The organism is Rhodococcus rhodnii NBRC 100604, from assembly GCF_001894925.1.
Taxonomy (GTDB): Bacteria; Actinomycetota; Actinomycetes; order Mycobacteriales; family Mycobacteriaceae; genus Rhodococcus_F; species Rhodococcus_F rhodnii.
The window spans coordinates 55782-112585 of the sequence record NZ_BCXD01000018.1 but is presented as its reverse complement, the minus strand read 5'-3'; the positions used below and the strand labels follow the sequence as shown (position 1 = coordinate 112585).

The following is a 56804-nucleotide window of genomic DNA, read 5'->3' as shown; positions in this document are numbered from 1 at the left end:
CGCCGAGGCGCTGGAACGCGATGACGACTTCCTTGCCCAGCTCGCCCGCACCGAGCAGCATCACGCGCGTCGCCGACGGGGACAGTGGTGTTCCGATACGCATGATCCTCATGCTATTCGGGCGGCGCCGTCAGGCCCGGCTCACCGCGACTGCAGCGACAGCACGTTGCCGTGCGGGTCGCGGAACCACGCGGCGTGGCCGCCGTCGGGGGCCGTCCAGATGCCCCGGTCGTCCTGGCCGAGCCCCCGGTAGCGCGTGAACTCGATGCCGCGCTCGACGAGTTCGGCCACGGCGGCCTCGATGTCGTCGACGATCCAGCCGAGGACGGTGTATCCGGTGTCTGCCTTGCTCTGGACGAGCGTGACGCGCAGTTGCGCACCGCCGCCGTCGACACGCAGGACGAAGTCGGATCGCTCGACGAGCCGCAGACCGAGCGTCTCGACGTAGAACATCTGCGAGACGTCGAGGTCGGTGCTCGCGACGAATCCGACCAGCCTGCCGGGAAAGGACGCGTTCGCGGGGTGCGGGGACTCTGGTTCGGCCATGGCTCCACTGTGCGCGCCCGGAGCGGCGCTGTCCCCGGTTTTCCGGCACACACGACGTCTGCGGCGGGACGTGGCCCGGGGCACACCCCCGGTGTGGGGTGCGTTACGTTACGGGCGACGAGAGGAGCGCACCCCATGACCGCCTCACCCAGCACCGGCACCGGCCCGCTCTCGGGCATCCGGGTCGTCGAGCTCGCGGGCATCGGCCCCGGCCCGCACGCAGCCACGCTGCTCGCCGACCTCGGCGCCGACGTCGTCCGCGTCCAGCGCCCGGGCCTGATTCCCTCGGGCGAGGGCCCGCGCGACCAGACGGTCCGCTCCCGCCGGATCGTGGAGGCCGATCTCAAGAGTCCCGACGACATCGGCTCGGTCCTCGACCTGATCGACCGCGCGGACGTGCTGCTCGAGGGCTTCCGCCCGGGAGTGACCGAGCGCATGGGCATCGGCCCGCAGGAGTGCCTCGACCGCAATCCGCGGCTGATCTACGGCCGCATGACGGGGTGGGGCCAGGAGGGCCCGCTCGCGTCGAACGCCGGCCACGACATCAACTACATCTCACTGACGGGCATCCTCCACGCGATCGGCCGCAACGGTGAGCGACCGGTCCCGCCGCTGAACATGGTCGGCGACTTCGGCGGCGGCTCGATGTTCCTCGTGACGGGCGTCCTCGCGGCTCTCGTCGAACGGGGGGTCTCCGGCAAGGGCCAGGTGATCGACGCGGCGATGGTCGACGGCGCGCTCGCGCTCTCGCACATGATGTGGTCGTTCCGTGGCACCGGCATGTGGTCGGACGAGCGCGGCGTGAACTTCCTCGACACGGGTGCACCGTTCTACGAGGTCTACGAGACCTCGGACGGCCGGTACATGGCGGTCGGCGCGATCGAGCCGCAGTTCTACGCACTGCTCCTGAGCGGCATCGGTCTCGATCCGGCGGACCTGCCGCATCAGCTCGACCAGGCGAAGTGGCCCGAGATGAAGAAGCTCTTCGCCGATCGCTTCGCGCAGAAGACCCGCGACGAATGGGCCGAGATCTTCTACGGGACGGACGCGTGCGTGAGCCCGGTGCTCACATTCGCGGAGGCACCGCAGGACGCTCACATCGCGGCGCGCGGCTCGCTGGCCGAGCTCGACGGCATCACTCAGCACGTTCCGGCGCCCCGGTTCTCCCGTACGCCGTCGCCGGCACCGCAGCCGCCGGCGCGGACTGCCGACGACATCGCCGCGATCTGGCGCTGATCCGGCTCGCTGCACCGTCACGACGCTCCGGCGCCTGCCCTCGTCACACGACGAGGGCGGGCGCGTGCTCGGCGGCTCCGCGCAGCGGCTCGTAGGCACGCGCGAGCCGCTCGACACCGAGCCGAAGGTCGTCGGCGGGCCGCGCGTACGGGAGACGAACGAACCGCTCGAACGCGCCCTCGACGCCGAACCGCGGGCCCGCCGCGAGCACGACGCCGTGCGCGGGCGCCGCGGCGGCGAGGGCCGACGACACCGGGCCGGGCATCCGGACCCAGGTCGAGAGCCCGCCCGGGCCCGGTGAGACCTCCCAGTCGGGCAGCCCCAGGCCGAGCGCGTCGAGCAGCACGGACCGCTGGTCGCGGAGCAGGGCGCGGCGCTCGTCGAGCAGCCCGCCGTCGCGACGAACGAGGTACGCCGCGGCGAGCTGATCGACGACGGGAGTCCCGAGATCGACCGCGGCACGCGCGCCCGCGAGCCGGTTGACGAGTTCCGGATCGGCGCGAATCCAGCCGATCCGCAGTCCGCCCCAGAACGATTTCGCGGCCGACCCGATCGTCACGACGTCGCGCTGCGCCGAGCCGGACGCGAACGACGCGACGGGGGCCGGTGGCGGTGCGTCGAGCCACAGATCGACCATCGTCTCGTCGACGACGAGCATCATGCCGCTCTCGCGGGCGAGTGCTGCCAGCTCGGCCCTGCCGGCGTCACCGAGGCACGCTCCGGTGGGGTTGTGGAAGTCGGGGATCAGGTACGCCATGCGCGCCCCACTCTGCCGTGCCGCACTGCGCAGGGCGACGAGATCCCATGCACTGCCCGGGTTCTCGGGCCGGACGGCGACGGGGACCGGCCGCACGCCGCCGCGCCGCATCGCTTCGAGGGCGTTCGGATAGGTGGGGTGATCGACGAGCGCACGATCACCGGGCGCGGCGACGAGGCCGAGCAGCAGCCGCAGTGCGTGCTGCGCGCCCGAGGTGACCATGATCGCGTCCGGGCTCGTGGGCAGGCCACGGTCGGTGAACCGGTCCGCGATCGCGACGCGCAGATCGTCGATCCCGACGGGCTCGAGCCCGTGGGTCGGAAGATGCCTCGGGAGTTCCTGCAGTGCAGCCGAATACGCCTCCTCGATGAAGTCGGTGTCCCCGTCGGGGACGGCGAGCCCGATCGGCAGGTCGGCGGCGATGATCTTCCACGTCGCCGTGGACCGGGTGAGCTGGTCGATCAGCCACCGCTCCTGTTCGCCGCCGAGCACGTGCCCGGACGCCGCGGTGTTGTCGCTGTTCGCGTCCTTGTAGCTGCGCATGTCGAGGACGAACACGTCGAGCAGCGGACCGTACGGGATCTTCCGGTACACCCGGCCGTCGACGGCCTCGGTGGGGTCGAGCGGATTCCACTCGTGGAACGCCTGCATCGCCCGCGCGGCGAGGACGTCGACGTTCTTCTCGGTGTACTCCTTCAGGTCGAGGATCTCGCCCGGGTACCAGTTGTTGACGGTCTCGTGGTCGTCCCACTGCACGATCTGCGCGACCGACGAGTTGAACCGCAGGTAGTTGCGGTCGGTGAGGTTGTAGGCGTACTGACCACGGAACTCGTCCAGCGTCTGGGCGACGGCGCTTTTCGCTTCGCTGACCTCGTTGCGCCAGACACGGCCGTCGGGGAGGGTCACCGTCTCCTTCAGCGGCCCGTCGGCGTACACGACGTCGCCGGAGTGCAGGAACAGATGCGGGTCGCGGCGGGCCATCGTCTCGAAGATCGTCATGCCGCCGATGTCGGGGTTGATGCCGAAACCCTGTCCCGCGGTGTCGCCCGACCACTGGAGCCGGATGTCGCCGGGCGCTGCCGGTGCGGTGCGGAAGATCCCCGTCACGGGCTCGGAGCGCGCGCCGTCGTCACCCTCGAGGGTGACGCGATAGTGCACCGTCTGCCCGGGTTCGAGTCCGGTGAGCCGCAGCCGCCCGGTGCCGTCGGTGTCGGGCGTGAGCAGGCCGGAGGTGAATCGCCGGGGGTCGGCGAACGCCTCGGTGGGCGCGGTCTCGACGATCATCGTCGCCGGTCGGTCGGCCCGCGCCCACACGAGCGCGCCGTCAGCGCGCGGGTCGCCGACGGCGACGCCGTGCGTGAGCACGGGCCGCGACGACGAGACGAGGGCGGGGCCCGACGGCGCGGAGCACGCGACCGGCGCGGCCACCAGGCCCAGCGCGGCGGTACGAAGGAAGGTGCGACGTGAGAAATTCACCGGGACAGCTGCTTTCGTCGACAGTTGCGTGACGAGCCACGCTCACACGGCCACGCGAGCATGCCGTGAACGTGAGGCGACGGCAGCGCGGCCGGCGGGCGACGAATGGGCGACATGTCCGATCTGACTCGCGAGTAAGAACGAGTGCTACAGTCCACTGCCGGAGTGGTCGGCGACACGTGCGGCCGCCGGGAGAGAGGTGGGGCATGTTCACACGGCGCAGGTTCGTCACGCGTGGCCGGATCACGGTCGCCCTGGCAGCGGCGGTCGTCGCGACGCTGGCCGGCGCCGTTCCGGCTGCGGCGCAGGGACCAGTGTCGTTCTACGAGACGCCCGCCGAGACCTCGGCCGCGGAACCCGGCACGATCCTGCGGACCGAACCGGGCAGGATCGCCGTCAGCGTCCCGACGCCGGACGGTGCGTTCCCCGCGACCGCCACCAAGCTCCTGTACCGCTCGACCGGCGCGCGCGACGTCGCGAACGCCGTCTCGGGCACGTATCTCGAGCCGTCGCTCGCTTGGCGCGGCGACGGTCCTCGCCCGCTCGTCGCCTTCGCCCCCGGCACACAGGGCCAGGGCGACCAGTGCGCGCCGTCACGGCAGCTCGAACAGCTCGTGACGTACACGCCGCCGCTCGACGTCTTCACCGAGTACGAGATCCTCTCGATCGGCGCGCTGCTGTCGCAGGGCATCGCCGTCGTCGTCACCGACTACGACGGGCTCGGCACCGAGGGAATCCATACGTACGTCAACCGTGAAGCGGGTGGGCACGCCGTCCTCGACGCCGCTCGCGCCGCACGCGTCCTGCCCGGCACGTCGCTGACCGACGACAGCCCCGTCGGGCTGTGGGGCTACTCGCAGGGCGGCGGCGCCGCGGCGTCGGCAGCCGAACTCGCACCGACGTACGCGCCCGAGTTGACGCTCGCCGGCACCTACGCCGGTGCGCCGCCGGCCGACCTCGAGGCGACCCTGCGGCAGATCGACGGCACCTTCCTCACCGGCGCCATCGGCTACACCGTCAACGGGCTCGCGCAGGCCTACCCCGAGTACGCCGACACGATCGACGCCGTGTTCTCGGACGCGGGCAAGGCGATGCTCGCGGACGTCGCCGGGCAGTGCGTCGCGGAGACCGGGCTGCGCTACGGCTTCCGCAGCACCGCCGAGTTCATGCAGAGCGGTGAGCCGCTCGACGTCGTGCTGAGCGGCCTGCCCGACGTGCAGGCGCTGCTCGCCGAGCAGAGGATCGGGACGGCGCTGCCGGACTCCCCGGTCCTGATCCAGCACGGAACGCAGGACGACATCGTGCCGTTCGGCCAGGGGCGCCAGCTCGCGGTCGACTGGTGCGAGCAGGGCGCCGACGTGCAGTTCTCGGTGAACCCCGCGCCCCCGATCCTGCCCGGTGCCGCCGTGGGACACGTAGTCCCCCTGCTGGGCGGACTCCCCGAGGCGGTCGCCTACCTGAACGACCGCTTCGACGGCGTCCCGGCACCGAACAACTGCGGCGCGTTCTGACGCGGATACCCTCGGCCCGTGACCGACGATCACCCCAGCGACGTCCGCATCGCGTCTGCCGACCCCGACTCCGACGCCGTGCGCGCATGCTTTCTGCGGTACTTCCGCGAGCTCGACGACGTGCTCGCGGTCGGTTTCGATCCCGCGAAGAGCACGTCCGCCGACGGTGACGAACTGCGGCCGCCGCGCGGCATCGCGCTGATCGTGTGGGACGGCGCCGCACCGGTGGGGTGCGGCGCCGTGAAGTTCGGCGGTGAGACCGCGGAGATCAAACGCATGTGGCTCGACCCGGCCGTCCGGGGCCGTGGCCTGTCGCGACGCCTACTGACCGCGCTCGAGACGCACGCCCGCGAATCCGGTGCGCGCAGCGTCCTGCTCGACACCAACGACGCGCTCACGTCCGCGGTGGGCCTGTACCGGGGCGCGGGCTACGTCGCCGTCGCTCCGTACAACGACAACGCATACGCGACGCACTGGTTCTCGAAAACCCTCTGAGATCCAGTCGGCGCTGCGAGCGGCGGCGCTGTCGGACCGGCAGGTCATACTCGGACCATGACGGTCGGCTATCGCCTGTTCGACACCGCGGTGGGTACGTGCGCGATCGCGTGGCGCACCGCGGGCGTCGTCGCGCTACGGCTCGCCGAGCCGTCGCCCGAGGAGACGGAAGCCGCGATCACCGCGACCCTCGACGACGAGACACACGACGCCGAGCCGCCCGCCGAGGTCGCGCGCGTCGTCGACGCCGTGCGCGCGCACCTGGGCGGGGAGCTGGACGATCTGCGCTGGATCGCCGTCGACCTCGAGGGAATCCCGGACTTCGACGCACGGGTCTACGAGATCACTCGGACCATCGGACCCGGGCAGACGCGCACCTACGGCGATGTGGCCTCCGAGCTCGGCAGCCCCGGCGCGGCGCAGGCCGTCGGGCAGGCGCTCGGCCGCAATCCGATCCCGCTGATCGTTCCGTGCCATCGCGTGCTCGCGGCATCCGGGATCGGCGGCTTCTCGGCGGGTGCGGGCACCGTCACCAAGCGCGAGTTGCTCGCCCTCGAGCGCGCACCCGGGTTCGACGATCCGGTGCTGTTCTGACGGCCGATAGACTTGCGGGCGTGAGCGTGGCGCAGGTATCCGGTGGGCTCGACCTCACCATCGATGCACTGCGCGACGTCCTCGAAGGTCGGCTCTCGGACATCGGCCGGCGGTTCTCCGCGTTCGTCGGCGAGGCCGTTCCGCACAGCGCGCTGGTGATCTTCACCCGCGAGTGCACAGGCCGTCCCCGCAAGGTGGCGGGCGACCCCGCGATCGTCGATCGCGTCACCATCACCGAACTCGACGCACTGCGCCACCGGCTCGGCACGTGCGCCGTGCACCGCGGCCGCGCCCGCATCGCAGGTGCCGACCGCGAGATCCACGCGATCCTCGATCGCACCGACACCCTGCTCGTCCTCGTCCGCTCCGGCGGCCAGCCGACGATGCCGCTCGACACCCTTCGATCGCTGTTCGGCGTCGTCGCGACCGCCATCGCGCTGCAGGTCGGCAACGCGAGTCCGGCCTACCTCGCGGAATCGCGCGCGGCGTCGGCCGAGCGCGCCCGCACGATCGCCGAACTCAGCGACACGCACGCGGCGACGCTCGAGACGGTGCTGGCGACGCTGCGCTCGAACGACCTGTCCGACGGACAGGCCCGGGCGGCGGCGCGCGAGACCGCGACGACCGCCCTCGTCGAGCTGCGGTCGTCGGTCGACGTCCACCGCGAGCTGTCGGAAGAGGCCGTGACGACGGCGTTCGCACGAATGCGCGGCGAGCTGGCGGGTCTGATCCGGCATCGCAGCTTCGAACTCGAGTTCGCGCCCGCGCCGCCCGGTGGCCGGCGGCTCCCCGGAGAGATCGCGCATGCGGCGCGGGCCGTCGCGCGCGGCGTCGTCCTCGCGATGGCCGAACAGACCGAGGTCCGCCGGGTGAGGGTCGCGTGGGCCGTCGACGACGACTCCCTCACCGTCGACCTGCGCGACGACGCCGACGGGACGCTCGACGCCGCCGACCTCGAACGACAGCTGCGGCCACGCGTCGAAACCCTCCGCGGCGCCATCGCGCACGAGTCGACGCCCGGGTGGGGTTCGCGGATCTCCGCGGTGCTCCCGCTCGCCGAACCCGCGGGCCGGACCGATCCCGATTCACTCGCCGAACTGGCACCGCGTGAGGTCGAGGTGCTCGCGCATCTCGTCGCGGGACGCCGCAACCGCGACATCGGGCAGCGGCTCGGCGTGAGCGAATCAACGGTGAAGTTCCACGTCGCCGGGGTGCTGCGCAAGCTCGACGTCCGCACCCGCGGCGAGGCCGCCGCCGTCGGCAGCGAAGCCGGGATCACTCCCGCACCCTGACCTGCGGCCACCCGGGCCTGGCCGTTCGGCCAGTGCCTCCTCCCCACTCGAACAGGTCCGCGCGGCTGCGAAGGTCGATAGCGTCGTATGCGCATACGTGCACAGACAGACCATGCAGCGAACAGGAGTGGGTCACATGCCACAGCAGGTGCGAGGCGTCGTCTCGCGCGCGAAGGATGCGCCGGTCGAGCTCGTCACGATCAACATTCCCGATCCGGGACCGGGCGAGGCGGTCGTCGCGATCGCGGCGTGCGGGGTGTGCCACACCGACCTCACCTACCGTGAGGGTGGCATCAACGACGAGTACCCCTTCCTGCTCGGCCACGAGGCCGCGGGCATCGTCGAGGCGGTCGGCGAGGGCGTCGACACCGTCGCGCCGGGCGACTTCGTCGTCCTCAACTGGCGCGCGGTGTGCGGCAAGTGTCGCGCGTGCAAGCGCGGCCGCCCCTGGTACTGCTTCGACACTCACAACGCGAAGCAGAAGATGACGCTCGAGGACGGCACCGAACTCACCCCGGCGCTCGGCATCGGCGCGTTCGCCGACAAGACGCTCGTCGCGGCGGGTCAGTGCACCAAGGTCGACTCGTCCGCCGACCCGGCCGTCGTCGGCCTGCTCGGCTGCGGCGTCATGGCCGGCATGGGTGCCGCGATGAACACCGGCAACGTCACCCGTGGCGACTCCGTCGCGGTCATCGGCTGCGGTGGCGTCGGCGACGCCACGATCGTCGGCGCACGTCTCGCGGGTGCGAACCGCATCATCGCGATCGACCGCGACCCGAAGAAGCTCGACTGGGCGACCGACCTCGGCGCCACCCACACCGTCGACGCTACGAGCGCCGACGTCGTCGAGGCCGTGCAGGCACTCACCGGCGGATTCGGTGCCGACGTCGTCATCGACGCCGTCGGGCGGCCCGAGACGTGGAAGCAGGCGTTCTACGCACGCGACCTCGCGGGCACGGTCGTCCTGGTCGGCGTCCCGACGCCCGACATGACGCTCGACATGCCGCTGGTCGACTTCTTCAGTCGTGGCGGTTCGCTCAAGTCGTCGTGGTACGGCGACTGCCTGCCCGAACGCGACTTCCCGATGCTCGTCGACCTCTATCAGCAGGGACGACTTCCGCTCGAGAAGTTCGTGACGGAGCGGATCGGGCTCGGCGACGTCGAGAAGGCGTTCGAGACGATGCATCAGGGCGAGGTGCTGCGTTCGGTGGTGATCCTGTGAGCGGGGCACTGCGCGTCGAGCGCGTCGTCACGTCGGGGCAGTTCGAACTCGACGGCGGCAGTTGGGATGTCGACAACAACGTGTGGCTCATCGGCGACGACGACGAGGTCGTGATCGTCGACGCGGCACACACCGCGCAGCCGATCGTCGACCGCGTCGGAGGGCGCACGGTGAAGGGGATCGTGCTCACGCACGGCCACAACGATCACGTCACCGTCGCCCCCGAACTCTCGGAGCGGCTGGACGCACCGATCCTGCTCAACCCGGCCGACGACGTCCTGTGGCAGATGACGCATCCCGGCGTCACGTACACGAATCTCGAAGACGGGCAGCGTATTTCCGTAGCGGGTACCGACATCCAGGCGATCGCGACACCGGGCCACTCGCCCGGATCCACCGTGCTGTACATGCCGGAGGCCGGGGAGCTCTTCTCGGGCGACACGCTGTTCTCGGGCGGACCGGGTGCCACGGGCCGCTCGTACTCGGACTTCCCGACCATCATCGGGTCGATCCGCGAGAAGCTGTTCGCGCTGCCGTCCGAGACGATCGTGCACACCGGACACGGCGACGGAACCACGATCGGCGACGAATCTCCCCACCTCGAGGAATGGATCGCACGCGGCCACTGACCCTCTTTCCTTGTGGCGCAATGTCACATCGTGCCACCCGAGCGCGCACGATGTGACATTGCGCCGCCCGCGGAGGGGTGGGAATAGCGACCGCGGGCAGATGGTTACGGTGACTCGTGGACGAATCTCACCTGACCGACCTGTTCGAACCGTTCGAGTACAAGTCGCTGCGGTTGGCGAACCGCTTCGCGATGGCGCCGATGACCCGTGGTTTCTCGCCGAACGGCGTCCCCGGCGAGGACGTCGCCGGGTACTACCGGCGCCGCGCCGAGGGTGGCGTGGGCCTGATCATCACCGAGGGCACGTACATTCCCGGCGTCGCCGCGGGGCCGATGCGCAGCGTCCCGCGCTTCTACGGCGCGGACTCCCTCGCCGGGTGGCGGCGCGTCGTCGACGAGGTGCACGCGGCGGGCGGCGTGATCATCCCGCAGTTGTGGCACACCGGTGTCGAGCGCGGCGACCATCCGAAGTTCGAGCCCGACGTCGAGACCGTGAGCCCGTCCGGCATCGCCCTCGACGGATCACGCATGGGCCGCGCTCTGACGACCCCCGAACTCGACGCGATGCTCGAAGCATGGGTCGCGGCCGCCGTCAACGCCAAGGACCTCGGCTTCGACGGCCTCGAGCTGCACGGCGCCCACGGCTATCTGCTCGACGAGTTCCTGTGGGAGCGAACGAATCTCCGTGACGACGGTTACGGCGGCCCGTCGCTGGACGCGCGCGTGCGGTTCCCCGCCGAGGTCGTCGCCGCCGTCCGTGGAGCGGTCGGCCCCGACTTTCCGATCGTGTACCGCTTCTCGCAGTGGAAGTCGAACCACTACGACGCGAGGCTCGCCGACACGCCCGCCGAGCTCGAACGGATCCTCACCCCGCTCGTCGACTCCGGAGTCGACATCCTCCACCCGTCGACCCGCAGGCACTGGGAACCGGCGTTCCCGGCCGAAGCGGGCCGCGACGGCGAACTCGGCCTCGCGGGCTGGACGAAACGCCTCGCCGGGGTCCCGGCGATCACGGTCGGCTCGGTCGGACTCGACGGTGTGTTCACGAGCGCCTTCACGGGAGACGGCGTGGCGCAGACGTCCGGGATCGAGCCGCTGCTGCGTCAGTTCGAGGGCGGCGAATTCGACATCGTCGCGGTCGGCCGTGCACTGCTGGCCGACCCGCACTGGGTGCGCAAGCTCCGCGACGGCCGCACCGACGAGCACGTGATGTTCTCGAACGAGGCACGCGCCTCCCTGTCCTGACACGACGGGGGTGCCTCCGAGCCGCGGAACCTTCAATTCCGAAGTGCGAAAGCCTATTTGACATTCGTCACAGCTCTCGTCAGTCGCCTCACGGACACCGCCACGGCGAATACGGTGCGATCACCGACACACCGCCGACGCGGAGGCACCCTCGTTGCATCAGCCCGCCCAGGACCCGGTCCCGCTCGCCCGCCGCCCATGATCGAGCTACGGCGCGTGAGTAAACGGTACGGTCGTATCACCGTGCTGGACGACGTCTCGTTCACCGCATGTCCCGGACGCGTGACGGCGCTGATCGGCCGCCCCGGTGCCGGCAAGAGCCTCGTGCTGCGCACCGCGGTCGGCCACGTCCGGCCCAGCCGGGGATCGGCGCTCGTCGACGGCAGGCCCGTGCTGTCGCTCACGAAGCCCGCCGCGACCCTCGGCGCCGTGCTCCGTACGGCGCGAGTCCACGAGAACTGGTCGGCGCGAAACTATCTCGGGTGGATCGCCGATCTCGCGAACCTGCCTGCCGGACGGGTGCACGACGTGCTCGCCCGCGTCGATCTCGCGTATGCGCAGGGTGATCCCGTCACCAGTTTCTCGACACCGATGCTCCATCGGCTCGCGCTCGCCGGTGCCCTGCTCGGCGATCCGCGGACGCTCGTCGTCGACGAGGTGGACGGCTTCGTGCGCGCCTCGGGTGACCAGTGGATGTGCTCGATTCTGCGGCAACTGGCCGACGACGGCCGCACCGTACTGGTCGCCGCACGAGATCTGGGCAGCGTCGTTCTCGTCGCCGACGACCTCGTCGTGGTCGAGGACGGTCGGGTCGTCGCCACACATACTGTCGACGACCATCTCGCCCGCACGGGAACGACCTCGATCCGTATCGCCTCACCCGAAGCGTGGAGGCTTCAGGAGGCCCTGCACATTCGCGGCGTCGCCGCTGCGCGCGAGCACGACCCCGCCTCCCCGGCACGCGCCGCGCTCGTCGTCGCGGCCGGTGAGCGGCGCACCGTCGCGGCGCTCGCGGACGAGATCGGCGTCGACCTCGGCGAGATGTCCCTCGCCGGCGTCTCAGCGGACACCCGATGAACGGGCGGTTGCTGCTCACCGAGATCCGGCATCTGCCGCGGACCGGTCTCGGCATATGGCTGGGTGCCCTCTCCGTCGCCGGTCCCGTGTGTTTCGCGGCGCTCGCCGCCGAACGCCACCGCCCGCTGCCCGGGGCGAACGCGACGGCCCAGCCGCTGCAACTCGCCGCCACGCTCGCCGGGTGCGGCATCGGGATCTGCGCCGCACTGCTGCTGGGAACGCCCATCGTGACGGATGCGTATCGACGCGGGACCGCGGCGCTCGCCTTCCTCGCGGCCAAGCGGCGGGCGTTCGTCGTGCTCGCCCAGATCGCGGCCGTCGCGCTGTACTCGGCGGTGTTGGGGGCGTTCGCGGGATGGTTGTGCGTCGCGGCGACGGCGGTCGTCGGGCCGGGCACCGAGATCGCCGATCCCGCCGAGTTGCAACTCATCTCGGACGTGTCGCTGGTGTACGCGGCGGCAGGAGGCTCGGCCGCCGCGGTCGGTCACCTCGTGCGCCGCCCGGTCGCGGCGGTCGGGTGCGTCGTCGCCTATCTCGCCTTCGGCGAACTCGTCTCGTCACGGCTCCCCTATGCCGGTGGGCACCTCGCTCCGCGGATGCCGCTGCACAGCGCCTGGGGGTTCGTCATCGAAGGCCGGCGGCCACCCGTGCCGACACCGTACTGGGCCGCGCCGCTGTCGCTTCTGCTGGTGACGCTGGCGTTCACGAGCGCGGCCGTCGTGGTCACCGAACTCCGTGACATCGAACCGTGAGACGGGGGGGCGCGGGGATCAGAGGTCGAGTTCGAGACGATCGTCGGCCGCGCGCGACGAGCAGATGACGCCGCGCGTCGGGAAGGGGGCGAACTCACCCCTCGGGGTCCCGACGCGCAGTCGCGTTCCGACCGGAACCCGGGGCAACCACCGCGAACCGCCGCGGCCGCCACACTCGACGCGTACCGAGATCGAGTACGAGGTCGGCGCACGCCCGGGGCCCGTGAGCGAGTACGAGTTGGTCGAGCGGCGGCCGTCCCGGCACTCGACGGTGACGTGACTCCCCGGCGCGTAGGACGGCAGGACGGCGCCGTCGGGTCGTGCGAGGTCGATCTGCCGCACGGTCGGGGAGAGCATTCGCGCACCGACGACCGTCAGGGCACTGCCGCGCTCGGGTCGAGCAGCGCTCACACGCCACCGGCCGGCATGACGCCGAGATAGGCGCTGTGCAGCGGCGCCACGGGAGGGTGGGCGACGGCGTCCTGCGCACATCCCGGGCACCGCGTACGTGATCCGGCGGCAGCGGGGTCGAGGGGCGCGATGCTGTTGCAGTGCGCGCAGTAGACCTGCCGGTGGTCGCCGTCGACGACGTGCGCGACGATCTCGGCGGGGACGGCACCACCCGCGACGGCGAGGGCGTGCGCCGCGCGTATCTCCGGCTCACCGCCCACGACGACGAGCCGCCATCCCACTCGTGCGCGTGCGACGACGCGGCGGAGCGCGTCCTCGCTGCGGCGGTCCCAGCCGCCGGGCAGGCGTAGCCAGTCGACGGGGCTCGTGCCGAGCGAGTCGGCGAGAACGCGCGCCGGGAGGTACGCCTCCGGCCCGAACGATGCGATCGTGAAACATCTCCCGCCCGCGGTCGCGGGTGACGGGGGAACCGGGTGGCCTGCGCCCGGGGTCGGCATCTCGATACTCATCTCCGCCTCCTTGCACGTGGGGCACCATCTGCGCCGAACCTATCCGTGAGCGACTACATCACGGTTACGCCGCCGTAAAAGGTGGATCCGTGCGCATCGTCATCGCACTCTCACCGCGCGGTAACGCAGTTGACACACCACGCGCGTTTCCTATTGGATGACGTCGATTCCCGATAGGAAACACACGGCAGGTGCGGATCGGCGGACGACGACAGGCAACGAGGGGAGACGGACCCGATGGCACTCGATTCCGCGGAACTGCACACGATGGACGTCGAGGCGGGTGCGGCGCCGGTCTCGCTGGCCGCGCGCGCCCGCGCCGACGGTACGCGGTTCGTACTGGCGCTCTTCACCACGCTCACCGGCAAGCCCTGCGCCGAACTCGTCCCGATCGAGGCCGTCGATCAACTCGAGAACGAGGGCGTGGGCTTCGCGGGTTACGCGGCCGGGCACATGGGGCAGGAACCGAAGGATCCCGATCTCGTCGCGATTCCCGACGTGTCGTCCTACACGCCGCTTCCCTTCGTCGAGCCGGGACTCGCTCTCGTGCACTGCGATCCACACGTCGACGGCGCACCGTGGCCGTACGTTCCACGCGTCGCACTGCGCACCGCCGATCTCCACGACACCTCACGGCAGCCGTATTACGGCGCCCGCGACGTCACCCGGATGTACGAGCACCTCACCTCGATCTCGTCGGCGATGAACACCCTCGGCTGGGGCAACTACGCCAACGATCACGAGGACGGCAACGGCCAGTTCGAGCAGAACTTCGCCTACGCCGACGCGATGACGACGGCCGATCGCGTCGTCACGGCGCGGTACCTCATCTCCGTTCTCGCGCAGAAGCGGGGAATGACGGCGACCTTCATGCCCAAGCCGTTCGCCGACCGCACCGGATCGGGCATGCACATGCACGTCTCGCTGTGGCGTGACGACGAGCCGATGTTTCCCGACGCGGCGGACCCTCGCGGCCTCGGATCGTCGTCCACCGCATACGCGTTCATCGGCGGACTGCTCGACCACGCGTGCGCGTTGCAGGGCGTGCTGGCACCGACCGTCAACTCGTACAAGCGCACCGGCGCGACGACCACCACCAGCGGCGCGACGTGGTCGCCGCGCGAGCTCCCGATGACGCTTCTTCACGCGATGGACGCGCTCGCCGCGGACCCCGTCGTGAGCGGATCGCTCGACGCCGCGGGGCCCGGCGTCGCAACGTATTTCGCCGGCCTCAAACGAGACGAGTTCTTCGCGTGGCACAACACGGTGACGCCGTGGGAGCTCGACCACTACCTGACGGCGTTCTGACGCCGCGCACGCTTCGGAGAGGAGAGAGACACGATGTGTGGAATCGTCGGCCTTCACCTACGGGAGGCGTCGCTGTATCCGCAGCTCGGTTCGTTGCTGACCGGGATGCTGGGGCAGATGTGCGACCGGGGGCCGGACTCGGCGGGAATGGCGATCTACGGCGACCCCCGGCTCTCCCCGGCAGGGGAGTCGACGGTGTCGATCCTGGACGCGCCGACGCCGGCGAACGAACTCGCCGCGGAACTGTCGGCGCGCGTGGGAGTCGCCGTGGGCGCGGTGGACTCGGCGCCGACGGTGGTGCTGCACGGCGCCCTCGCCGCCGCCGACCTCGTCGCCGCAGTACGCGCCGTGGCGCCCACGGCGCGGATCATCGGCTCGGGCGATTCGGTCGCAGTGCTCAAGGGCGTCGGCGACCCGCTCGAGCTCGCGCACCGCTTCGGACTTCCCGCGGCGTCGGGATGGCAGGGAGTCGCGCACACCAGGATGGCGACGGAGTCCGCCGTGACGGCGGAGGGCTCGCATCCCTTCTCGGTGGGCGTCGACCAGTGCCTCGTGCACAACGGATCGTTCTCGAATCACCTGACGATCAAGCGCGAACTCGAACGTGCCGGCACCGTGTTCGACAGCGACAACGACACCGAGGTGGGCGCGCGCTTCGTCGCACGGCAGCTGGCCGAGGGAGCCGACCTGGAGAAGGCGCTCCGGCTCCTCGGCGAGCGATTCGACGGCTTCTACACGCTGCTGGTGTCGACCGCCGAGTCGTTCGCGGTGGTCCGCGATCCGATCGCGTGCAAGCCGGCCGCGATCGCCGAAACGCCGCAGTGGGTCGCGATGGCGTCCGAATACCGCGCGCTCAGCGGACTTCCCGGCATCGACGACGCCCGGATCTTCGAGCCCGAACCGGAAGAGGTGTAGGTATGGCATCGGTGAGCACCACCGAGACGGTCGATCTCGCGACGACACCGCTGCGCGAGGTCAACGCGACGCTGCAGAACGCGAAAGCCCCCGCGGCCTTCGCGGTCACGAACCCCGCGGGCGCTCACGCGCTCGCGTGCGGGCTCGACGAACCGATCGACGTCGCGATCGACGGCCACGTCGGCTACTACTGCGCCGGCATGAATCAGCATGCGGCCGTGACGATCACCGGAAACGCGGGAGTCGGCGTCGCGGAGAACATGATGTCGGGGACGGTCCGCGTCACCGGGGATGCCTCGCAGTCGGCGGGGGCGACCGCACACGGCGGGCTGCTCGTGATCGAGGGAACGGCCGCCGCACGCTGCGGCATCTCGATGAAGGGTGTCGACATCGTCGTCGGCGGCGACATCGGGCACATGTCGGCGTTCATGGGCCAGGCCGGACGGCTCGTCGTCCTCGGCGACGCCGGTGACGCCCTGGGCGATTCACTCTACGAGGCACGGATCTACGTGCGCGGGACGGTCGCCTCGCTGGGAGCGGACTGCGTCCCGAAGCCGATGCGCGAGGAGCATCTCGCAGAGCTGCGCGAACTGCTCGACGCCGCAGGATTCGACGCCGATCCCGCGTCGTTCACGCGGTACGGGTCCGCTCGCACCCTCTACAACTTCCACGTCGACAACGCCGGCGCCTACTAGACCCGATCGGGAGGAACCACATGACCAATTCGAACCCGGCGACCACTCCGAATCCGGCGCTGCGCGAGTCGGCCACGTTCGATCGCGGCGTCATCGCGGAGATCCAGCGCGCCGCCGGGACCGGGATCTACGACATCCGCGGCTGGGGCGCCAAGCGTCCGCTCCCCCACTTCGACGACCTGCTCTTCCTGGGTGCGTCGATGTCGCGGTATCCCCTCGAGGGCTATCGCGAACGGTGCGACACGGACGTCGTCCTCGGCGACCGCAACGCGAAATATCCACTGCATCTCGACATTCCGATCACCATCGCCGGAATGAGCTTCGGCGCACTCTCCGGCCAGGCGAAAGAAGCGCTCGGCCGCGGCGCGAGCGAGGTGGGGACGTCCACCACCACCGGCGACGGCGGAATGACCCCCGAGGAGCGCGGCCAGTCCAAGCACCTCGTCTACCAGTACCTGCCCTCGCGCTACGGCATGAACCCCGATCATTTGCGCGCCGCGGACGCGATCGAGATCGTCCTCGGCCAGGGCGCCAAGCCGGGCGGCGGCGGAATGCTGCTGGGCCAGAAGATCACCGAACGCGTCGCCGGAATGCGGACGCTTCCGCAAGGCGTCGATCAGCGCTCGGCCTGCCGCCATCCCGACTGGACCGGACCCGACGATCTCGCCATCAAGATCGTCGAACTCCGCGAGATCACCGGCTGGGAGAAGCCGATCTACATCAAGGTCGGCGCGACGCGCACCTATTACGACGTCAAGCTCGCGGTCAAGGCCGGTGCGGACGTCGTCGTCGTCGACGGCATGCAGGGCGGGACCGCTGCGACGCAGGACGTCTTCATCGAGCACGTGGGGATCCCGACGCTCGCGGCGATCCCGCAGGCCGTGCAGGCGCTGCAAGAACTCGACCTGCACCACAAGGTCCAGCTCGTCGTCTCCGGCGGGATCCGTACCGGCGCCGACGTCGCGAAGGCGATGGCACTCGGCGCGGACGCCGTCGCGATCGGTACCGCCGCGCTGATCGCGCTCGGCGACAACAGTCCCCGGTACGCGGCGCAGTACGAGGCGCTCGGGAGTGCGGCCGGGTGCTACGACGACTACCAGGACGGCCGCGACCCCGCGGGCATCACGACGCAGGACCCGGAGCTCGCCCGTCGGCTCGATCCCGTCGAGGGCGGCCGTCGCCTCGCGAACTATCTGCGCGTCCTGACCATGGAGGCGCAGACACTCGCGCGCGCGTGCGGCAAGTCGCATCTGCGCAATCTCGAACCCGACGACCTCGTCGCGCTCACCGTCGAGGCGTCCGCGATGGCCCGCGTGCCACTGGCGGGCACCGACTGGATCCCCGGGAGGTACTGACGAGACGCGGGGGCTACCGGCGCGACGCGTGCGTGAACTTTCAGCTGGGTTGAACTTTCAGAAAAGGTAAGCCTATGCTCAGCCGACATCGCCCCCGCGTGGAAGGTACGCCATGAGACTCGCTCGATTCCGGACCGGCCGAGGGTCCGCCCTCGCAGCAGGTCTGGTCGCCGCTGCACTCGCGCTCACCGGCTGCAGCTCGGGCGGAGCCGACGACGAGGAGACCGGCGGAGGCGACTTCGCGCCCGTCACCATCGAACACGCACTCGGCACCACGGTCGTCGACCGCGAACCCGAGCGCATCGTCACGCTCGGCATGGGATCCGCGGAGACGGCGATCGCACTCGGCACCGTCCCGGTCGGCATCGAGGAATACGCGTGGGGCAGCGACGACACCGGCTACCTGCCGTGGATCCACGACGCCGTCACCGAAGCCGGGGCCGAACTCCCCGAACAGTTCACGGGCGGAAGCGAACTCGAGATCGAGCGGATCGCCGCACTCGATCCCGACCTGATCCTCGCCCCGTGGTCGGGAATCACGCAGGAGCAGTACGACGCGCTCAGCGCCTTCGCACCCACGGTCGCGTACGAGGAGCAGCCGTGGACGATCACGTGGCAGGACCAGATGCGCGTGATCGGTGAAGCGATGGGCAAGTCCGACGAGGCCGCCACAGAGATCGCGCAGATCGAATCGCAGTTCGCCGACGCTGCCGCGTCGCGTCCCGACTACCAGGGCGTGACGTTCTCGTTCATCTACAACACCGGACCGGGCACTCTCGGCGTGTTCTTCCCCGAGGAGCAGCGCGTCGCGATGGTGCGAGGCCTCGGGCTGACGGTCGATCCCGTCGTCGACACGCTCACCGAGACCGAGGGAACCGACTCCGCCGTCATCGGGCTCGAGCTCGCAGGCCTGCTCGACGACTCGGACCTGCTGTTCACGTTCTACTCCGACGAGACCAATCGCACCGAGACGGAATCGCAGCCCGTGTACGCCCAGATCCCCGCTGTCGCACGGGGAGCCGTCGTCGCACCGACGGACCAGTCGTTCGTCACCGGATCGTCGATGATCAATCCGCTGACGGTGCCGTGGTCGATCGAGCGCTACCTGCCGATGATCGACACCGCCGTGGCGACGCTCGATCGGTGACGCTCACGACGACGGTGCATCGCGTTCGTCGCGTTCGGATTTGAACCGATTCCATTCGCTCGGCAGCATCCGGTTGTCGATGATCCAGCTCATGTAGTCGCGCATGTTGCGCACCCTCGCGTACGCCGGCCCGCTCGGGTCGGTGTACGCGAGCGCCTGCGTCGCGAGCCCCCGCTGCTTCTCCAGATACGTGTGCTCGGTCTCGAGAAACCTCCCCCACACGTCGGAATCCATGCGGTAGTAATGGGTTCGGTCGCGCGGTTTGCGGACGAGGGTGACGAAACCGCGGTCGATGAGCTTGCGCACGTACGTCGACACCGAACCCCGGCTCGCGCCCAACTCGCTCGCGAGTTCCGCGGCGCTCACTCCGGCCGACTCGTCCAGCAGCAGGTACCCCGCGATGCGGCCCTCGATCGGCGACGCCCCGGTCGACTGCCAGTAGTCGGCGAAACGCTCGACGAACCATCGCGAGAAGTCGCGCCTGTCGGCGGGTCCCGCCGCGTCCGCCGCGTCGTCCATGTCCCGGGTCATCACCGTCTCAACATCCTGCACTCGAAACACTCCACTCCGGACCACGCAGAGTCCGCACGATCAGAGTATGCCGATCCCGGCGAGGCGCTCCCACCGTCCACCCACAGTGAACGCGCGCTACGGTGAGAGCCATGAGCGACGACACCGCACGCGAGGTTCCGCGGGACTCCCCGCCCGGGCCCGCGCTCGAACGCGTCATCGCGGGCGAGGTCCGGCGGCTGCGGATCTCGGCGGGACTGTCGGTCGGCGAGCTGGCCGGGCGGATCGGCATCTCCAAGGCGATGCTCTCCAAGATCGAGAACGCGCAGACGTCCGCCAGCCTGTCGACGCTCGGACGTCTCGCGGCAGGTCTCGACGTCCCCGTCACCTCGCTGTTCCGCGGCGCCGACCCCACGCGTGAAGCCGTGTTCGTCCGCAGTGGTGAGGGCGCGCAGATCGTCGGGCGCGGCACGCGCGTCGGCCACCACTACGAACTGCTGGGTGCACTGCGCGGGCAACACAAGCGGCTCGAACCCGTCCTCGTCACGCTCACCGAGGCGAGCGAGGTCCACCCGCTGTTCCAGCACGCCGGGACCGAGCTGCTCTACATGCTCGAAGGCGAGATGATCTACGGCCACGGCGACAACGAGTACCGGCTGCGACCAGGCGACACGCTGCTTCTCGACGGCGAGGGCGTCCACGGGCCGAACGAACTCGTGACATTGCCGATTCGCTTCCTCGCCGTCACCGCGTACCCCGACAATCATCAGCAGTGAACACCCGAACAGCAGTGAACGCCGAACACACGACCGAGGATCACGCATGACGTCACCGTCCGCACAGTCGCCCCAGAAGGTCACCGATCCGCTCGGTGCCGCAGCACTGTTCCTCGTGATCGAGGCCGGACCGTCGGACTCCGACACCGCGACGGTGCTCGACCTCCTCGGCGACATCGACGAACTGGTGAAGAACGTCGGATTCCGCGAACTCGAGGCGTCGCTCTCGTGCGTCGTCGGGATCGGTTCGGACTTCTGGGACCGGCTGACGATGCCCACGAAACCCGCAGGGCTGCATCCCTTCGTCCCGCTCACCGGCGCCGTGCACTCGGCACCGGCCACGCCCGGTGACATCCTCCTGCACATCAAGGCCCGTCGCGCCGACCTGTGCTTCGAACTCGGGCGTCAGATCATGGACGCGCTCGGCGACGCGGTGACCGTCGTCGACGAGGTGCACGGCTTCCGCTACTTCGATTCACGGGACCTGCTGGGGTTCGTCGACGGCACCGCGAATCCCGTCGGCGGCGAGGCCGTCGAGGCGGCCCTCATCGGCGACGAGGAACCCGAATTCCGCGGTGGCAGTTACGTCGTCGTCCAGAAGTACCTGCACGACATGACGGCGTGGAACGCGCTGACCGTCGAGGAGCAGCAGGAGGCCATCGGCAGGACGAAGGTAGAGAACGTCGAACTGGGCGACGACGTCAAGCCGTCGAACTCGCACGTCGCCCTCACCACGATCGTCGACGAGAACGGCGTGGAGCAGGACATCCTGCGCGACAACATGCCGTTCGGTTCGCTCGGCGACGACGAGTACGGCACGTACTTCATCGGCTATGCGAAGGACGTCTCGGTCACGGAAACGATGCTGCAGCACATGTTCCTGGGCGAGCCGGAAGGCAACCACGACCGCATCCTCGACTTCTCCACCGCGGTGACGGGAACGCTGTTCTTCGTGCCGTCGCTCCCGGTTCTGGCGCAGCTCGCCGATGCGGCCGTCGCGACCACCGAGGACGACCAGCCCGCCGACACAGCCGGTTCCGGAGACGGATCGCTCGGGATCGGTAGTGGTCGCTAGGTTTTCGGAACGCGAGGCCGGCGGATACCGGCGGGCACGTAGCGAAAGTCTTGACCTTCTCGTCGCGTGAACTTCTACCGTCGTCCGTACGGCCGGAGAGACCGGCCGCGGTGATGGGAGAACGTCATGGCCTGGACGATCGCAGACGTTGCCCGGATGTCGGGCGTGACGTCCCGAACTCTGCGGCACTACGACGAGATCGGCTTGCTCACCCCGGCCCGGGTGGGTAGCAACGGGTACCGCTACTACGAGGAGGAAGAACTGCTGCGGTTGCAGCAGATCCTCGTACTGCGTGAACTGCGGCTCGGGTTGTCCGAGATCGCCGACGTTCTCGCGAAGCACACCGACGAGGTGGAGGCGCTGCGGGCGCACCACCGGCGCCTGGTGGACGAGCGGGACCGGCTCGCCACCCTGGTGACCACGGTCGCTCGCACCATCGCCGAACTGGAGAACCGGAAGGACGGCAGCGACATGACGAACCTCGACGAGCCCGAGAACCTGTTCGAGGGATTCGACACGACACGGTACGACGCGGACGCTCGACAGAAATGGCCGCAGGAGTGGGAGGACTCGAAGCGATTCAGCGACAGCCTCGCGCCGGAAGACCACGAGCGAATGCAGCGCGAGACGAGCGCACAGATGTTTCGGATGGCCGAACTGATGGAGGCGGACACGCCGGTCGACGATCCGGCTGTTCAGGCCGAGATCGACGTGCACTATCGGGGCATCTGCAAGTTCTGGACACCGACCGCAGCCGCCTACAAGCACCTTGGAGAGACCCTCGCCTCGGATGCGCAGTGGAAGGCGACCTACGACCGGGTGCGACCGGGACTCGCCGACTATCACCGGGACGCGATGGCCGCATACGCCGACGCGCAACTGGACTGATCCGTCGAACGGCCGTGCCGGGAGGCTGCAGACTCCCGGCACGGGTGCCCTCGATCGGCGCGCTGCACGCCGCGGCTGCAACGGCGTGACGGCGGACTTTGTCCACAGCTCTGCGGTTATCCCCAGCTGCGGAAATGGGTCTTGTATCGAACGGGTGTGCGATATAGGTTTGTCGCATGGGGTCGGGGGATTCACACACAGCACACGGGGCACCGTGGCAGCTCGGTGACGGCGAGTTGCGGGAGCGGGCGCTCTCGTTGTCGCGTCAGATCGAGGCGTTGCAGGCGCAGCGGATCTCTGTGATGGGTGAGGTGGTCGAGCGCGGTATCTCCGGTGAGGACGGGTATCGGGATGCGGGGTCGTGGCTGGCGGCGCGGACGATGCTCGAGGTTCATGAGGCGCGGCGGGTCGTCAATCTCGCGGTGAGCCTGCGGTCGCAGCCCGAGATCGCTGCTGCTGTTGCCGAACAACGGGTCTCGCCGACACACGCCCAGATGATCTGCGACTTCTTCGAGACGCCGCCGTCGCTGCTGGCAGCGCTGGCCGAGGCCGACCCCGAGGAGCATTCGAAGGTGGTCGAGTTCTGCCGTGACGCTCTGCTGGCGGCGGCGGTTCCCGGGCCGGGGACGACGACGGCGTCGGTGCGGCGAGCCAAGGAGCGGCTCGAGATCCGCCTGGACGCCGAATCGGACGGCCCGCCGACGCGCGAACGCGACAACCTCAACCACCTATCGGTGTCGCACACGCTGCACGGGCGGGTGGTGGTGCACGGAAACTTCGATGCCCTCTCGGGTGAAGTCCTGATGACGGCGTTGTCGAAGCTGTCGGCGCCGCAGCCTGCCGAGGACGGCACACCGGATCGGCGGTCACCGCGCAAACGCCGCGCGGATGCGTTGGTCGAGGTGTGCCGCCGGTTCCTCGATTCCGGCGTTGCCGGGATGGAAGCGGGTGAGAAGCCGCACGTGACGGTGCTGATCCATCAGCGCGATCTGCAGGGGCAGCCGGCCGGTCCGGCGGAGAAGACGCACCGGTCGATCACGGCGCTGCTCGATGGCATCGGTCTGCCGTGGACCCCGTGGGGCGCCACGCTCACACCGGAGACGGCGCGTGCGGTGGCGTGTGATGCGCAGGTCACGCCGATCGTGATCGACGACAACGGTGTTCCGCTGAGCATGGGCCGCACCACGCGGCTCGTCACCCCGGCACAGCGCCGAGCACTCACCGTCCGGGACCGCGGATGCGCGTTCCCGAACTGCACGGTCCCGTCGTCGTGGTGCGAAGCTCACCACATTACGCATTGGGCGGACGGCGGGCCGACGGATCTCGACAACATGGTGCTGCTCTGCGGCAGCCACCATCGCCATGTCCATCACAGCGACTGGACGATCACCTCGACACCGAGGGGCAGGCCGACCTTCACACCACCGGGCGTCGAACCGCCCGGCAGCGGACCACCGGGTGCAGACCGGCGTCACTCCGCCGGGACCGTCGTCGCCTGACGAGCGGTCCGAGGAGCGATCTCGCACGCCTGTCGCCTTGACGTGGGCCGCTCGGCACGATGAAATGTTTCCTCATAGATTACATCGTCTTCCATTGGGAAACTAGCGGAGCTCGAACACAGGCAGAGTTCCGACACAGAACGCCGCCGATGCCACGTGCGAGCGAAACGAGGACCGCCATGACGAGCACGCCCGACCACGCGAACTCCCACCGGACCGTGAACTCCGACCGCACCGTGAACTCGGACCGCAGCACGGCGCGAATCGCCGTGATCGGTGGCGGACTCGAAGGACTCGCCACCGCCTGGGCACTCGCAGAGCGCGGCGAGACCGACGTGCTCGTGCTCGAGCGCGCCACGGTGTGTTCGGGCATGACGGCGAAGTCCAGTGGCATCGTGCGCTGCCACTACGGCGTGCCCACTCTCGCCGCGATGGCCCACTACGGCACGCAGATCTTCGATGCGGCGCAGGACGTCCTCGGCACCGACATCGGCTTCCACCGCACGGGATACGTCGTCGGGGTCGGCGACGAGAACGTCACCGCACTCGACACCAATCTGGCGATGCACCGCGACCTCGGTATCGACGCGACCCGGATCAACGAGGATTCGGTCCACGAGTTGTGGCCGGGCCTCGACACGGCGACGTTCGCCGCCTTCGCACACGAGCCGAACGGCGGCCACGGCGACGCATACCTCACGGGCACGGCGTTCGCCGCAGCGGCACGCAGGGCCGGCATCCGCATCCGGCAGAACACGCTCGTCACAGCCCTCACCACCGCCGCGGACGGCACCGTCACCGGAGTCCGCTGCACAGGAGGTGACGAAATATCCTGCGACACTGTCGTTCTCGCGAACGGTGTGTGGTCACCGCACCTTGCCGAGCAGGTCGGCGTTGCACTTCCCATCCGTGCGCAGCGGGAGGCGATCCTGCTCGTCGACCGCGGCGAACCGACCCGGGACGTCCCGGTGTTCTCCGATCTCGTCAATCTGCAGTACCTGCGCGGCGAACCGAACGGAGCGCTGCTCGTCGGCAACAGCGACCACAGCACACCCGAATTCGCCGACCCCGACGGCTATCTCGACCGCGCGACGGACAACGTCGTCACCTACGGCATCGAGCGACTCATGGCACTGCTCCCCGATATGCCCGATCCGCGTCTCGCGTCGTCGTATGCGGGGTGTTACGACGTCACGCCCGACTACAACCCGATCATCGGTCCCTCACCCGTGCCCGGCCTGTTCCTTGCGGTGGGATTCAGCGGACACGGCTTCAAGATCTCGCCGGCGGTGGGGCGACTCGCCGCCGACCTTCTGCTGGACGGCGTCTCGAGCGACCCGGCCGTCGACGCGTCGGTCTTCCGGTATTCGCGTTTCGACGAGGGCCGCCCTCTCGTGAGCGACAATCCGTACGTCGGCGCGGGGGAGATGCGCTGACCACCCGATTCCTTGACAGGCAAGTAGCCGCTTGCCTATAAAGAAGAGGTGACCACGGACGCCGACCTGTTCAGGGCACTCGACGATCCCACCCGGCGGATCGTCCTCGACGAGCTGATCGACAGCGACGGACAGACCCTGTTCGAGCTGTGTGGACGGCTGGCGATGAAACACGGCTCGACGTCGTCGCGGCAGGCGATCTCCCAGCACCTCGCCGTACTCGAACGCGCGGGACTCGTGCGCACGTGCCGCGAAGGCCGCTACAAGTTCCACCACATCGACACCACGCCGCTACGTGCGATCGCCGAGCGGTGGCCCACCGACACAACCGGGGTCGAGGCCCCGGCCGACAGAGAGGATCGACCATGATCCGCATCGGAATCACCAGCGTCTTCGTCGACGACCAGGAAAAGGCGCTCGACTTCTACACCCGCACACTCGGTTTCGGAAAGAAGACCGACGTGCCCGCGGGCGGCGCACGGTGGCTGACCGTCGTCTCGCCCGCAGACCCTGACGGCGTCGAACTCCTCCTCGAACCGGATGTCCACCCGGCGGCGCGGCAGTTCAAGGACGCGCTCGTCGCCGACGGCATCCCCTTCACCCAGTTCGCGGTCGACGACGTCCACGCCGAGGTGGATCGGCTGAAGGCACTCGGCGTCGAGTTCACCCAGGACGCCGTCGACATGGGACCGGTCGTCACCGCCGTTCTCGACGACACGTGCGGCAACCTCATCCAGCTCGCCGCGATGAAGGACTGAGCGGTCAGGCCAGGATGTCGCGGCGCACGATCGTCTGATCGCGGCCGGGCCCGACACCGATGCACGAGATGTGCGCGCCCGAGAGCTCTTCGAGCCGCAGCACGTAGTCCTGCGCGTTCTTCGGCAGGTCCTCGAACGTGCGGGCGTCCGAGACGTCCTCCCACCAGCCCGGCATCTCTTCGTAGATCGGCTTCGCGTGGTGGATGTCGGTCTGCGTCATCGGCATCTCGTCGTAACGGACGCCGTTCACCTCGTAGGCGACACAGATCGGGATCGTGTCGAGGCTCGACAGCACGTCGAGCTTGGTGAGGAAGTAGTCGGTGATGCCGTTGACGCGCGTCGCGTACCGCGCGATGACGGCATCGAACCACCCCGTCCGGCGCGCGCGTCCCGTCGTCACACCGACCTCGCCGCCGGTCTTCGCGAGGTACTCGCCGGACTCGTCGAACAGCTCGGTCGGGAACGGGCCCGATCCGACGCGGGTGGTGTACGCCTTGAGGATTCCGAGGACCGTCCCGATCCCGGTCGGCCCGATCCCGGACCCGACGGCCGCGCCGCCCGCCGTCGGATTGGACGACGTCACATACGGATACGTGCCGTGGTCGACGTCGAGCATCGTGCCCTGCGAACCTTCGAGCAGCACCGTCTCGCCGCGTTCGAGCGCCTGGTTCAGCTGCAGTCGCGTGTCGGCGATGCGGTGCTTGAATCCCTCGGCCTGCGTGAGGACCTCCTCGACGACCTGCTCGGGGACGAGTGCCCGCCGGTTGTAGATCTTCGCGAGCACCTGGTTCTTGAATTCCAGTGCCGCTTCGACCTTCTGGGTCAGGATCTTCTCGTCGAGGACGTCGGCGGCGCGTACGCCGACACGGGCGATCTTGTCCTGGTAGCACGGGCCGATTCCGCGGCCCGTCGTCCCGATCTTGCGGGCGCCGAGGAAGCGCTCGGTCACCTTGTCGATGGCGACGTGGTACGGCATGATCAGGTGCGCGTCGGCCGACAGCAGCAGCCGTTCGGTGTCGACGCCACGGGCTTCGAGCCCCGCGAGTTCGGTGAGCAGGACACCCGGATCGACGACGACACCGTTGCCGATGACGTTCGTCACGCCCGGCGACAGAATGCCCGACGGGATGAGGTGCAGCGCGAACTTGTCGCCGTTGGGAAGCACCACGGTGTGACCCGCGTTGTTTCCACCCTGGTAGCGAACGACCCACTGCAAGCGCTCGCCCAGCAGGTCGGTGGCCTTGCCCTTGCCCTCGTCGCCCCACTGGGCGCCGATCAGGACGATTGCCGGCATGACGTGATCTCTCCTACTGTCGACGCGCAACTCGTATCGGCTGCGTGGCCGCGCCGTCGATGGGCAGTGGCCGGTAGGACATTCTAGCCGACCTGCGTGGAAGTCCCACCGGCGGACCGAGACGCAGGTCACGCGACGTCACCACGGCCACATTGCCCTCTCAGACGGCGTGGCTAGGATTGCGCGGGTGAATCGGAACGGAAAGAAGGTATCGACTGTGACACCGGTCGTCCTGGCGTGCGGCGACGCACCGTTGCCGTTGCCGCTCGCCTCGGTCTCGACGACCTCCGCACCCGCCGGCCCCGAGTCGGATCTGGTCGACGAGGCACTCTCGAAATTGCAGGTCGTGGAGGATCCCCGGCTGATCGTCGTCGGCGACGACGCCGACCTCGCCGCCGTCCTCACGCGCATGCTGCGCACCGATCGCCTGCACGTCGAACTCGCATACGTGACGGAACACCCGACCGCCGCGACGGCGGCCTATCGACTCGCGACCGGCGCCAAGGCCGCTCAGGACGCGCTCGGCGGCTCGGCCCACGCACTCCCTCTCATCCGTGACGACGCGGGCATCGCGCTCGTCGGCGAAGCGACCTACGTCGGCGAGCCGAACGCTCGCCTCGTCGGCGAGATGTACGTCGACGACGATCTGCTGTTCTCGGGCGAGACCACGAAGATCCGGGTGCATCCCACTCCGGAGATGCCGGGTCTTCGTGCGGCCACCGATCGATCGCGCCGCTGGCTGCCGCGCAAGTGGATTCCGGGCCGTGCGGCGCAACTGGGTTCGACCGCTGCCAATCTCGTTCGCGACGGCGTGCCGCATCCGCGGCCGCTGACGCGCTCGACGTTCTACCGCGATCAGCGCGAGTTCCTCCTCGTCCGCTGAACGGTCACCCGTGTTCTCGGCACTCGCCTGAAGACCTTCAGTCCCCGCAGGAAACGGATGTGCTCGATCGGTCGGCCACCGGCCGCGAGTTCGCGGATCTGCGGGGGTGGATCATGTCGAAGGGCTCCGACCGCTGCCACTCGGCTCGTGGTCCCGGCCGACTCCCGCACGAGAGTTCCGGGTACAGGATGGCGATCGAACCAGGATTCCGATGTCGTCTCCGTGACCGGGTCCAGGTGGACCGTGCGGATCCGCCGCACCGCCCGCCGTTCGGACTCCATGCCGGTGGGCGCGATCAGAGCGAGGAGGCCCAGCATCGCCGACAGTCCCCGCATCATCCAGGGAAACACCCTGAGGTTCAGCGAACTCCAGCCCTTCGGCCACATGATCCCTGCATCGGGTGGATCGCGGCGGCCGAGGCGTTCCGGTCAGGATGTGAAGGCCGACAGCAGATGTCGCTCTGCGGCGACGAGATACTCGTCGAGCAGCGGTGCCGCCGCAGCGGCGCCGTCGTCGCGAACCGACTCGGCGATCGCGCGATTCATCGCGACGTAGGGGCCGTGGAAGTCCTCGGCCGAGCCCGCGCAGGAGAACACGAGCCGCATCTCGGCGAGCAGCCTGCTCATCTCGGCGTCGAGCCGCGCGCTGCCGCCGAGCGCGACGACGGCGCGATGGAACCGCTGGTTCGCGGAGGCGACGGCGCGGCCGTCCCCCGCGGCGAGTGCCGCGGCACCTGCGTCGACGGCGGCGAGCAGCGAGCGGGCGGCGGCGGGGCCGTCCGGGCTCGTGGCGGCGCGCAGGCATCCCGGCTCGATGACGCGCCGTGCGCGATAGATGTCGCGAACGTCGGCGGCGGTGGGGGTGCGGACGAAGACGCCGCGGTTCGGGCGGCGCACGAGGACCCGCTCGGAGACGAGCGTCCCGAGGGCCTCGCGGAGCGTGTTCCGGGAGATTCCGAGTGCCTCGGCGATCGGTTCCTCGGGTAGCCGGTCACCGGGATGGAACGCGCCGTCGGTGATCCGTTCGCGCACGACCTCCGCAGCTCGCTCGGCCGACGAGGTCAGCACGACGCGGGGACGCGCCGAGTGCAAGGTCTGCAGCACCCCGTCGATCTCCGAAGTCACGTTCGTGAGTCTAGTGCCGCTCGGGATTGCAGGATTGTTGAACAATCCTTAGCATCTCCGCCATCGCTGTGAAACATGTCGCAGCGACTCTCGGGTGTCCGCATCCGAGTCTCGACAGGAGTCCCCATGCAGCCAGCCGACAGCCCCTCCGAGGGCACCGGCGCGACGTCGTCCGACGTCCCCGAGCACGCACGCGCCACGCGGTCGGGGTCCCGCGCAGCCCTCCTCGGCGCGATGTTCCTCATGGCCACCAGCGCCGTCGGCCCGGGATTCATCACCCAGACGACCGACTTCACGGTCAAACTCGGAGCGGCGTTCGCGTTCGCGATCGTCGTCTCGATCCTCATCGACTTCGCCGTCCAGATGAACGTGTGGCGCGTGATCGGCGTCGCCGGCATCCGCGCCCACGAACTCGGCAACAAGGTACTGCCCGGTATCGGCTGGGCGCTCGCCGCACTCGTCGTCGGCGGCGGCCTCGTGTTCAACATCGGCAACACGAGCGGCGCGGGCCTCGGCACGAACGCGATGTTCGGGCTCGATCCCAAGATCGGTGGCGCCCTTTCGGCGGCCATCGCCATCGCGATCTTCCTCAGCAAGCGCGCGGGCGTCGCTCTCGACCGCATCGTCGTCGTCCTCGGCGCGGGCATGATCGCGATGACGGCGTACACAGCGTTCGTCTCCAAGCCGCCCGTCGGTGACGCCCTGCGCAACGTCGTGCTGCCCGACACGATCGACTTCCTCGCGATCACCACCATCGTCGGCGGCACCGTCGGTGGCTACATCACGTACGCCGGCGCGCACCGCCTGCTCGACACCGGGATCACGGGGCCCGAGAACGTCGGCCGCATCACCCGCGGCTCGGTGTACGGGATCATCGTCACGGGCGTGATGCGCGCGCTGCTGTTCCTCGCGATCCTCGGGGTCACCGCGGGCGGCGTCGCCCTCGCTCAGGACAACCCCACCGCGTCCGCGTTCGAGCACGCTCTCGGCACCGCGGGCAGCGTCGTGTTCGGCGTCATCCTCTGGGCCGCGTCGATCACCTCCGTCATCGGTGCCGCCTACACGTCGGTGTCGTTCCTGACGACGTCGAAGACACCCCCGCGCACCCAGAACCTGCTCACGGTGGGCTTCATCGTCGTCAGCGCCGTCGCGTTCCTGTCGATCGGTGCCGCCCCCGTCACGCTGCTGATCTTCGCGGGAGCCTTCAACGGACTGATTCTGCCCATCGGATTCACCGTCGTACTGTGGGTTGCGTGGCGACGTCGCGACCTGCTGCACGGCTACGTGTATCCGATGTGGCTCAAGATTCTGGCGCTCGCGGTGTGGCTGCTGACGCTGTACCTCGGCTGGATGTCGCTCAGCGGCCTGTCCGATCTGTGGAGCTGAGCCGTGACGTCGAGATCGACAGTGACGTCGAGCGAGAAAGGACCGGGACAGTGACGAACCGCGACACGATCGATCTCAACAGCGATGTCGGTGAGTCGTTCGGCAGGTGGGAGCTCGGCGACGACGCCGCGATCCTCGATCTGGTGTCGAGCGCCAACATCGCGTGCGGCTTCCACGCCGGCGATCCCACGACCATCGGCCGCACGTGCGGCTGGGCCGCCGACCGCGGGGTGCGGATCGGCGCCCAGGTCGGCTACCGCGATCTCGCGGGCTTCGGCAGGCGCTTCGTCGACGCCTCGGTCCGTGAGCTCACCGACGACGTGCTCTATCAGATCGGCGGCCTGCAGGCACTCGCGTCGGCGACGGGCGGCAGGGTGACCTACGTCAAACCGCATGGCGCGCTGTACAACACCGTGGTCCATCACGACGATCACGCGCGGGCGGTGATCGACGCCGTCGTCGCCGTCGACCCGAATCTGCCGATCGTGGGACTGCCCGGGTCGACGCTGCTCGCGCTGGCCGAGCGCCGCGGGCTCCGCACGATTCGCGAGGCCTTCGCCGACCGCGCCTACACGCCCGAGGGCACCCTCGTGTCGAGGCGGGAACCCGGTGCGGTGCTGCACGATCCGGCCGTCGTCGCCGAGCGTGTCGTCCGCATGGTCACCGAGGGCGTCGTCGAGGCGGTCGACGGCAGCGACATCGCACTCGACATCGATTCGGTCTGCGTGCACGGCGACAGCCCCGACGCCGTGACACTCGCGCGGGCGGTCCGTGATCGGCTCGGCGAGAACGCGATCCGTGTCGCGTCGTTCACGTGAGAGGTCCCCGATGAAGATCCTTCCCTACGGCACCCGGGCACTCCTGCTCGAACTCGACGACATCGACGAGGTGCTCGCGTGGGTCGAGGCGATCGGCTCCGCCGGCGTCGACGTGGTCGACGTCGTTCCGGGAGCACGCACGCTGTATCTGTCGGTCGCCACCGAGGAACACGTCCCGGCGCTGCGTGACGCGCTCGACGGAATCGTCCCCGATCGCCGCGCCGCCACCGACGGCCCCGTCGTCGAGATCCCGACGGTGTACGACGGGCCCGACCTCACCGACGTCGCGGAGGCGACGGGACTGACCACCGACGAGATGGTCACGGCGCACACCGGACGTCCGTGGCGGGTCGCGTTCACCGGGTTCGCCCCCGGCTTCGGCTATCTCGTGGACGGTGACACCCGGCTCGAGGTTCCCCGTCGTGCGTCACCGCGCACGTCGGTGCCGCCCGGATCGGTCGGTCTCGCGGACGTGTTCAGCGGCGTCTACCCCACCAGCTCCCCCGGCGGCTGGCAGCTCATCGGCCGCACCGACGTCCGGCTCTTCGACGTGGCTGCGTCGCCGCCGGCCCTGCTCGTCCCCGGCATGCGCGTGCAGTTCGTGGCGGTGACGCCGTGACCGCCACGATCGAGATCCTCGCGACCGGGCCGCAGGCGCTCGTGCAGGACCGCGGGCGCCGGGGTCTCGCGTCGAGCGGTGTCGGCGGATCCGGTGCCGCGGACCGTCGTTCGCATGCGCTCGCGAACCGGCTCGTCGGCAACACCGAGGACGCCGCGACGATCGAGGTGCTGCTCGGCGGTCTCGCGTTCGAGGCACGCGGCGACCTCGAGATCGCCGTGACGGGCGCCGACGCCGACGTCGTCGTCGTACACGACCGTCGGTCGATCGTCATGGGACCGGCGACGCGCCATCGCGTCCCGGCCGGCGCCGTCGTGCGGCTGGGCGACTCGCGCACCGGGCTGCGCTGCTACGTCGCGATCCGGGGCGGCATCGACGTGCCGGCCGTGCTCGGCTCGCGGAGCACCGACACGCTCGCCGGGGTCGGACCCGCCCCGCTCGCGCCCGGTGACGTGATCGCGATCGGGACGGCGACCGAGCCCGCCCCCGGCGCCGACACCGCGCCCGTCGCCCCGATGCCCAGCGGCACCGTCACGCTGCGCGTCGTGCGCGGCCCGCGCGACGACTGGCTGGCCGACCCGAACGGGCTCGTCGAGACCACGTGGACCGTCTCCGATCGCACGAGCCGCGTCGGTGCGCGGCTCACCGCGGCGGACGGCCCCGGCGTGCGCCACGTCGACACCGAACGACAGCTCCCGAGCGAGGGTGTCGCGCTCGGCGCCGTCCAGATTCCGCCGGGCGGCGAACCCGTCGTCTTCCTCGCCGACCATCCCGTGACCGGCGGCTATCCCGTCGCGGGCGTCCTGGACGACCGCGATGTCGACATCGCCGCACAACTTCGACCCGGAACGACCGTCCGATTGGCATGGGCACGATGACCCCGACGACACCGACCCCGACGACACCGACCCCGACCGAGAACTCCCTGCTCACCCCGGCGCAGGCGCGCGCCCGATTCCGCGACGGGCTCGTGACCCCCACCGCGGGCTGGTCCGACGGATACGCCCAGGCGAATCTCGTCGCGGTGCCGCAGAAGTACGCATTCGATCTGCTGCTCTTCGCCCAGCGAAACCCCAAATCCTGCCCCGTGCTCGACGTCCTCGAGCCGGGCGAGCTCGCCGGTCCACTGCTGCCGGGCGGCGACATCCGCACCGACCTCCCCGCCTACCGGGTGTACGTCGACGGCGAGCAGATCGCGGAGGTCCCCGACGCCACCGACTACTGGCGCAGCGACCTCGTCGCGTTCCTCGTCGGCTGCAGCTTCAGCTTCGAAGCTGCTCTGCTCGAGGCCGGAGTTCCCGTGCGGCACATCGACGAAGGGCGCAACGTCCCGATGTACCGGACGAACCTTCCGTGCCGTCCCGCGGGACGCCTCCACGGCCCGACCGTCGTCTCGATGCGCCCGATCCCCGCGAGCCTCGTCGCCGACGCGGTGCGCGTGACGTCGCGCTATCCGGGGGTGCACGGCGCGCCGCTGCACGTCGGCGATCCGGCGGCGATCGGCATCGACGACCTCGCGCGGCCCGATTACGGCGAGGCCGTCACGATCCGTCCCGGCGAGATCCCCGTGTTCTGGGCCTGCGGGGTGACGCCGCAGGCCGCGGTCACCGCGTCGAAGCCGCCGTTCGCGATCGGCCACGCCCCCGGCCACATGCTCGTCACCGATCTGCGCAACTCGACGCTGACGGTTCCGTGAGCGGCGGCGAGTTCAGTTCGGCGGCAGCGACGGCGTAGGCGCCGACCGCCTCGCGCAACGACCTCGGCGCCAGCACCTCGACGTGGCCGGGTAGTTGCGCGAGTTGCCAGGCCGCGACGTCCTCCGCCTCGAGCCGCAACTCGGCCGTCGTCCACTCGGCCGTCCACTCGGGAGTCGACGGACCCGTCGCGCCCGTCGCACCGGGAACCGCGCTCGCGGCTTCGGTGCCGACGACGTCGGCGAGGCGGCGCACTCCGGTCGGTGAGAGCCGCACCGTGCACGTGTACCGCAGCAGAGCCCGATCGAATCGGACGGTCGCGTCCCTCCACCATGCCGCGAGGTCGAAGTCGTCGGGCCGCGTCGCGGGTTCGTCCGTCTCCGTGACGGACACGATCCGCGACACGCGGTACGACAGCACGCGACCGCCCGACGCCGCGACGAGATACCACGTCCCGGCCTTCGTCACGAGGCCGAGTGGATCGACGACGCGAGCCTCGCGCGTGCGATACCGCATCCGGACTCGCCGTCCGCCGAGCACCGCCGACACGAGCGGCCGCAGCGCGGGCACCGCGTCGTCGCGATGGAACCAGCCCGGCACGTCGACGTGGATCCGCGCACCGATTCCCGCGGCGTTCTCGCGGACGGTGATGGGAAGGACCCCCAGCAACTTGCGTCCTGCACTCTCGGCATCGAGCCCGAGTTCGCGCGCGAGCCCGGGGACGCCGAGCAGCATCAGCGCTGTCGTCTCGTCGGACGTGAGCCCCGACAGCCCCGAGTGCCAGCCGTCGAGCACGCGGACACCGCCGCCGTGCCCGCTCTCCGTGACGATCGGAACTCCCGCCGCCGAGAGAGCGGCGACGTCGCGATACACCGTGCGCACCGAGACGCCGAACTCGTCGGCGAGCCGCGACGCCGTCACCCGGCGCGCGCCTTCGAGCCGCAGCATGAGCCGCAGGAGCCGTTCGGACGACACGACGTGACCATAACTCGCTTCACTGACGGAATCTGTCAGGTGATGCGCGGGACGATCGACACATGACGACATGGAGAGAGTTCGAGACCGAGGCGAGCGACCTCGCGGCCGCCGTTCGCGCGCGACTGGACGCGCACCGTCACCACGTCATCGCGACGCTGCGGCGCGACGGCTCGCCGCGGGTGAGCGGAACGGAGGTCGCGATCGTCGGCGACGTGCTCACGCTGGGGTCGATGCCGGGCGCCCGCAAGGCGGACGACCTGCGCCGCGATCCCCGGTACTCGCTGCACACCAATCCCGGCCACCACACGATGGACGGCGGCGACGTCAAGCTCTCCGGCAGGGCGCGCGAGGTGCACAGCGACGAGAAGACGACGGTGACGGACACGTGGCCGGAGGGCATCGACGAGGGCGACGCGTTCGTGCTCGATCTCGACGAGGTCGTCCACGTCACGGTCGACGGCGGGTCGCTGCACGTCGACCGGTGGAGTCCCGGCAACGGCGTCCGGCGCACGACGAGGACCTAGCGGTCGCCGACCGATCCGCGCGGGTCGTCACCAGGTGATGTCGCGTTCGCACGTGCGGCCACGCTCGGTCGACTCGACCTGCACCGTCGCGTGCGAGAGCCCGTGCCCGTCCAGCACGCGCTGTGCACGATCGAGCACACCGCCGACGTCCGGTTCGGTGACGATGTGGACCGTCGCGACGTCCATCCCCGTCGTGAGCGTCCACACGTGGAGGTCGTGGACGCCGCACACGCCCGGGAGCGCCGCGAGGTCGGCTTCGACGGCGGGGACGTCCACGTGCGCGGGCGACGCCTGGGTGAGGATGCGCAGCGCCGACGCGGCCAGCAGTACCGCGCGCGGCAGCACCCACAGCGAGATGAGGACGGCGACGACGATGTCGGCCCAGCGCCAGTCGAACAGCAGCATCGACGCACCCGCGACGAGCACACCGACGCTGCCGACGGCGTCGGCGAGCACTTCGAGGTAGGCGCCGCGCACGGCGAGCGAGCCGCCGGCATCACGGCGCAGCATCGCGACGACGACGAGATTCGCGGTGAGGCCCGCAGCGGCGGTGAGGACGAGGGCGACGCCGGGGATCTCGGGCGGGTCACCTCGCCGCGAGATCGCTTCGATCAGGATGAACGTGGCGATGCCCAGGAGCAGCGCGGCGTTGACGATCGCGGTGAGGACCTCGGCGCGATGCCACCCGAAGGTCCGCGCGGCGTTGGTGCTGCCCCGGCGCGCGAGGGTGAGGGCGATCAGGCCCATCGACAGGCCCGCGACGTCGGTGAGCATGTGGCCGGCGTCGGCGAGGAGCGCGAGCGAATCGATCGCGAGCGCGACGACGACTTCGAGGACGAGGAACGACGCGATGATCCCGAGGGCGATCGACATCCTGACGATGCGGCTGCGGGTCACCTCGTCGCGGTCGGTCGGCGCGTGCCCGCCCACGCCGTGTCCGTGTCCGTGTCCCATGCTCGTGTCGCCTCTCCTCGCTCGCGCGCCGATCATATGCACAATCGTGCATATGATCAATGGGCTCGTCGCGTCAGAGGTCGGGCGGATACGCCGGGTGTTCGACCGTCGGCGGCAGCGTCGCCATCGCCGACACCCGCTTGAGCCCCGCGACCTGCAGCAGATCCACGAGCAGGCTGCGCAACTGGGCGAAGACGACCGTCGCCGACAGCCCCGCGCCGTCGAGAATCGACGGATCCATCCCGGCCGCGACTGTGCGCAGAACGCGCGCGGCCTCCGCCTGATCGGGCTGCTCGCCGGGATCGGCGAGCACCATCCGCCGCAGCACGTCGAGCGCGTGCGAGGTCTTCTCGATCTGATCGACGAGCCGCTGATCGAGGATCTCGTCGTCACGCACCAACGTGAGCGAGCGGCGCGCGAGCACCCGGATGTTGCGGAGTGCGTTGTCGAGCGGATCGACCGCCGCTTCGAGGCGTGCGAGCCGGCGCCGCGTGTTCCAGTAGAGCGGCGAGATCCGGCTGATCTCGCGTCCGCCCGTCACGTGCTCGCGCAGCTTGTCGATCTCGGGTTGTGTCGCGCGCGCCTTCTTCAGGGCGTCGACGATCGGCTTCTCCCGGTTCTCGAGCAAGCCGTCCGCGACCCCCTGCAACACCGCGCCCGCCGTGCCGAGCACGGCCCCGGCATTGTTGCGCGCCCTGCCGACGGGATGCGACGGGATCGCCGCGACCACGAGGATCCCGACGAGTCCGCCGACGAGCGCGTCGACCATCCGGTCGAGCCCCGCGGGCCCGCCGGGCGGGATGAGCGTCGCGACCAGCACAGCCGAGGTCCCCGCTTGGAGCGAGATGATCGGGCCGCTGTCGAGGAGAACCGCCGCCGACATCGCGAGGAGGACGACGAGCCCGATCTGCCACGTCCCGCGGCCGATTCCCGCGATGAGCAGATCACCGATCCCCACCCCGATCGACACGCCCGCGACGAGTTCGACGGACCGCCGCAGCCGCGACCCCAGCGACAGCCCGAGCGAGACGATCGCCGCGATCGGCGCGAAGAACGGAGTCGTGTGACCGACGAGCGCCGTCGCCACCCACCACGCGAGCGCCGCGGCGAGACCGCACTGGACGATCGGCAGCGCCGAGATGCGCAGCCGGTGAGCCGAACGGCGCGCGGCGGTGCGCCCGCGCCGTCCGACTCGGCCCGTCGCGGACGCGACGGCATCCTTTGCGGCCGCCACGCGCGTCGTCAGTCGAGACCGAGTTCGTGTGCCGCCTTGGGGTCGCTGTCCTCGAGCAGGTCCAGGCAGCGGGCGTACTCGTCGTTCTCACCGATCGCCTTCGCAGCGCGAGCGAGGACGGCGACGCTGCGCAGGAAGCCGCGATTGCCCTCGTGGCTGTAGGGGACGGGACCGAACCCCTTCCAGCCGTTGCGACGCAGCTGGTCGAGGCCGCGGTGGTAGCCGGTGCGCCCGTACGCGTAGGCCGCGATCACCTGCCCGTCGTCGAGCGCCGCCTCACCGAGATGCGCCCACGCGATCGACGCGGTGGGGTGGGCGGCCGCCACCGTCGCGGGGTCCTCGTGGTTCAGCAGTTCTGCTTCGGCGTCCTCGTCGCCGGGGAGAAGAGTGGGCTGCGGGCCGAGAAGGTCACCGAAAGAAGTCATGGTGCTCATTGTGCACCCGTTACCGTGACTCCACGGCGGGTCGTCGCCGTACCCGGCGCGGGCGCTGACCTAGGCTTGCGCGCGAGGCACAGTTCGAGAGAAGAGGTCCTTGCCGTGAACGATCCCGGTCCCGAGCCGAAGAGCGCCGCGCCGAAGGACAGTGAGCCGAAGGACGGCGCGGACGACGCGACGACGAAGGCTCCGGCGACGGACGGCACGACGAGCGCGGGCTCGGCAGCCGCGAGCGAGGCCGAGACCGTCGCGATCGACACCCGGGCGCGGAATACGGGGGTTCGGGACACGGGAGTGCAGGACGCGCCCACCGTCGCGATGCAGGCGACGCCACCACCGCCCAGGCCGGTCACGGCAGAGCCCGTCACCGCCGAGCGGGCGATGCCGCAGCGCGTGCCTGCGACCGGCGCGACTCCGCCCCCACCGCCCTCGGGTGCTCCGGCGACCGCGCAGGGCGGCTCACCTCGTCGCGGCAGGCGGTGGGGGATCTTCGCCGGCGTCGTCGTCCTCGTGGCGGCGCTCGTCGCGGTGGTGTGGTTCGTCAACGACTATCGGACGACGAACTCCCCCGAGGCGAGGGTGCAGTCGACGATCGACACGTACGTCGCGGCGCTCGGCACCGGCGATCTCGCGACGTTGCGTGAGGTCACGTGCGGGCCGCTGGGCGAGTACTACGCAGGGATCGACGAGCAGGAGTTCGCGGCGGTGCACCGCGCGGCCGTCGACCAGCAGACGCTGCCCGACGTCGGCCCGGTGGACGCGATGCGCATCGAGGACGGCACCGCGATCGCGCAGGTGCCCGCCCACACCGCGGCGAATCCGGACGAGCACACGTGGCGAACCTTCGACCTCCGCCTCGACGGCGAGACCTGGAAGGTCTGCTAGGCGCTTCGCGCTCGTGCGTGACTTTCCGGCACAGGGACCGGAAAGTCACGCACGAGCGGCTCCGCCGCCCTACTTCGAGACGGAGCGCCCCGCCGACTTGAGGTCGTCGCAGGCCTCGATGACACGCTCGGTCATCGCCGCTTCGGCCTTCTTCAGGTAGCTGCGCGGGTCGTAGACCTTCTTGTTGCCCACCTCGCCGTCGACCTTGAGGACGCCGTCGTAGTTGCTGAACATGTGGGCCGCGATCGGGCGCGTGAACGCGTACTGCGTGTCGGTGTCGACGTTCATCTTCACGACGCCGAACTTCAGCGAATCGTCGATCTCGCTCTTGAGCGAGCCCGAGCCGCCGTGGAAGACGAAGTCGAACGGCTTCGAGCCCGCGTCGAGACCGAGCTTCTCGGTCGCGACCTTCTGGCCCATCTCGAGCACCTCGGGACGCAGCTTGACGTTGCCCGGCTTGTAGACGCCGTGCACGTTGCCGAACGTCGCGGCGAGCAGGTACTTGCCGTTCTCGCCGGTGCCGAGCGCGTCGACGGTCTTCTCGAAGTCCTCGGCCGACGTGTACAGCTTGTCGTTGATCTCGGCCTCGACGCCGTCCTCCTCGCCGCCCACGACGCCGATCTCGACCTCGAGGATGATGTTCGCGGCCTTCGCCCGCGCGAGCAGGTCCTTCGCGATCTCGAGGTTCTCGTCGATCGGCACGGCCGAGCCGTCCCACATGTGCGACTGGAACAGCGGATTGCGGCCGGCCTTCACGCGCTCCTGCGAGATCTCGAGCAGCGGCCGGACGAAGCCGTCGAGCTTGTCCTTGGGGCAGTGATCGGTGTGCAGCGCGATCGTGACGTCGTACTTGTCGGCGATGACGTGCGCGAACTCGGCGAGCGCGACGGCACCGGTGACCATGTCCTTGACGCCGAGACCGGAGCCGAACTCGGCACCACCGGTCGAGAACTGGATGATGCCGTCGCTACCCGCGTCGGCGAAGCCCTTGATGGCGGCGTTGATGGTTTCCGACGAGGTGCAGTTGATGGCCGGGAAGGCGAACGAGTGCGCCTTCGCCCGCTCGAGCATCTCGGCGTAGACCTCGGGAGTCGCAATTGGCACGGCGGCAGTCCTCCATTGCTCTTCTCGGTTGCGTGCGGTGTCTCCGCACGTCCACTTGCAGTATGTCAAGCCCCGCCCGGCTCGGCCGACCCCCGTCTCCCCGTCCGGGACGGGCGAGGCACTCGGGTCCAGTCTGCTCCGGCCGTCGCGGCGTCCGGGCGGGTTCGGGTGGGCACGTCACGAGGGTTCGGGCGAGGCGTGCCGCGAGGCCCCGGAGTCACAGCGATCTCGGGCGCTTCCCGGCGTACGCTGTCGTCCGTGACTGTGCATGCCGCCGGCGAGGCCGTGACGAATCTGGCTCTGCTGCCAGGCTTTCTCGATCCGGTCAATCTTCTCAATTCGTTCGGAAGCTGGATTCTCGGCGGCCTGCTGCTCGTGGTCTTCATCGAGTCGGGGCTGCTGTTCCCACTCCTGCCCGGCGACTCGCTGTTGTTCACCTCGGGCCTGCTGTCGGCGCAGCCCGACGCCTTCGCTCCGCTGTGGCTGCTGCTGATCCTCACGCCGCTCGCCGCGATCCTGGGCGATCAGGCCGGCTACCTCATCGGCAACCGGGGCGGCGCCGCGCTGTTCCGCAACGACGACGCCCGTTTCTTCAAGAAGAGGTACATCGTGCAGGCGCACGACTTCTTCGAGAAATACGGCCCCGTGACGATCATCCTGGCCCGGTTCGTCCCGATCGTCCGGACGTTCGCACCGCTCGTCGCCGGCGCCTCGCGCATGCGGTATCCGGTGTTCCTCGCGTTCAACATCATCGGCGGCATCGCGTGGGGCGCGGGCGTGACGCTGCTCGGCTACTTTCTCGGCAACGTCGCGTTCATCCGTGAGCACGTCGATCTGATCTTCGTCCTCATCGTCCTGCTGTCCGTCGTTCCGATCGTCTTCGAGCTCGGCAAGCGCGCGCTCGCGAACCGGCGCAGCGATCTCGCGACCCCGAACGCCGCTCCCGTCGACTCCGAAGCGGATCGGACGCCGTGACCTCGGTCGCGCTCGACGCGGTCCACGCCGCCGGCTCGTTCGGTCCGCTCCGAACCGCCGGGCCGGTGCTCGTGTGGATCATCGTCGTGACCTTCGTTTTCCTCGAGTGCGCCGTCGTCCTCGGCCTGTTCCTTCCAGGTGACTCGATGCTGCTGACCGCGGGAATCGTGCTCGCGAGTCACTCGTCGGGAAGTGCCCACGTGTGGGCGCTGTCGCTCGGCGCGATGATCGCGGCGATCATCGGCAATCAGGTCGGCTACGCGATCGGGGCCCGCGCCGGTCACCGTGTCGTCGTGCGGCGCGGCGGCCGCTATCTCAACGAGAAGAACCTGCTCGCGGTGCAGTCACTTCTCGAACGGCACGGCTTCTGGTCCGTGCTGGTCGCCCGCTGGATTCCGTGGGTGCGGACGCTGTGCCCGCTCGTCGCGGGCGCCGCGGGGATGAATCGCACGAAGTACGTCGTCGCGAGCAGCCTCGGTGCGATCGCGTGGGCTCCGGTGCTGTTGCTCGTCGGGTTCTATGCGGGCGGCCTGCTCGAACGGGTGCCGTGGCTCGTCCCCGCCGTCGTGGGCGTGCTGCTCGTGGTCCTCGTGATCGGCACGATCGTCGGGGTGCGCCAGTACCGCGCCGAGATGGCCCGGCCGGCGAACGTCGTCGACATCGACGACGTGCCCGCGGACAGCACCGCCGCCTGAGGCCCTACCGCGCTCACTCGCCGTGCGCCACGACGCGCGCGGCGGCCTCCATCGCCATCCATCCGGAGAGCTGCACGGAGAGGTCGCGCTCCGGGACGGGCGACTCGTGCACGGCGCCCTCCACGGCGATCGAGTCGATCTCGCGAGGCACCCCGACGGTGGGGATCTGTGCCGGCAGCGACCAGTCGTGGCCGAACAGCGGCGATCCCGCGACCTCGATGCAGTTCTTCCAGGCCGCACCCGCGGACGCGACGACGAGGCGCTCGGCGCTGCGCCGTGTCCGCTCGTCCTCGAGGTCGTCGCCCGGCAGTTCCGTCGCGACGTCCGCGAGATAGCGCGCCAGGATGCCGTGGAAGAGCCCGCCGTCGCCGCCGCCACGGCCACGCAGTACGCCGTTCACCGCGGCGGCGCGGCGATCGATGGCGCGGACCAGCCGGTGCACTCGCTCGGTGTGGACGCCGCCCGATCCCGTGCTCTCGTACTGCCGCCGCGCCAGTTCGACCTCGAGTCCCAGCACGACACCCTGGACGTATGCGTAGACGGCGCGGTCGAGGCGTCCGTCGGCACGGATCCCGTCGGCAACGAGGTGAGTCTCGGGATCGACGAGCGTGTCGTCGATCCACTGCGCGATCCGCTCGGCGCGCTCGACACGCCCGAGCCGCGCGAGCAGGATCGCCGCGGGGCCGTTCGCGGGGACGTTGAAGAAATCCGATCCCGTGCGCCACGGAATCGGGTCGCCGGCGCCCAGGAGCCGCCGTTCGATCGCCGGCAGTGCGCGGCGACTGCCGAGCGATGCGACGCGGCCCGCGCGTTCGAGTGCGAGCCCGAGCCAGGCGATGTCGTCGTGATAGGAGTTCGTCCAGCCCGTCAGATTACGGACACGGTGCGCGCGGATGACCGCGTGGGCGCGGCGCCGGCGCACGTCGGTCGGTGCCCGGACGACGGCGTCGAGCATGCAGTCGAGCAGCTGCGCCTGCCACCAGTAGTGCCACACGACGAACATCGCCTCGCGCTGCGTCGCGGGCCAGGCGACGACGCCGAGCCGGGTGAGCGGCAGTCCCCAGAGCACCCGGACGTGCCGCTCGAGGATCGCGCGTTCGGCGGCGTCCGCGCGCTCGTCCCACGACGTGTTCACACCCCGATTGTCCCCGAGTTCGGCCGCCGCACGGGGTGATCGGCCGGGTTCACAGGCAGTGGGTCACCAGGCAGCGGGGTTCACCAGGCAACGGGGCTCACCAGGCAGCGGGGTTCACCAGGCACTGGCGAGGTCCGCGTGCTGCCGGATCCACGCGTGCATCGCGATCCCCGCCGCGACGCCCGCGTTGATGCTGCGTGTGGAGCCGAACTGCGCAATGGACACCGTCGTCACGGCGACGTCGCGCGCGGCGTCGCTCACTCCCGGTCCCTCCTGGCCGAAGAGCAGGATGCACTCGCGCGGCAGTTCGGCCGTCTCGAGCGGTACCGCGCCGGGCGTGTTGTCGACGGCGACGATCGCGAGCGAACGCTCACGGGCGTAGTCGAGCAGTGACGCGACGTCGGGGTGATGTTCGAGGTGCTGGTACCGGTCGGTGACCATCGCGCCGCGACGGTTCCAGCGGCGCCGCCCCACGATGTGCACGGCCTCGGCGGCGAACGCGTTCGCCGTCCGCACGACCGTCCCGATGTTGGCGTCGTGCGCGAAGTTCTCGATCGCGACGTGGAACGGATGACGGCGGGTGTCGATGTCGGCGACGATGGCGTCGCGCGTGAGGTAGCGGTACGCGTCGACGACATTGCGGCGATCGCCCTCCGCGAGCAGCACGGGGTCGTAGCGCGGATCGGTGGGCGGCTCGGTGCCGTACTCGTCGCGCCACGGCCCCACACCGTGCAGGCTCTCGCCCCATTCGGTCGGGCCGAGCGTCATCTCCTACCCCGTGAGTTCGTGCCCGCCGTGTTCATGCCGTCCACCAGAAGTGCCTGCGCGGTGGCGTAGGTCGCGAGGATCGCGCCTTCGGCAAACGCACGCGCACGACGGCCACGCACGAACAGCCGCCGGACGACGATGAGCCCGTCCGAGACGGTGAACGACGCGGCGCCCGCAGCGAGCCGCGAACGCGGATCGCTGCCGGGGACGACGACGCCGGCGACCGCCCGGGCACCGGGCGCGAGCGCGGGATCGCTCGCGAGCGTCGTGGACGTGCCCAATGCGAGGCCGTACGCAGAGAGCGGTGCCGCGACGGGCCGCGAACCCGAGCGGAGGGCGAGAGCCGCCGCGGCCCATCCGGCGACGCGCGGCAGTGCAGCGGGGGCCGTCGGGCGCGCGTCACGCCGAAGCAACAGGGCCGAGTAGCACGCCTGCATGACGCCGAACGCGGACGCACCGCGCACGATCGACCGGTCGTCGTCGGGACGAATCATGTGGACGTCACCGACGGTCGCGGCGGCGAGGCCCGCCACGAGCAGGGCACGGTCGACGCGGTCCGCGCCGGGTCGGCGCAGCACACCGACGGCGAGCGCAGGCGCGATGAGCGGCTTGGCGACGCGCTGCACGTCCTCGGATTCGACGATCGCACCGGCGACGGTCGCGGCCGTCGCGGCGTAGAAGACCACACGATCGGCGGTGAGGGTGCGGGCCATGGTTCTCCTTCGTCGCCACCGGCATCGTCGTCACCGGCATCGTCGTCACCGGTTCGAGCGGCAGCCTACCGGCCGCGGAAGGGCCACCTCCGACGGCGAGGGCCGCGGTGCCGCCGCGTCCGCTGCACCGGACTGTCGGCCGCGAGGGCCCGCGCCGCGCTCTCCCTGCGTCCCTGGCGCCAGGTGGCGACGGTCTCCTCGATGTCGGCGAGCGGTACGGGAATGTGCGGTGTCGACGGCACGCGAAGGTGCTCGACGATCTCGCGGTTGAGCTCGGCCACGGCACTGCGCACGTCGGCTTCGCTGCGGCAGTCCCGGACCTCGTCGGCGATGCGTTCGACCCGGCGGCGCAGCCGTAGCGGTGTGGGCAGCATGGCATCGGTCGGCAGCTGCTCGCGTTCGGCGTAGCGCCGGATCCATTCGTACTCACCCGTGTCCGGTGGGATCGGCTTCCCCGTCCCGGGCAGGTCGTCGAAGTCACCGCGTTGCTGCGCGACCCGGATCTGCCGATCGACCCACGACTCGAAGGTGATGTCGGGAGGTTTGCGCTCCGTCACGACGTCCAGTGTGCCAGCAGCTCGCCGGCCGTGTCAGCGCTCGTCCTCGAGCGCGAGATACGCCGTGCGGGAGCGTTCGGCAGCGGCTTTCGCCTGCTTGTGCGGCGTTCCGGTGGCGATGTCCGCGGCCTCCCAGGCAGCAGCGGCGAGACCGACGAACTCGTGGCCGGCTTCGGAGAGGGTCCAGTCGAGGGTCTCGCGCGGATCCACCGGTTCCCCGGTCTCGAGGTAGTTCGCGAGGCCCAGGATCGTCAGATCCCAGCCGATGCCGAGGGCGCCGGGACCGTACTGTTCCCACATCTCGTCGGACGGCTCCGAATCGTGCTGGACGGTGAGCACGCTCCCGTCGCCGGCCGATGCGAACGAGACGTCGATGGAGCTGGACTCGGCGTCGTACTCCCACGTCGCCGTGAACTCGCGCTCCGGGTCGCACGTCGTGATCTGCCCGCCCGCATTGCCTTCGAGCTGATAGCGCCCGTACAACTGCAGGTCGCCGGAGACGGGGAGAAACCACGACCCGATCTCGTCTGCGCTCGTGCACGAACTCCACAGTCGCGAGACCGGCACCGCGAACGGGCGCGACAGGGTGATAGTGCGCCCGACGGTGGTCTCGGCCGGTGCGGTGCCGACGGATCTCGTCACGACATCGATCTCGGGTCGGCCGTCGATCATGGTGTTCCTCCCCGGTGGCTGCTCGCCCGGTGGCTGCTCGGCTCGTGTGCCAGTACAGCACGTACCGACGCGCCCTCGCGCCGGTTCCGGACAGGTCTTGACACGCCGACCACCGAAAGATCAGCCATGGATGATGGACGGATTCCTCCGTATCTACATGAACGATCAGTTGGCGCTCGGTGTCGCGTGGCGTGAGCTGGCCCGGCGAACGCGAGACCAGAACACCGGCACGGCTCTGGGTGAGGCACTCGACGAGGTCGCAACCGGTATCGCCGAGGATGTCGAGACGTTCCGTTCCGTGATGCGTGAGTTGAGCATCCGCGCCGATCCGCTCGAGCCCGCGTTGACGACCGTAGCCGAACGCATCGGACGATGGAAACCCCACGGCCGCTTGCGCGGCTATTCGCCGCTCAGCCGATTCGAGGAACTCGAATTCCTCGTGATGGGCCTCGAGACGAAGAAACAGTTGTGGACGACGATGCGCGATCTCGCCGGGCTCGGCGAACGCCTCTCGACCGCCGATTTCGACGAGTTGATCGAGCGCGCCGAACGGCAGCGGGAGCGAATCGAGCCGTTCCGAGTCGAAGCGGGCACCGAGGCCTTCCGCGGGAGCAGCCGATAGGGTGTAACTCCTCACCCGCGGGTGACAGGCTCGAAAGGCTCGATGTCGACGTTCGTGTGCCGGTACGGTCGGCGAGCCCGGCTCAGGGATTCACCAGAACGTTCTCGGCCGTTTCTCGCTCGCGCGCCGTACGCCGGTCCCACCCTCTCCGGCGAAGGGCGTAGAACACGAACGGCGGCGCGCCGAGAGCGACGACAACCGCGGCGACGACGAGCGGATACTGGACTCCCGGTAGTCCGGCGAAACCGTCCGGCCGGACGAACGCCATCACGAATGCCGCTGCGCACGAGACGAATCCCACTCCCGCGATCGCCGTCAACCACCTGACCCGATACGTCCGGACGACGTCCGGATGCGTACGCCGGAGCCGGATCGCCGCGGCGAACACCATCAGGTACATCAGCAGATACAGCGACGCCGCCATGTCGATCAACGCGACGAACGCAGTCTCGACGTCGGGGACGACGACGAACAGGAGCGCGAGCACGGTGACGACGCACCCCTGGACGACGAGGATGCCGACCTGCACTCCGGCCTTGTTGCGGCGCTGCAGGAGCGGCGGCAGCATCCCTGCCCGCGCCGCCGCGAGCAGTCCCCGCGACGGCCCGGCGATCCAGGTGACGACCGACGCGAACGCCCCGAGCGCGATGAGCATCGACATCGGAGCGACGAGCCAGTGGATGTTCCAGTGCTCGAAGAAGGACTCGAAGGCGAGATTGATACCCGTCGTGACGCCGAGGCGATCACCAGGGACCGCAACGGCGATCGCGATGGTCGGGAGCACGAACACCAGCAGGATCAAGCCCGTCGCCACGGCGATGGCCTTCGGGAAGCCGCGTCCGGGGTCACGCATGTCGTTTGCGTGCACGGCGTTGACTTCCATTCCCGCATAGGCGAGAACGTTCGACACCACCAGGACGATCGCCGAGAAGCCGGTCCACGGCGGAACCACACCGGACCATTCGAGCGGAACCTGCGACGGCTCACCGGACCCGAGCCACAGCGCGCCGAGGACGATGAGCAGCACTGCGGGGAAGATCGTCCCCAGCCAGCCGGTCCAACTGCCGACCTTCGCGAACAACGATCCGCCACGCAGCGCGATCAGGGTCGAACCCCAGTACAGCACCAGGATCACCGCCGCCGTGTACAGGCCGTTGTCCGCGAGCGGGCTCTTCCCCAGGACGAACGCGAAGCTCGCCCCGATGAACGCGATCTGCATCGGGTACCAGACGACGTTCTGGATCCATTGCAGCCAGATCGCCGTGAATCCCCACAACGTGCCGAATGCTTCACGCACCCAGGTGAACACGCCACCCTTCCACCCGGTCGCGAGCTCCGCGGCGACGAGTGCGGTAGGTATCAGGAAGAGCACCGCGGGCACGATGTAGAGGGTCACCGATCCGAGCCCGTAGCCGGCGATCGCGGGCAGCGAGCGCAGCGACGCGACCGTCACGACCGTCAGTATCGCGAGCTGCGTGACCGTCATGAACGTGCGGGCGCCGACCGCGGGGGCACCGATCGCGGGACCGCTGTGCCCCGTGACCGTCCCGAAGGGATGCGGTGGAACGTCCGACGCCGTCGGGGCTTCGGTGCCGTCGGGCCGCAACACCACCGCGGGCTCGGGTTCGCGCCGTCCGTCCATCGCGTTCGCCGTCAGTGATGGAAGCCGGGATGCCGGTGTTCGGTGGGCATCGATGCCGGAAGCGCGTCGAGCCACCGCACCTCGGTCTCGATGTCGGCGACCAGTGACGTCGCGAGATCACGGCTGAGCCCGTTGCGCACGACGATGCGCTGCACGGTCACGTCGGTGAGGTCGTCGGGCATCGGGTATGCCGGGACGAGCCAGCCGCGCGTGCGGAGCCGCTCGGACAGGTCGTAGAGGCTCCAGTTCTCGGTGTGCCCCGGCCGCAGCCGCCACGCGAACACGGGAATGTCGGTGCCGTGATTCCACAACTCGAACGCGCCGATCCGGTCGATCTCGCCCGCGAGGTACTGCGCGACGTCGAGCGAGGTGCGTTGCACGCGGCGATATCCCGCGAAGCCGAGCCGCAGGAACATGTAGTACTGGAGCAGCACCTGCGCGCCGGGACGGGAGAAGTTGAGCGCGAAGGTCGGCATCGTGCCGCCGAGGTAGCTGACCTCAAAGACGAGATCGTCGGGCAGCGCGTCCCGATCGCGCCACACCACCCATCCGAGTCCCGGATAGACGAGCCCGTACTTGTGCCCGGACGTGTTGATCGACGCGACGCGGTCGAGGCGGAAGTCCCACGCGACGTCCGGCTGGCAGAACGGCGCGATCATCGCACCGGACGCGCCGTCGACGTGGATCGGGACGTCGAGGCCGGTGCGCCGCTCGACGTCGTCGAGGGCGCGGGCGATCTCGGCGACCGGCTCGTACATTCCGGTGTAGGTGACACCCATGATCGCGACGACGCCGATCGTGTTCTCGTCGACGTACCCGGCCAGGCCGTGGCCGTCGAGCGTCCGGTGTTCCTCGGTGATCGGGACGTACCGCGGCTCGACGTCCCAGTAGTTGCAGAACTTCTCCCAGCACACCTGCACCGCGCTCGACATCACGAGATTGGGCTTCTCGGTGGACTTTCCGGCGACGCGACGGGCGTGTTGCCAGCGGCGCTTGAGGGCGAGGCCGCCGAGCATGCACGCCTCGGACGATCCGATCGTGGAGGTGCCGATCGTGGCGTCCGGATCGGGTGCGTTCCACAACCGCGCGAGCATCGCCCAGCACCGCGCCTCGATCGCCGCCGTCTGCGGGTACTCGTCCTTGTCGATCATGTTCTTGTCGGCGGCCCGCAGATACAGCTTGTCGGCTTCCTCGTCCATCCACGTGCCGACGAACGTCGCGAGGTTGAGCCGGGCGTTGCCGTCGAGCATCGCTTCGTCGTGGACGATCTGATACGCCGTCTCGGGCAGCGACTCGTCGTCCGGCAGGACGAACCGCGGGAGTTCGGTCGCCTCACCCGGCCGCGCGAACACCGGATTGACGGCCACCGACTCGGCGGTCTCCGCTCCGCGCCGCCGGCCGTGTGTCTTCCGCATGGCGCGCCACCTTCCCTCCGGACCGTGTCGTCTCGACGCTAGGAGCACCGGGTGCCGAGTCGCAGGGTTTCCGGGAATGTGACAGTCGCTATTCGACGAAGCGATAGCCCATCCCTGCCTCGGTGACGAGATGGCGCGGTGCGGACGGTTCGGGCTCGAGCTTGCGGCGGAGCTGTGCGAGATACACGCGCAGATAGTGGGTCTCCTGCTCGTACGCGGGCCCCCACACCTCGCGCAGGAGCTCGCGGCGGCCGACGAGCTTGCCGCGGTTGCGGACGAGCATCTCGAGCAGCGCCCACTCGGTGGGGGTGAGGTGCACGGGCGCGCCGTCGCGCGTGACGGTGCGTGCGGCGAGGTCGACGGTGAACGCATCGGTGACGACGGCGGGCTGCTCCTCCGGCATCGCGGCCGACCGGCGGACCGCGGCGCGCAGCCGGGCGAGGAACTCGTCCATCCCGAACGGTTTCGTCACGTGTCGTCTGCGCCGGCGTCGAGGGCGCCGACCTTGTCGGCCGAGTCGGTGCGCGCCGAGAGCACGATGACGGGAACCGAGAGCCAGCCGCGGATTCCGGCGAGCACGTCGACGCCGTCGAGGTCGGGCAGCCCCAGATCGAGGACGACGACGTCGGGCCGCGTCTCGGCGGCCGCGCGGAGCGCCCCCGCCCCGGTGGTCGCCGTGACGACCTCGTACCCACGTGCCGCGAGGTTGATGCGCAGTGCGCGGACGATCTGTGGTTCGTCGTCGACGACGAGGACTCTGGTCATCGGCCCTGTTCCTGTCTCTGCTCGTGCTCGTGCGGCTGCGCGGCGGGCAGGTCGACGGCCATCGTGGTTCCGCCGCCGGGTGTCGGGGTCGCGGACACCGTCCCGCCCATCGCCTCGACGAAACCACGGACGACCGACAGGCCCAGTCCGACACCGGAACTCGTGTCGCGGTCGCCGCGCCGCTGGAACGGCTCGAAGACGGCGTCCGCGTGGCCGGCCGGCAGGCCCGGGCCGCTGTCGGCGACGGTGAGCAGCGCACGCTCCCCGAGCGTCGCGGCGCTGACCCGTACCTCGCTCCCACCGCCGTGACGCAGTGCGTTGTCGACGAGGTTCGCGACGGCGCGCTCGAGCAGCCCTGGATCGGCGTACGCCGTCGCGGCGCCCACGTCGACGTGGACACGCGAGGGTCCGGCACGACCGTATCCGGCTGTGGTGCGGTCTATTCCGGCGAGCGCGCGGTGCACGACCTCGTCCAGGTACACCGTCCGCGGCGCGGGTTCGAGCGCACCCGCCGCGAGCCGCGACGAATCGAGCAGGTTCGCGACGAGGTCGGTGAGGGCGTCGGCCGATTCCTCGATCGTCGCGAGCAGTTCGGCGGTGTCCTCGGGAGAGAAGTCGACGTCGTCGCTGCGCAGGCTCGACACGGCTGCCTTGACGGCGGCGAGCGGGGTCCGCAGATCGTGGCCGACGGCCGAGAGCAGCGCGCGGCGCAGGCGATCCCCTTCCACGAGCGCGCGTCCCTCGCGCGCCTGCCGGGCCATCTCGTCGCGCTCGACGAGCGCGACCGCGTGATGCGCGACCGCCGCGAGCACGCGCCGGTCGCGCCCGGTGAGTTCGGGCCCGCGCAGCAGCAGCGAGTACGTGCCACCCGCCGTCCCCGCGGACGCATCGACCTCGGTGATCGTGTCGGCGGCCGAGGCATCGGTCGGCGGGTCCTCCCCTGCGGTCCCCAGCACGCCGCGGGCGGGCGAGACGACCGCGACCTCACGCTGCCCGTACGTCTCGCGCAGCCGTTCGAGCAGCGCCGGGAGGTCGGCGCCGTACAGCACGGCGGCGGCGAAGGTGCCGAGAAGTTCGGCCTCGCGGGTCGCCGCCCGCGCCGTGCGTTCGCGGGTCGCCGCGAGATCCACGAGCGCCGCGACGGCGACCGCGACGAGCAGCAGCGCGACGATCGTCACGACGTTGGCCGGATCGGAGATCGTCAGCGAGTGCACGGGCTCGGTGAACAGGTAGTTGAGCATCACGCCCGACACGAGCGCCGACAGCGCCGCGGGCACGACACCGCCGAGCAGGGCGACCGCGAGCACGACGAGCACGAACAACGCGCTCTCGCCGACGAGCCCGATCGTGTCGTCGACGAGGTACATCAGCGCCGAGGCCGCGGCCGGCACCGCGACCGCGGCACACCACGCGAGCACTCCCCTGGTCCCGGGCCGTGGCCGCGGCCACCGGGCGCGTGAGCGCGCGTCGTGCGTGACGGTGTGGACGTCGATCGTCCCCGAGCCGCGCACCACGGCGGCGCCGATGCCCTCGTCGATCAGCCGCGCCCACCGCGAGCGTCGCGACGTCCCGACGACGAGCTGCGTCGCGTTGACCGACCGTGCGAAGTCCAGCAGCGCGCGTGGCACGTCGTCGCCGACGACGGTGTGCACGCTCGCGCCGACGTCCGCCGCGAGAGTGCGCATCGCCGCGAGGGAGTTCTCGTCGGCGCCCGCCAGACCGTCGCCGCGCACGACGTGGACGACCAGCAGTTCGGCGCCCGAACGCGACGCGATGCGGCGTGAGCGGCGGATGAGCACACCCGTCTCCTCGCCGCCGGTGACGGCCACGACCACCCGCTCGCGGGTCTCCCACGTCGCGGTGATCCGGTTGTCCGCGCGGTACTTCGCGAGTGCCGCGTCCACCTGGTCCGCCGTCCACAACAGCGCCAGCTCGCGCAGCGCCGTGAGATTGCCGGTGCGGAAGTAGTTGCTCAGCGCCGCATCGACCTTCGACGCCGCGTAGACGTCGCCCTCCGTCAGCCGGGCACGCAGCGCCTCGGGCGTGAGGTCGACGAGTTCGACCTGCGTCGCGGCCCGCACGACGGCGTCGGGAACTGTCTCGCGCTGCACGACACCCGTGATGCGGGCGACGACGTCGGCGAGCGATTCGAGATGCTGGATGTTGACGGTCGTGAAGACGTCGATCCCCGCGTCGAGGATCTCTTCGACGTCCTGCCACCGCTTGCCGTTGCGGGATCCGGGCGCGTTGGTGTGAGCGAACTCGTCGACGAGTACGAGATCGGGATCGCGGGCTGTCACTGCCTCGACGTCGAGTTCGGCGAAGGTGATGCCGCGATGGACGAACTCGATCGGCGGCAGCGCGTCGAGCCCACGGGCACGCTCGGCGGTGCGCGCGCGGCCGTGGGTCTCGACGACGCCCGTCACGACGTCGCACCCCAGCGCTCGCAGTCGCTGGGCCTCGTCGAGCATCGCGTACGTCTTGCCGACGCCCGGTGCCGCGCCGAGATACACCCGCAGCCGGCCACGCTTGTTCGTCACGGGTTCATCATCCTCGCCGCGCTCGCCTCGTGTCCGCCGTCACGAACCGCAGTCCGGTGCCGCCGCGCCGAGGGCGACGTTCAGCTCCGGGACGCTCACCCGCTCGGCGCCGAGGAAACCCCACTGCGGCGGTGCGGTGTACTGCGCGACGAGGCCGCGGACATCGTCCTCGGTGCGGCCCGTCTCGCGGGCGACGCGCGGCACCTGCAGTGCGGCGTACGCGGGCGAGATGTGCGGATCGAGGCCCGATCCCGAGCCGGTGACGGCATCGGCGGGCACCTCGGCAGGCGTCACTCCCTCGCGTTCGGCGATCTGCGTGCGACGCTGCGCGACGAACGCGGCGAGCACTTCGCTGCTGGGTCCCTGATTCGTCGGCAACCCCGCGGCGGGATCGCCGGGCGTGCCCGGATCACCGTCGGCCACCGATCCCACGACACGGGTGTGGAAGTACGGGTCCGGCTCTCCCGCTGCGGGCTGCGGATCGACGCCGAGCAGCGACGAGCCGACGACGCACCCGGACGAGTCACGCAAGGCCGACCCTTCCGCGGAGTGGGTGTCGATTCGCGAGAGTGCCCACACCGCAGCGGGATACACGAATCCGAGCAGCGCGACGGCGGCAACGAGCACGACCACCGCCACCCGCATCTGACGAAGTGCTCCGAGAATCATCGTCCTCACCCCAGTCCCGGGATCGCCGAGACGATCACGTCGATCAGTTTGATGCCGGCGAACGGCACGACGACACCGCCGAGACCGTAGATCAGCAGATTGCGGCGCAGCATCGCCGACGACGACGCCGCAGTGAACCGCACGCCGCGCAGGGCGAGGGGAACCAAGGCGACGATCACGAGGGCGTTGAACACCACCGCCGAGACGATCGCCGTCGTCGGGCTGTGCAAGCCCATGATGTTCAGCTTGTCGAGTTGCGGATACGCGACCGCGAACAGCGCGGGCAGGATCGCGAAGTACTTCGCCAGGTCGTTGGCGAGCGAGAAGGTCGTGAGCGCACCGCGCGTGACGAGCAACTGCTTTCCGATCGCGACGATGTCGATGAGCTTCGTCGGGTCCGAGTCGAGGTCGACCATGTTGCCGGCTTCCTTCGCCGCGGACGTCCCGGTGTTCATCGCGACGCCGACGTCGGCCTGCGCGAGCGCGGGGGCGTCGTTCGTTCCGTCGCCCGTCATCGCGACGAGCCGGCCGCGAGCCTGCTCGTCCCGGATGCGAGCGAGTTTGTCCTCGGGGGTCGCCTCCGCCATGAACTCGTCGACCCCTGCCTGCTGCGCGATCGCTGCGGCGGTCCGCGGATTGTCTCCCGTGATCATGACGGTGCGGATTCCGAGAGTGCGCAACTGCGCGAACCTTTCGGCGATACCCGGTTTGACGACGTCCGACAGCGCGATGGTGCCGAGTACTCGTGCCCTGCCGTTCGCCACGACGGCGACGACGAGCGGCGTGCCACCCGCGGAGGCGATCTCGGTGACGTCCGCCTCGACACCTTCCTCGACGGTGCCGCCGTGCTCGCGCACCCACGCGAAGACGGCGTCCGCCGCGCCCTTGCGGATCGCGGCACCACCGGCCGTGTCGACTCCGCTCATCCGCGTCTGCGCCGTGAACGCGACGTACTCGCCGTCCCGCTCCTCGGTCGCCCCGTCCCGTCCGTCCGGCCCGGCCCCGCCGCCGTGCTCCGCAGCGACGAGCTCGACGACGCTGCGGCCCTCGGGCGTTCCGTCGGCGAGGCTCGACGCGTGTGCCGCCGCCGCGAGTTCGGCGACGTCGACACCGGGCGCGGGCAGCAGCCGAGTCGCCTGCCGATTGCCGTAGGTGATGGTGCCGGTCTTGTCGAGCAGCAGCGTGTCGATGTCCCCCGCCGCCTCGACGGCGCGGCCCGAGGTCGCGAGCACGTTCCGCTGGACGAGCCGGTCCATGCCGGCGATCCCGATCGCCGACAGCAGCGCGCCGATCGTCGTGGGGATCAGGCACACGAGCAACGCGATGAGCTGGACGGGATCGAGGTCGGCGCCGGCATACGCCGCCATCGGTCCGAGCGCGAGGACGGCGAGGAGCAGAATGATCGTGAGCGCCGAGAGCAGAATGTCGAGCGCGATCTCGTTGGGCGTCTTCTTGCGTGCCGCACCCTCGACGAGCGTGATCATGCGGTCGACGAAGGTCTGCCCCGGGGCCGTCGTGATCTCGACGACGATGCGGTCGGACAGCACCGTCGTCCCGCCGGTGACGGCGCTGCGGTCACCGCCGGATTCGCGGACCACGGGGGCGGATTCGCCGGTGATCGCCGATTCGTCGACCGTCGCGATTCCCTCCACGACGTCGCCGTCGCCGGGTACGACCTGGCCGGCGGTCACGACGACGTGGTCGCCCACCTGCAGCGACGTGCTGGGCAACGACGTGATCTCGCCGTTCGCCTCCATCCGGTGGGCTGTCGTGTCCTGCTTGACCTTTCGAAGGCTGTCGGCCTGCGCTCTGCCGCGCCCTTCGGCGACGGCTTCGGCCAGGGACGCGAACAGCAGCGTCAGCCACAACCACGCGGTGACCACGACGCCCGAGACCGTCGGATCGAGTGCCGTCAGCACCGTCGAGGCGACGGTGCCCACGAGCACGACGAACATGACGGGATTGCGCGCCTGCTGCCGTGGCGTGAGCTTGCGGACGGCATCCGGCAGCGATCCGGCGAGGCTGCGGAGATCGAACGCGCCTTTGCCCGCGAGCTCCCTCTTCTCCGCTCGACGATCATCGGGTGGTGTGGGGTCGGCCACGCCCTGCTGCGCGCCGAGTGCCGACGTCATTTCTGTACCCCTGTTCATTGCAGTGCCTCTGCGAGTGGTCCCAGCGCCAGCGCGGGGAAGAAGGTGAGTGCCGACACGAGCGCGACGGTGCCCGTCACGAGTCCCGTGAACAGCGGTCCGGTGGTGACGATCGCGCCGGGCGACGGTTCCGACCGGCGCTGCCGAGCGAACGCGCCTGCGAGGGCGAGAACGAGCACGATCGGGAGGAATCGGCCGAGCAGCATCGCGACGCCGAGCGAGCCCTGGAACCAGTCGGACGTCACGGTGAGACCGCCGAACGCGCTGCCGTTGTTGTTCGCGGCGGAGGTGTAGGCATAGAGGATTTCGCTGAAACCGTGTGCTGCCGAAGGACTCCCCGGGTCGCCGCTGTTGCCGAGTGCGCCGAGCGTCGCCGGCAGGATCGCGGTGATCGCCGCACCCGCCAGCACGAGGGCGGGCATCACGAGGATCACCGACGCCGCGAGCGTCACCTCGCGACGACCGATGCGTCTGCCGAGGAACTCGGGCGTGCGGCCGACGAGCAGGCCGCCGACGAAGACGGCGACGATCGCGAGGACGAGCAGCGTGTACAGGCCGCTTCCGACGCCACCCGGCGCGATCTCGCCGAACAACATGTTCAGCAGCAGGACCCCGCCTCCCGCCGCCGAGTAGCTGTCGTGCGCGGAGTTCACGGCGCCCGTCGACGTGCCCGTCGTGCTCACCGCGTAGAGCACCGACGCCGGGATCCCGAAGCGGACTTCCTTGCCCTCCGACATGGCTCCCGCAGCCTGCGCGGCAGCACCGGCCGTGCGCGATTCGGCCCACGTGGCGAGTGCGAGCATCGCCGCCCACAGAATCGTCATCACGGCGAGCAAGGTCAGGCCCTGCCGCCGGTTCCCGATCATCGTCCCGAAGGTCCGGGTGAGAGCGACCGGAATCAGCAGCATCGCCACGATCTGAGCGATATTGCTCAGCGGCGTCGGATTCTCGAACGGGTGCGCCGAGTTCGCGGCGAAGACCCCGCCGCCGTTCGTCCCCAGCATCTTGATCGCCTCCTGCGAGGCGGCGGGCGCGAGGGCCACGTGCTGTGCGGCACCGTCGATGCCGGTCGCCGCGAACCCGGACGACAGCGACTGCACCACCCCCTGGGTGAGCAGCAGCGCCGCGAACAGGAACGCCAGCGGGAACAACACGTACACGGTCGCGCGGGTGAGGTCGACCCAGAAGTTGCCGATGCCCGATCCCGTCGTGACACGGGCGATCGCCCGGGTCAGTGCGATCGCGACGGAGATGCCGACCGCGGCGGACAGAAAGTTCTGGACAGCGAGGCCGACCGGCTGGACGAGATTGCTCATCGTCGTCTCCGGCACGTACGACTGCCAGTTGGTGTTCGTCACGAACGAGATCGCGGTGTTGAACGCGACCGCGGGCGAGACGGCTCCGAGATCGCCGCCGAGCGGCAGCACCCCCTGCAGTCG

The 56804-nt window shown here is 69.9% G+C and carries 57 protein-coding genes and 1 pseudogene (2 of these 58 cut by a window edge); 33 read left to right on the top strand and 25 right to left on the bottom strand.

The window, feature by feature from the left end:
- Window positions 1–112, bottom strand: partial view of a formate-dependent phosphoribosylglycinamide formyltransferase gene (gene purT, locus RR1_RS14585; RefSeq protein ID WP_010839441.1) — the 5' portion only. The gene continues 1094 nt to the left of window position 1, outside the view; only the first 112 of its 1206 coding nucleotides appear in the window; its start codon is at window positions 110–112; its stop codon lies off the left edge, out of view.
- 29 nt (window positions 113–141) lie between these two features.
- Window positions 142–546, bottom strand: a complete 405-nt coding sequence (locus RR1_RS14580) for a VOC family protein (RefSeq protein WP_010839440.1) — start codon at window positions 544–546, stop codon at window positions 142–144.
- Between the two features lie 135 nt (window positions 547–681).
- On the opposite strand from RR1_RS14580, the gene RR1_RS14575 reads away from it, so the two are divergent.
- Window positions 682–1782 carry a CaiB/BaiF CoA transferase family protein gene (locus tag RR1_RS14575; protein ID WP_010839439.1) on the top strand — a complete coding sequence of 367 codons (1101 nt, stop codon included), beginning with the start codon at window positions 682–684 and terminating at the stop codon, window positions 1780–1782.
- 43 nt (window positions 1783–1825) lie between these two features.
- Here RR1_RS14575 and RR1_RS23145 read toward each other — a convergent pair whose 3' ends face one another.
- Window positions 1826–4015 carry an aminotransferase class I/II-fold pyridoxal phosphate-dependent enzyme gene (locus RR1_RS23145; RefSeq protein WP_010839438.1) on the bottom strand — a complete coding sequence of 730 codons (2190 nt, stop codon included), beginning with the start codon at window positions 4013–4015 and terminating at the stop codon, window positions 1826–1828.
- 206 nt (window positions 4016–4221) lie between these two features.
- On the opposite strand from RR1_RS23145, the gene RR1_RS14560 reads away from it, so the two are divergent.
- From RR1_RS14560 to RR1_RS14520, 9 genes are all read left to right on the top strand, one after another.
- Complete coding sequence (locus tag RR1_RS14560) at window positions 4222–5526, top strand: lipase family protein (RefSeq protein ID WP_010839437.1); 1305 nt, start codon at window positions 4222–4224, stop codon at window positions 5524–5526.
- 18 nt (window positions 5527–5544) lie between these two features.
- Complete coding sequence (locus RR1_RS14555) at window positions 5545–6021, top strand: GNAT family N-acetyltransferase (RefSeq protein WP_010839436.1); 477 nt, start codon at window positions 5545–5547, stop codon at window positions 6019–6021.
- Window positions 6022–6078: 57 nt separating this feature from the next.
- Window positions 6079–6615, top strand: coding sequence for a methylated-DNA--[protein]-cysteine S-methyltransferase (locus RR1_RS14550; protein WP_010839435.1), 537 nt, complete (start codon window positions 6079–6081; stop codon window positions 6613–6615).
- Between the two features lie 26 nt (window positions 6616–6641).
- Window positions 6642–7907, top strand: a complete 1266-nt coding sequence (locus RR1_RS14545; protein ID WP_010839434.1) for a helix-turn-helix transcriptional regulator — start codon at window positions 6642–6644, stop codon at window positions 7905–7907.
- Window positions 7908–8043: 136 nt separating this feature from the next.
- Window positions 8044–9129: an S-(hydroxymethyl)mycothiol dehydrogenase gene (locus RR1_RS14540; RefSeq protein WP_040774533.1), complete on the top strand. Its 1086-nt coding sequence runs from the start codon at window positions 8044–8046 to the stop codon at window positions 9127–9129.
- Complete coding sequence (locus RR1_RS14535; RefSeq protein ID WP_010839432.1) at window positions 9126–9758, top strand: MBL fold metallo-hydrolase; 633 nt, start codon at window positions 9126–9128, stop codon at window positions 9756–9758. Before RR1_RS14540 ends, RR1_RS14535 begins: the two co-directional genes overlap by 4 nt.
- 116 nt (window positions 9759–9874) lie before the next feature.
- On the top strand, window positions 9875–11002 hold the full coding sequence (locus RR1_RS14530) for an NADH:flavin oxidoreductase (protein WP_010839431.1): 1128 nt from the start codon (window positions 9875–9877) through the stop codon (window positions 11000–11002).
- A gap of 216 nt (window positions 11003–11218) precedes the next feature.
- Window positions 11219–12079, top strand: coding sequence for an ATP-binding cassette domain-containing protein (locus RR1_RS14525; RefSeq protein WP_051111266.1), 861 nt, complete (start codon window positions 11219–11221; stop codon window positions 12077–12079).
- Complete coding sequence (locus tag RR1_RS14520) at window positions 12076–12831, top strand: hypothetical protein (protein ID WP_010839429.1); 756 nt, start codon at window positions 12076–12078, stop codon at window positions 12829–12831. Before RR1_RS14525 ends, RR1_RS14520 begins: the two co-directional genes overlap by 4 nt.
- A gap of 18 nt (window positions 12832–12849) precedes the next feature.
- On the opposite strand, the gene RR1_RS14515 is transcribed toward RR1_RS14520, so the two are convergent.
- Together RR1_RS14515 and RR1_RS14510 are read right to left on the bottom strand one after the other, a co-directional pair.
- A complete protein-coding gene (locus tag RR1_RS14515) occupies window positions 12850–13242 on the bottom strand; it encodes a ferredoxin reductase domain-containing protein (RefSeq protein WP_010839428.1) in 393 nt (130 codons plus the stop codon).
- Window positions 13239–13751: a dimethylamine monooxygenase subunit DmmA family protein gene (locus tag RR1_RS14510; RefSeq protein WP_010839427.1), complete on the bottom strand. Its 513-nt coding sequence runs from the start codon at window positions 13749–13751 to the stop codon at window positions 13239–13241. Before RR1_RS14510 ends, RR1_RS14515 begins: the two co-directional genes overlap by 4 nt.
- Window positions 13752–13988: 237 nt before the next feature.
- On the opposite strand from RR1_RS14510, the gene RR1_RS14505 reads away from it, so the two are divergent.
- The 5 genes from RR1_RS14505 to RR1_RS14485 all read left to right on the top strand — a co-directional run bounded on the left by RR1_RS14505 (window position 13989) and on the right by RR1_RS14485 (window position 19171).
- On the top strand, window positions 13989–15059 hold the full coding sequence (locus tag RR1_RS14505; RefSeq protein ID WP_010839426.1) for a glutamate--ammonia ligase: 1071 nt from the start codon (window positions 13989–13991) through the stop codon (window positions 15057–15059).
- 33 nt (window positions 15060–15092) lie between these two features.
- On the top strand, window positions 15093–15974 hold the full coding sequence (locus RR1_RS14500; RefSeq protein ID WP_010839425.1) for a class II glutamine amidotransferase: 882 nt from the start codon (window positions 15093–15095) through the stop codon (window positions 15972–15974).
- A gap of 2 nt (window positions 15975–15976) precedes the next feature.
- Window positions 15977–16669: a GltB/FmdC/FwdC-like GXGXG domain-containing protein gene (locus tag RR1_RS14495; protein ID WP_010839424.1), complete on the top strand. Its 693-nt coding sequence runs from the start codon at window positions 15977–15979 to the stop codon at window positions 16667–16669.
- 20 nt (window positions 16670–16689) lie between these two features.
- A complete protein-coding gene (locus RR1_RS14490) occupies window positions 16690–18024 on the top strand; it encodes an FMN-binding glutamate synthase family protein (protein ID WP_010839423.1) in 1335 nt (444 codons plus the stop codon).
- A gap of 112 nt (window positions 18025–18136) precedes the next feature.
- A complete protein-coding gene (locus RR1_RS14485) occupies window positions 18137–19171 on the top strand; it encodes an iron-siderophore ABC transporter substrate-binding protein (RefSeq protein ID WP_010839422.1) in 1035 nt (344 codons plus the stop codon).
- A gap of 3 nt (window positions 19172–19174) precedes the next feature.
- Here the strand turns inward: RR1_RS14485 and RR1_RS14480 are convergent, their stop codons facing one another.
- On the bottom strand, window positions 19175–19702 hold the full coding sequence (locus RR1_RS14480; protein ID WP_238559049.1) for a GbsR/MarR family transcriptional regulator: 528 nt from the start codon (window positions 19700–19702) through the stop codon (window positions 19175–19177).
- A gap of 131 nt (window positions 19703–19833) precedes the next feature.
- Between RR1_RS14480 and RR1_RS14475 the strand changes: the two genes are divergently transcribed.
- From RR1_RS14475 to RR1_RS14445, 7 genes are all read left to right on the top strand, one after another.
- Window positions 19834–20457 (top strand): helix-turn-helix domain-containing protein, encoded by a 624-nt coding sequence (locus RR1_RS14475; RefSeq protein ID WP_010839420.1) that lies wholly within the window; start codon window positions 19834–19836, stop codon window positions 20455–20457.
- A gap of 46 nt (window positions 20458–20503) precedes the next feature.
- On the top strand, window positions 20504–21532 hold the full coding sequence (locus RR1_RS14470) for a Dyp-type peroxidase (RefSeq protein WP_010839419.1): 1029 nt from the start codon (window positions 20504–20506) through the stop codon (window positions 21530–21532).
- Window positions 21533–21658: 126 nt separating this feature from the next.
- Window positions 21659–22420: a MerR family transcriptional regulator gene (locus tag RR1_RS14465; RefSeq protein ID WP_010839418.1), complete on the top strand. Its 762-nt coding sequence runs from the start codon at window positions 21659–21661 to the stop codon at window positions 22418–22420.
- Window positions 22421–22596: 176 nt separating this feature from the next.
- On the top strand, window positions 22597–23919 hold the full coding sequence (locus RR1_RS14460; protein WP_072713644.1) for an HNH endonuclease signature motif containing protein: 1323 nt from the start codon (window positions 22597–22599) through the stop codon (window positions 23917–23919).
- Window positions 23920–24098: 179 nt separating this feature from the next.
- Window positions 24099–25355 (top strand): NAD(P)/FAD-dependent oxidoreductase, encoded by a 1257-nt coding sequence (locus RR1_RS14455; RefSeq protein ID WP_010837551.1) that lies wholly within the window; start codon window positions 24099–24101, stop codon window positions 25353–25355.
- A 48-nt stretch (window positions 25356–25403) separates the two neighbouring features.
- Window positions 25404–25724 (top strand): ArsR/SmtB family transcription factor, encoded by a 321-nt coding sequence (locus RR1_RS14450; protein ID WP_010837552.1) that lies wholly within the window; start codon window positions 25404–25406, stop codon window positions 25722–25724.
- The gene (locus RR1_RS14445) at window positions 25724–26113 is read left to right on the top strand and encodes a VOC family protein (protein WP_197737004.1); all 390 of its coding nucleotides are present in this window, start codon (window positions 25724–25726) and stop codon (window positions 26111–26113) included. Before RR1_RS14450 ends, RR1_RS14445 begins: the two co-directional genes overlap by 1 nt.
- A 4-nt stretch (window positions 26114–26117) precedes the next feature.
- On the opposite strand, the gene RR1_RS14440 is transcribed toward RR1_RS14445, so the two are convergent.
- Entirely contained in the window at window positions 26118–27407 is a 1290-nt protein-coding gene (locus tag RR1_RS14440; protein ID WP_010837554.1) for an adenylosuccinate synthase, read from the bottom strand.
- Between the two features lie 217 nt (window positions 27408–27624).
- Between RR1_RS14440 and RR1_RS14435 the strand changes: the two genes are divergently transcribed.
- Window positions 27625–28290, top strand: coding sequence for a hypothetical protein (locus RR1_RS14435; protein ID WP_040772565.1), 666 nt, complete (start codon window positions 27625–27627; stop codon window positions 28288–28290).
- 428 nt (window positions 28291–28718) lie between these two features.
- Here the strand turns inward: RR1_RS14435 and RR1_RS14425 are convergent, their stop codons facing one another.
- Window positions 28719–29414, bottom strand: a complete 696-nt coding sequence (locus tag RR1_RS14425; protein WP_010837557.1) for a GntR family transcriptional regulator — start codon at window positions 29412–29414, stop codon at window positions 28719–28721.
- 126 nt (window positions 29415–29540) lie between these two features.
- Here RR1_RS14425 and RR1_RS14420 point away from each other — a divergent pair, with 126 nt between their 5' ends.
- Genes RR1_RS14420 through RR1_RS14400 form a run of 5 tightly spaced genes read left to right on the top strand, consistent with a single transcriptional unit; the run spans window position 29541 to window position 33933 of the window.
- A complete protein-coding gene (locus RR1_RS14420) occupies window positions 29541–30800 on the top strand; it encodes an NRAMP family divalent metal transporter (RefSeq protein ID WP_010837558.1) in 1260 nt (419 codons plus the stop codon).
- A 50-nt stretch (window positions 30801–30850) separates the two neighbouring features.
- Window positions 30851–31618 (top strand): LamB/YcsF family protein, encoded by a 768-nt coding sequence (locus RR1_RS14415; RefSeq protein ID WP_040772575.1) that lies wholly within the window; start codon window positions 30851–30853, stop codon window positions 31616–31618.
- Window positions 31619–31628: 10 nt separating this feature from the next.
- A complete protein-coding gene (locus tag RR1_RS14410) occupies window positions 31629–32237 on the top strand; it encodes a 5-oxoprolinase subunit B family protein (protein ID WP_010837560.1) in 609 nt (202 codons plus the stop codon).
- Window positions 32234–33115: a 5-oxoprolinase subunit C family protein gene (locus RR1_RS14405; RefSeq protein WP_010837561.1), complete on the top strand. Its 882-nt coding sequence runs from the start codon at window positions 32234–32236 to the stop codon at window positions 33113–33115. The genes RR1_RS14410 and RR1_RS14405 overlap by 4 nt, the downstream gene beginning before the upstream one ends.
- The gene (locus RR1_RS14400; protein ID WP_051111103.1) at window positions 33112–33933 is read left to right on the top strand and encodes a putative hydro-lyase; all 822 of its coding nucleotides are present in this window, start codon (window positions 33112–33114) and stop codon (window positions 33931–33933) included. Before RR1_RS14405 ends, RR1_RS14400 begins: the two co-directional genes overlap by 4 nt.
- Here the strand turns inward: RR1_RS14400 and RR1_RS14395 are convergent.
- On the bottom strand, window positions 33896–34906 hold the full coding sequence (locus RR1_RS14395) for a helix-turn-helix transcriptional regulator (RefSeq protein WP_010837563.1): 1011 nt from the start codon (window positions 34904–34906) through the stop codon (window positions 33896–33898). The two genes, RR1_RS14400 and RR1_RS14395, sit on opposite strands and share 38 nt — an antisense overlap.
- A 62-nt stretch (window positions 34907–34968) precedes the next feature.
- Between RR1_RS14395 and RR1_RS14390 the strand changes: the two genes are divergently transcribed.
- Complete coding sequence (locus RR1_RS14390; RefSeq protein WP_010837564.1) at window positions 34969–35433, top strand: pyridoxamine 5'-phosphate oxidase family protein; 465 nt, start codon at window positions 34969–34971, stop codon at window positions 35431–35433.
- Window positions 35434–35460: 27 nt separating this feature from the next.
- Here RR1_RS14390 and RR1_RS14385 read toward each other — a convergent pair whose 3' ends face one another.
- From RR1_RS14385 to RR1_RS14375, 3 genes are all read right to left on the bottom strand, one after another.
- Window positions 35461–36387: a cation diffusion facilitator family transporter gene (locus RR1_RS14385; RefSeq protein WP_010837565.1), complete on the bottom strand. Its 927-nt coding sequence runs from the start codon at window positions 36385–36387 to the stop codon at window positions 35461–35463.
- Window positions 36388–36460: 73 nt separating this feature from the next.
- Complete coding sequence (locus RR1_RS14380; protein WP_040772580.1) at window positions 36461–37528, bottom strand: FUSC family protein; 1068 nt, start codon at window positions 37526–37528, stop codon at window positions 36461–36463.
- 101 nt (window positions 37529–37629) lie between these two features.
- Entirely contained in the window at window positions 37630–38046 is a 417-nt protein-coding gene (locus tag RR1_RS14375; protein WP_040772582.1) for a DUF3151 domain-containing protein, read from the bottom strand.
- Window positions 38047–38160: 114 nt separating this feature from the next.
- On the opposite strand from RR1_RS14375, the gene RR1_RS14370 reads away from it, so the two are divergent.
- On the top strand, window positions 38161–38943 hold the full coding sequence (locus RR1_RS14370) for an Rv0361 family membrane protein (protein ID WP_010837568.1): 783 nt from the start codon (window positions 38161–38163) through the stop codon (window positions 38941–38943).
- Window positions 38944–39012: 69 nt separating this feature from the next.
- On the opposite strand, the gene fbaA is transcribed toward RR1_RS14370, so the two are convergent.
- Window positions 39013–40047, bottom strand: coding sequence for a class II fructose-bisphosphate aldolase (gene fbaA, locus RR1_RS14365; RefSeq protein ID WP_010837569.1), 1035 nt, complete (start codon window positions 40045–40047; stop codon window positions 39013–39015).
- 258 nt (window positions 40048–40305) lie between these two features.
- On the opposite strand from fbaA, the gene RR1_RS14360 reads away from it, so the two are divergent.
- Entirely contained in the window at window positions 40306–41022 is a 717-nt protein-coding gene (locus RR1_RS14360) for a VTT domain-containing protein (protein WP_051111102.1), read from the top strand.
- The gene (locus tag RR1_RS14355) at window positions 41019–41717 is read left to right on the top strand and encodes a DedA family protein (protein ID WP_010837571.1); all 699 of its coding nucleotides are present in this window, start codon (window positions 41019–41021) and stop codon (window positions 41715–41717) included. Before RR1_RS14360 ends, RR1_RS14355 begins: the two co-directional genes overlap by 4 nt.
- Window positions 41718–41730: 13 nt before the next feature.
- On the opposite strand, the gene RR1_RS14350 is transcribed toward RR1_RS14355, so the two are convergent.
- From RR1_RS14350 to RR1_RS14330, 5 genes are all read right to left on the bottom strand, one after another.
- Entirely contained in the window at window positions 41731–42852 is a 1122-nt protein-coding gene (locus RR1_RS14350; RefSeq protein ID WP_010837572.1) for a glycoside hydrolase family 76 protein, read from the bottom strand.
- Window positions 42853–42966: 114 nt separating this feature from the next.
- Window positions 42967–43620, bottom strand: a complete 654-nt coding sequence (locus RR1_RS14345; RefSeq protein ID WP_010837573.1) for a TrmH family RNA methyltransferase — start codon at window positions 43618–43620, stop codon at window positions 42967–42969.
- Window positions 43617–44333, bottom strand: a complete 717-nt coding sequence (locus RR1_RS14340; RefSeq protein WP_010837574.1) for a lysoplasmalogenase — start codon at window positions 44331–44333, stop codon at window positions 43617–43619. Before RR1_RS14340 ends, RR1_RS14345 begins: the two co-directional genes overlap by 4 nt.
- A 65-nt stretch (window positions 44334–44398) precedes the next feature.
- A complete protein-coding gene (locus tag RR1_RS14335) occupies window positions 44399–44890 on the bottom strand; it encodes a DnaJ family domain-containing protein (RefSeq protein WP_010837575.1) in 492 nt (163 codons plus the stop codon).
- 33 nt (window positions 44891–44923) lie between these two features.
- Complete coding sequence (locus RR1_RS14330) at window positions 44924–45562, bottom strand: SRPBCC domain-containing protein (RefSeq protein WP_010837576.1); 639 nt, start codon at window positions 45560–45562, stop codon at window positions 44924–44926.
- Window positions 45563–45719: 157 nt separating this feature from the next.
- Between RR1_RS14330 and RR1_RS14325 the strand changes: the two genes are divergently transcribed.
- The gene (locus tag RR1_RS14325) at window positions 45720–46184 is read left to right on the top strand and encodes a hypothetical protein (protein WP_197736988.1); all 465 of its coding nucleotides are present in this window, start codon (window positions 45720–45722) and stop codon (window positions 46182–46184) included.
- Between the two features lie 82 nt (window positions 46185–46266).
- Here the strand turns inward: RR1_RS14325 and gadC are convergent, their stop codons facing one another.
- The 7 genes and pseudogenes from gadC to kdpA all read right to left on the bottom strand — a co-directional run.
- Window positions 46267–47826, bottom strand: coding sequence for a glutamate/gamma-aminobutyrate antiporter GadC (gene gadC, locus RR1_RS14320; RefSeq protein ID WP_010837578.1), 1560 nt, complete (start codon window positions 47824–47826; stop codon window positions 46267–46269).
- Window positions 47827–47837: 11 nt separating this feature from the next.
- Window positions 47838–49241, bottom strand: a complete 1404-nt coding sequence (gad, locus tag RR1_RS14315) for a glutamate decarboxylase (RefSeq protein WP_010837579.1) — start codon at window positions 49239–49241, stop codon at window positions 47838–47840.
- Between the two features lie 88 nt (window positions 49242–49329).
- A pseudogene (locus tag RR1_RS14310) lies at window positions 49330–50006 on the bottom strand (response regulator).
- A complete protein-coding gene (locus tag RR1_RS14305; RefSeq protein ID WP_010837582.1) occupies window positions 50003–52546 on the bottom strand; it encodes an ATP-binding protein in 2544 nt (847 codons plus the stop codon). The pseudogene RR1_RS14310 and the gene RR1_RS14305 overlap by 4 nt, the downstream one beginning before the upstream one ends.
- 39 nt (window positions 52547–52585) lie before the next feature.
- Complete coding sequence (locus RR1_RS14300; protein WP_010837583.1) at window positions 52586–53215, bottom strand: potassium-transporting ATPase subunit C; 630 nt, start codon at window positions 53213–53215, stop codon at window positions 52586–52588.
- Window positions 53216–53220: 5 nt separating this feature from the next.
- Window positions 53221–55347 (bottom strand): potassium-transporting ATPase subunit KdpB, encoded by a 2127-nt coding sequence (gene kdpB / locus RR1_RS14295; protein WP_010837584.1) that lies wholly within the window; start codon window positions 55345–55347, stop codon window positions 53221–53223.
- 14 nt (window positions 55348–55361) lie between these two features.
- Window positions 55362–56804 carry the 3' portion of a potassium-transporting ATPase subunit KdpA gene (kdpA, locus tag RR1_RS14290; RefSeq protein ID WP_010837585.1) on the bottom strand. Its footprint extends 243 nt past the window's final position, so only the last 1443 of its 1686 coding nucleotides appear in the window; the start codon falls outside the window, past its right edge; it ends in the stop codon at window positions 55362–55364.

What these genes read in the sequence shown, in the direction of transcription:
- RR1_RS14410 (WP_010837560.1), top strand. Translation starts at nt 31,629, where the DNA reads ATGAAGATCCTTCCCTACGGCACCCGGGCACTCCTGCTCGAACTCGAC.
- RR1_RS14580 (WP_010839440.1), bottom strand. Translation starts at nt 546, where the DNA reads ATGGCCGAACCAGAGTCCCCGCACCCCGCGAACGCGTCCTTTCCCGGC.
- RR1_RS14475 (WP_010839420.1), top strand. Translation starts at nt 19,834, where the DNA reads ATGAGCGACGACACCGCACGCGAGGTTCCGCGGGACTCCCCGCCCGGG.
- RR1_RS14455 (WP_010837551.1), top strand. Translation starts at nt 24,099, where the DNA reads ATGACGAGCACGCCCGACCACGCGAACTCCCACCGGACCGTGAACTCC.
- RR1_RS14505 (WP_010839426.1), top strand. Translation starts at nt 13,989, where the DNA reads ATGGCACTCGATTCCGCGGAACTGCACACGATGGACGTCGAGGCGGGT.
- RR1_RS14560 (WP_010839437.1), top strand. Translation starts at nt 4,222, where the DNA reads ATGTTCACACGGCGCAGGTTCGTCACGCGTGGCCGGATCACGGTCGCC.
- RR1_RS14495 (WP_010839424.1), top strand. Translation starts at nt 15,977, where the DNA reads ATGGCATCGGTGAGCACCACCGAGACGGTCGATCTCGCGACGACACCG.
- RR1_RS14325 (WP_197736988.1), top strand. Translation starts at nt 45,720, where the DNA reads ATGAACGATCAGTTGGCGCTCGGTGTCGCGTGGCGTGAGCTGGCCCGG.
- RR1_RS14490 (WP_010839423.1), top strand. Translation starts at nt 16,690, where the DNA reads ATGACCAATTCGAACCCGGCGACCACTCCGAATCCGGCGCTGCGCGAG.
- RR1_RS14485 (WP_010839422.1), top strand. Translation starts at nt 18,137, where the DNA reads ATGAGACTCGCTCGATTCCGGACCGGCCGAGGGTCCGCCCTCGCAGCA.
- RR1_RS14420 (WP_010837558.1), top strand. Translation starts at nt 29,541, where the DNA reads ATGCAGCCAGCCGACAGCCCCTCCGAGGGCACCGGCGCGACGTCGTCC.
- RR1_RS14550 (WP_010839435.1), top strand. Translation starts at nt 6,079, where the DNA reads ATGACGGTCGGCTATCGCCTGTTCGACACCGCGGTGGGTACGTGCGCG.
- RR1_RS14465 (WP_010839418.1), top strand. Translation starts at nt 21,659, where the DNA reads ATGGCCTGGACGATCGCAGACGTTGCCCGGATGTCGGGCGTGACGTCC.
- RR1_RS14345 (WP_010837573.1), bottom strand. Translation starts at nt 43,620, where the DNA reads ATGACGCTCGGCCCGACCGAATGGGGCGAGAGCCTGCACGGTGTGGGG.
- RR1_RS14575 (WP_010839439.1), top strand. Translation starts at nt 682, where the DNA reads ATGACCGCCTCACCCAGCACCGGCACCGGCCCGCTCTCGGGCATCCGG.
- RR1_RS14375 (WP_040772582.1), bottom strand. Translation starts at nt 38,046, where the DNA reads ATGACTTCTTTCGGTGACCTTCTCGGCCCGCAGCCCACTCTTCTCCCC.
- RR1_RS14340 (WP_010837574.1), bottom strand. Translation starts at nt 44,333, where the DNA reads ATGGCCCGCACCCTCACCGCCGATCGTGTGGTCTTCTACGCCGCGACG.
- gad (WP_010837579.1), bottom strand. Translation starts at nt 49,241, where the DNA reads ATGCGGAAGACACACGGCCGGCGGCGCGGAGCGGAGACCGCCGAGTCG.
- gadC (WP_010837578.1), bottom strand. Translation starts at nt 47,826, where the DNA reads ATGGACGGACGGCGCGAACCCGAGCCCGCGGTGGTGTTGCGGCCCGAC.
- RR1_RS14470 (WP_010839419.1), top strand. Translation starts at nt 20,504, where the DNA reads ATGACGTCACCGTCCGCACAGTCGCCCCAGAAGGTCACCGATCCGCTC.
- RR1_RS14400 (WP_051111103.1), top strand. Translation starts at nt 33,112, where the DNA reads ATGACCCCGACGACACCGACCCCGACGACACCGACCCCGACCGAGAAC.
- RR1_RS14300 (WP_010837583.1), bottom strand. Translation starts at nt 53,215, where the DNA reads ATGATTCTCGGAGCACTTCGTCAGATGCGGGTGGCGGTGGTCGTGCTC.
- RR1_RS14385 (WP_010837565.1), bottom strand. Translation starts at nt 36,387, where the DNA reads ATGGGACACGGACACGGACACGGCGTGGGCGGGCACGCGCCGACCGAC.
- RR1_RS14330 (WP_010837576.1), bottom strand. Translation starts at nt 45,562, where the DNA reads ATGATCGACGGCCGACCCGAGATCGATGTCGTGACGAGATCCGTCGGC.
- kdpB (WP_010837584.1), bottom strand. Translation starts at nt 55,347, where the DNA reads ATGACGTCGGCACTCGGCGCGCAGCAGGGCGTGGCCGACCCCACACCA.
- RR1_RS14540 (WP_040774533.1), top strand. Translation starts at nt 8,044, where the DNA reads ATGCCACAGCAGGTGCGAGGCGTCGTCTCGCGCGCGAAGGATGCGCCG.
- RR1_RS14480 (WP_238559049.1), bottom strand. Translation starts at nt 19,702, where the DNA reads ATGACCCGGGACATGGACGACGCGGCGGACGCGGCGGGACCCGCCGAC.
- RR1_RS14520 (WP_010839429.1), top strand. Translation starts at nt 12,076, where the DNA reads ATGAACGGGCGGTTGCTGCTCACCGAGATCCGGCATCTGCCGCGGACC.
- RR1_RS14440 (WP_010837554.1), bottom strand. Translation starts at nt 27,407, where the DNA reads ATGCCGGCAATCGTCCTGATCGGCGCCCAGTGGGGCGACGAGGGCAAG.
- RR1_RS14500 (WP_010839425.1), top strand. Translation starts at nt 15,093, where the DNA reads ATGTGTGGAATCGTCGGCCTTCACCTACGGGAGGCGTCGCTGTATCCG.
- RR1_RS14460 (WP_072713644.1), top strand. Translation starts at nt 22,597, where the DNA reads ATGGGGTCGGGGGATTCACACACAGCACACGGGGCACCGTGGCAGCTC.
- RR1_RS14510 (WP_010839427.1), bottom strand. Translation starts at nt 13,751, where the DNA reads ATGAGTATCGAGATGCCGACCCCGGGCGCAGGCCACCCGGTTCCCCCG.
- RR1_RS14390 (WP_010837564.1), top strand. Translation starts at nt 34,969, where the DNA reads ATGACGACATGGAGAGAGTTCGAGACCGAGGCGAGCGACCTCGCGGCC.